Raw genomic sequence first — 42,995 nt, 5'->3', positions numbered from 1 at the left:
TCATCGCCCTGCAACTCTGCGTGCTGTTTGCGCTGTTGTTCTGGCCGAACCTGTCGATGTGGCTTGTTGGATGATTGGCATGGCTGCGCAGGCGAATGACGGTGCGGTTTCGGCCTGCTTTTCGACGTGACAGACGTGATATTGGAATGGATAGCACTCTATGAAGATTACCCGACTCAAGACCTGGCAGGTGCCGCCGCGCTGGTTGTTCCTCAAGATCGAGACCGATGCAGGTGTCTATGGCTGGGGCGAGCCGGTGGTGGAGGGTCGCGCCGCCACCGTCGAGGCGGCGGTGCATGAACTCTCCGACTATCTGGTCGGTGAAGACCCGCATCGTATCGAGCATCTGTGGAACATGCTGTATCGCGCCGGCTTCTATCGCGGCGGGCCGATCCTGATGAGCGCCATTGCCGGTATCGATCAGGCGCTCTGGGACCTCAAGGGGCGTGACCTGGGCGTGCCCGTGCACCAGCTGCTGGGCGGGCGCGTGCGTGACAGGATGCGCATGTACGCCTGGACCGGCGGTGATCGCCCTCAGGACGTGGGCGAGGGCGCCAGGGCGCTGGTCGATCAGGGCTTCACGGCCTTCAAGATGAACGGCACACCGGAAATGGCTATCGTCGACTCGCATCGCAAGGTCGATGAAGCGGTCGCGCGCGTGGTCGAGGCGCGTGATGCCGTGGGGCCGGACGTGGGCATCGGCATCGACTTTCATGGCCGGGTGCATCGTCCGATGGCCAAGGCGCTGCTGCGTGAGCTGGAGCCCTATCATCCGATGTTCGTCGAGGAGCCCGTGGCGCCCGAACACCTGCCATGCCTGGCGAACATCGCCGGCGGGCTGGGCTATCCGCTGGCCACCGGTGAGCGCCTGCACACCCGCTTCGAGTTCCGTGACCTGTTGGCTCAGGGCATGATCGATGTGGTGCAGCCGGACCTCTCGCACTGTGGCGGCATCAGCGAGGGCATGAAGATCGCCAGCCTGGCGTCCTGTCATGACGTGGCCCTGGCGCCGCACTGTCCGCTCGGCCCCCTGACCCTGGCGGCTTCCCTGCATGTGGATGCGGTGAACCACAACGCCTTCATCCAGGAGCAGAGCATGGGCATCCACTACAACAAGGACAACGACGTCCTCGACTATCTGGTCGACAAGTCGGCCCTGACGATCGAGGACGGTTTCTGTGCGATTCCCGAAGGGCCCGGCCTGGGCGTCGAGATCGATGAAGCCTTCGTCGAGGAGCGGGCACAAGTCGGCCATCGCTGGCGCAATCCCGTCTGGACCCATGAAGATGGTTCCATCGCCGAATGGTGACGCAGAGGGCATGACGCCATGAACGAGATACAACGCAAGACCCTGGATGAGGCGCTGGAAACGCTGCCGCTGGTGGCCATCCTGCGCGGCATCACCCCGGAAGAAGTGGAAAGTGTCTGCGACGCCCTGGTCGATGCCGGCTTTCGCCTGATCGAGATTCCGCTCAATTCACCGCGGCCCTGGGAAAGCATCGAGCGTGCCGTGGCGCATTGTCCGGATTCGGTCCTGATCGGCGCCGGCACGGTGCTGGATGTGGCCGATGCCGAGCATCTGGCGCGGCTCGGGGCACCGCTGATGGTCACCCCCAACAGCGACCCCGAGGTGGTCCGCGCCGGGGCCGGGCAGGGGCTGGCGCCGCTGATCGGCTGCATGACGCCCAGCGAAGCCCTGGCCGCTGCACGTGCCGGGGCGCGGGCGCTCAAGCTGTTCCCGGCGGCGCGGTTGGGTACCGGCTACTTCAAGGATATCAGCGCTATCCTGCCGCCGGACCTGCCGGTGCTGGCGGTGGGCGGCGTCGAGCGTGGCAACATGGCCGAGTGGCATGCCGTCGGCGTGCGCGGTTTCGGCTTCGGCAGCAATCTCTACAAGCCGGGGCGCTCCGCCGATGACGTGGCGGCGATTGCCACCGAGCTGGTCGCGGAGTGGCGGCGTCTTGAAGGGCCGGGGCACGAGCGCCGGGAGCCGGCGCCATGAGCGAGCGCTTGATCGCCATCGATTGGGGAACCAGCAACTTTCGGGCCTTTCTGGTCGACCGCAATAGCGGGGCCTGTCTGGATAGCCATCGCTCCGACGCCGGCTTGCGCTCCCTGAGCAGTGCGGAGTTTCCGCATTATTGCCAGGCTCAGGTGGGCGGCTGGCGCGAAGGCGGGCAAGTGCCCGTCTACCTCGCCGGCATGGTCGGTTCGGCGCGAGGCTGGTGTGAGGCGCCTCAATTGCCGGTACCGGCTTCGGCCGCTGAACTGGCTGAGCAGGTCGTACCCGCGCCCGGTCTCGATAATGCGTGGATCGTGCCTGGACTCAAGGTCGTGCGCGAGGATCATGTCGACGTCATGCGGGGCGAGGAAATTCAGGCCTTTGGCGCGTTAGCATTGCAGGGTCGCGATTCTGGGCTCTGCTGCCTGCCGGGCACGCACAGCAAGTGGGTCGAGGTGAACGGGCATCAGCTGGTGGATTTCACCACCCTGATGACCGGTGAGCTGTTTCATGCCGTGCGCTTTCATACGCTGCCCGGTGAGCCTTCCCGAGAGCGTGCCGACTTCGATGACGCGGGCTTTCGACAGGGGCTGAGCACCGCCACGCACCCGGATGGTGTGCTGCATGCGTTATTCGAGGCGCGCAGTCGAACCCTGTACGCGGACCTGACCGCGGATGCCATCAGTGGCTTCCTGTCCGGTGTCCTGGTCGGGAGTGAGGTGCTCTCCCAGCGGCATCGCTGGCAGGCAACGCCGGTCACCCTGGTCGGTTCGACGGCCTTGAACTCCCTCTACCGCATGGCGCTCGAGTGGGCCGGTGCCGAGGTCAGCGAGGTGTCCAGCGATGATGCCACCCTGGCGGGGCTTTGTGCGCTGGCATCGCGCCATGACAAAGTCTGCTGAATCGGCGCCAGTCGGTTTGATGAGTCCGTGAAAATGACGGCATCCGGGTGAGAAAAAAGGCGACTCTCGAGGGTCGCCTTTTTGCGGCATTATGTCCGGGTTTTCAGGCTGGATTCCTGTCGAGATCGGCCAGGAAGGCCGTCACGATATCGCGCGGCGTATCGCGAATATCACCGCGAAAGGCTTCGCTCTCGTCGGGGGCTTCCAGGGTGGCCAGCTGGTTGTCCAGCATGTGAGAACCGTGAAAGAAATGCCCCCCGCGCTTGTCGAGACGCTGCAGCAGCGTGTCACGCTCGCCGTGCAGATAGAGAATATCCAGTCGTGGCGTGGCGGCGCGCAGCTTGTCACGGTAACGGTGCTTGAGTGCTGAGCAACCGATGACAAGCGTTTCGCCCCGCCTGTGGTAGTCGGCATAGAGGCCGGCCAGTGTGGTCAGCCAGGTTTCCCGATCCTCGTCGGTCAGGGGCTGGCCCTGCGACATTTTTTCGATACTGGACAGGCTGTGATAATCATCACCGTCCAGAAAGGTGGCATCGAGTGCCGCGGCTAGCTGGCGGCCTAGATGAGACTTTCCCGAACCGGAAACGCCCATCACGAGAATGCTTTTTGCCGTGTCATTCATGCGTCAATCGCTGTCTTGGCCACAATTAATTGACGCGATTTTAACACTTTTCAAGGCATGAAGGGGAGTGTGGAAGACGAGATGTGCCGCGGCCTTTGCCGTGTGTCATCGATAGCCTGCCATCAGGTCGCGCACCAGGGGAGTGTCGGCATCCCGATGCGTCGGCAGCTCGAAGCGTGCCTTGGCGATGGCGGTTCGCGACAGATGTGCCGCGACCAGGGTTTCCCGATCGTCGGCCGTGGCGAGCAGTTCGCCGCCCGGGCCGAGGATACGCGAGCCGCCCCAGAAGTGGCTGGCGCCTTCCGGGCCATAGCGGTTGGCCATGATTACCGGAGTGCCATAGGTCATGGCATAGAAACGCACGTTCAGGGCCCAGTTCTGCTCATTGGAAAAGTCGTCGCTGACGATGCCCGACGCCGAGTTGATGGGCGCGCAGAGCACGGTGGGGCGCGGTAGCAAGGCGGCATGTACCAGCGCCGGATTCCACAGGTCGGCACAGATCAACTGGGTGGCGGACCAACCCGGGCGGATGTCGGCGTGGGTGAGGTCCGAGCCATGCGTGAACCACTTGCCTTCCTCCAGGCCACCATAGGTGGGCAGGTTGAGCTTGCGGTGCACGGCGACCAGTTCGCCATGCTGCATGATGGCCAGCGCGTTGTAGTACTCCCCCGGGCTGGCCTCCTCGACGAAGCCGGCCACCACCTGCATGTCGCCCACGGCATGGGCCAGTCGCCGCAGCCGCGGATCTTCCAGGGGCATGGCCACGCGCATGACATCGGCGCCGAGCCCGTAACCGGTCAGCGAGAGCTCGGGGAACACCAGCAACTCGACGCCGCTCTGGCGGGCATCGTCGATGACGCTCAGGTGAGTCTCCAGATTGGTATCCACCGCACCGAGCTCGGCGTTGATCTGAGCGGCGGCAACATGAAGGTCGTCCTGATAATGCATGCGAAGCTCCTGGCAGGGGAAGAAGACGAAGGTATCTTCCCAGCCACCCTGTTCGGGCACAAGTCGTGTCAGGAGGCTGGCCCCAGCAGGGACAGCAGGTCCGTGAGAGGGCGTTCTTCCAGGCCGCTGACGACCTCCCGCAGCGGCTCGCTGCGGTCGCCCAGCACAGGCTCGGCGAGTGACCGATACTTGTCCTGGACGTCCTGCTCGGGCAAGGGATTGTGCGGATTGCCCAGAGCCTCGCAAGGCTGGCTGGAGAGAGTACGACCATCGCTCAGATGCAGTCTTGCCTGGGCCCAGCGCTCTGCGGGAAAGCAGGCGTTGAAGTCCTCACACTCGGTGATCTCGATTCGCGAAGCGAGTCTCTTGATGTCGTCGACCGCCAGATGGGTCACGGCGTCCGCATCCACCGTCCCGCGGCAGAGGGCGCATGCCACCGACCATGGCAGACTGTACTGTGCCTGCTCAGTGGTCTCCGGGTGCACGACATGCAATCGCCGGGCTTCGTGGAAGGTGAGGATGTCGACGTGCGCGATATCGGCGGGGTTCGGCAACGGGTCTGGCATGGACAGTACGGCTTCCACTGCGGGTTGGGCCCAGCGACACACCGGGTACGCCTTGAGGTACTGCTCGTGCAGGTATTCCCGTTCACCCAGGTCCTGCCAGATGTCGGCCACCTCAGGCGCTGTCATGGTCAGGGCCGGCGCACCGGTGAAGCCGTCGCGGGCCAGCAATGCCGCGGATATGCCAGTCATGGCGCCCCAGCCGGAACCGTCCTTGAGCATGGTCGGATGGTCGATGCAGCGCATCATCTGACTGCGCGGACCGTAGAATTCCGCGATACCCAGCGCATGATGCAGGCGGGTTCGGTCCAGGCCCATCAGGCGACCCGCGACAGCAGCGACGCCGAGCACGTTCCAGGCGCCCGAGGTATGGTAGTCGGGACTGGTGGCATGCAGGGCGATACCGGCTCGCGTTGCGACCTCGTAGCCGAGTGCCATCAGACCCAGAAATTCCCTGCCGGAGCACTGCTCGATTTCCGGCAAGGCCAGCAGGCCGGGAAGCAGGGCGACGCCGACATGCCCCTTGGTCAGAACCTGGCCGTCGTGGGCATCCAGTGCATCGATCAACCACGCACCGTGCAGGGCCGCGCCGGTGGGTGACGCGCGACCCTCGGAAAACAGCAGGGGGCGGTCGCCGCCGTGCTGAGCAGTCGCAAAACGGCGGGCATGCTCGGCCAATGGCGTGCGAGTGGCGCCGGCGGCAACGCCGAGCAGGTCAAGCAGGTAATGTCGGGCTCTGGCCAGGGAGGCCGGCGGAAGGTCATTCAGGGGGAAGTCGAGGATCCAGTCGAGTGGGTCCGGGGAGCTTGTCATGATGATGCCTGTTGGCGCATGGAAAAACGGGGAGCCGGACCATGGCTCCCCGGGGGGATCAGAGCAGCTCATTCTCCTTGAGGAAGTCGGCGGCGACGTCCTCGATGGTTTCGCGGTCGACATCGACGCTGGCATTGAGACTTGCCATGGTTTCATCATCGAGCAGTGAGGAGAGCTCGTTCATCTGCGCGGCCAGGTCCGGGTGGGCATCCAGGGTCTCTTCGCGCACCACCGGAGTCAGGGCATAGTCGGGGAAGAACTGCTTGTCGTCCTCCAGCACGCGCAGGTCGAGTGCGGGGATTCGCCCATTCGTCGCGGTGGTCATGGCGACATCCACGGCGCCTTGGTCCAGCGATGTGAGTGTCAGGCCCTGATCCATGCGTTTGACATTGCGTCGGCCGAACTCGAAGCCATACATTTCCTGCATTGGGCGCAGGCCATCATCACGCGAGTAGAAGGTGGCGTTGGAGGCCAGCACCAACTCCGTGCCGTTATTGATGACATCCGCCAGATCGGAAATGCTGGTGATACCCAACTTCTCGGCCTGAGGCTTGCGCATGGCCAGGGCATAGGTGTTGTTGGCTTCGGATGGATCGAGCCACACTAAGCCTTTCTGCCCATCCAGCTGCTTGACGCGCTCATAGGCCTGTTCCGGTGATAGGTCTTCGGTGACCTTGTTGTAGCTGATCAGTGATGTGCCAGTGTACTCCCAGTAGAGGTCTATCTGGCCATTTTCCTGCGCCTGACGCAGCACAGAGGTGCCCATACCGTCACGCATTTCGACCTCGTGACCGGCAGCTTCCAGGTACTGGGAAGTCATGCTGGCCAGAATGAGTTGTTCTGTGAAGTTCTTGCCGCCGACCGTGATGGGATCGGCGATGGCCATGGCGGGCGTGGCGGTCAGCATGGCGGTTGATAGCAGCGCAGTGATCAAGCGCATCACGAGATGTCCTCTGGGTATGGGGAATGGAGCCCGCCGCTCTCTGCGGCGGGCGATCGACTCACATCCATTACAAGAGATCGTTTTCGGTCAGGAAGTCGGCGGCGACGTCCTCGATGGTTTCTCGGTCGACATCGACGCTGGCATTGAGACTTGCCATGGTTTCGTCATCGAGCAGCGAAGAGAGCTCGTTCATCTGCGCGGCCAGGTCCGGGTGGGCATCCAGGGTTTCCTGGCGCACCACCGGCGTCAGGGCATAGGCCGGGAAGAAGTTCTGATCGTCTTCCAGCACCTGGAAGTCGAAGGCCGGAATGCGCCCATCGGTGGCGAAGACCAGGCCGACGTCCACCTGGCCGTCGCGCAGTGCCTGGTAGACCAGGCCGGAGTCCATGCGCTTGACGTCACCACGTCCCACGCGGAAGTCATAGGCCCTCTGCAGGGGACGCCAGCCATCCTCGCGGGCATAGAACTCGGCATTCATGGCGAATGACAGCTGTTCGTCGTCGTTGATGGCAGTGGCCAGCGCGGAGAGCGAGTCGATGCCGGTTTCCTCGACACTCTCTTCGCGCATGGCCAGGGCATAGGTGTTGTTGGCCGCCGAGGGTTCCAGCCACACCAGGCCTTTCTCGCCATCCAGCTCCTTGACGCGCTGGTAGGTTTCCTCGGGCGAAAGCGATTCGGTGACGTCGTTGTAGTTGATCAGCGAGGTGCCGGTGTACTCCCAGTAGAGGTCGATCTGACCATTTTCCTGAGCCTGGCGCAGTACGGCGGAGCCCATGCCGGCGCGGGATTCGACCTCATAGTCGAGGCCCTCCAGGTATTGGCTGGTCATGCTGGCGAGAATCTGCTGCTCGGTGAAGTTCTTGCCGCCCACGACGATTTCCTGCGCCTGGACGCTGGCCATGCTGCCTGCCAGGGCCAGGCCGGTGAGCGTTGTCATCAGTTTTTTCATGGGATTCTCCTTGGGTGACGGTCTTGTTCGGCAATGTCCGCGAACCTCGAGGTTTTGCGAACTTGCGGGCGATCAGGCGCGGGATGGATTGACTCCGCGCGGGACGATCAGGAAAGCGGTCAGGGCGATCAGGGCGTCGACCACGATGGCCAGCAGGGCCGTGGGAATGGCACCGGACAGCATCATGACCGGGTCATAAAGATCGATGCCGGTGAAGATGAGCTCGCCCAGTCCGCCGGCGCCGATCAAAAAGGCCAGTGGCACGGTGCCGACGTTGATCGTCAGGGCCGTGCGAATACCGGCGAAGATGACGTAGAGCGCGTTGGGCAGCTCGACCTTGAGCAAGCGCTGGGTCGGCGACATGCCGATGCCGGCCGCGGCTTCCATCAGGGCCGGCGAGACGCCCTTCAGGCCGGCATAGGTATTGCGCGCGATCGGTAGCAGGGTGGCCACGAACAGGCCGAACACCGCCGGTACGGTGCCGATGCCGAGAAAGCTCATCGACAGGGCCAGCACGGCCAGGGTCGGGATGGTGGTGCCGACGTTGAGCACCTGCATCAGGCTCTCGGCGGCCCTGGCCATGCTGGGGCGCGACAGCACCACGCCGAGCGGGATGGCGACCACAATCGCCAGACCACCGGACATGGCGGTCAACCACAGGTGTTGCACAGCGAGATACTGCACGTCCGGCAGGTAGAAGATGAAATCGTCGATGACCCCGCTGGACTGACTCCAGACGCCGGCAAAGAAGATGGCGGCGAGCAGCAGCAGGCGCAGCACCCCTTTCAGATTCTGTATGGGCATCGGCTCACTCCTCGGTCGCGGCGTCGGACTGTCGTTCGTCGCTCGAGCGGGGGCGGAAGCGCGAGCCCAGGTAATGTGTCATGGCGCGCTGGGTGATCTGGCCGCAGACGCGTCCCTGGTCGTCCACGCAGGGCAGCCAGGTGATGTCCTGGGCGAACATCTGTGAGGCCACCTTGCGCAGGTCGTCGTCCAGCGAGACGGTGGCCGGCACCTTCTGCACGTGATCGCGGCAATAGCCCCGGGTGGTGCGCGCCAGGGCACGGGTGATCAGGCCCAGCGGCTGACGCTTGTCGTTGACCACCAGAATGGCGTTCTGATAGCCGAAGTCGTCGATGCGCGCCAGGGCTGTCTCCAGGGTATCGCCCGGCGAGACCGTGCCGATCTCGTCACTCACGACATCACGTACCCGGACCAGGTTGAGGCGCTTGAGCGTGCGGTCTTCGCCGAGGAAGGACTCGACGAAGGCATTGCGCGGCGCCGCCAGCAGGTCATCGGGGGTGGAGTACTGGATGAGCTTGCCTTCGCGGAAGACCGCGACCTTGTCGCCCATCTTGATCGCTTCGTCGATGTCGTGACTGACGAACATGATGGTCTTCTGGAGGGCCTCCTGCATCTTGAGGAACTCGTCCTGGATGACGGCGCGGTTGATCGGGTCAATGGCCCCGAAGGGTTCGTCCATGAGCATCACCGGCGGGTCCGCGGCCAGCGCACGGGCCACACCGATCCGCTGCTGCTGGCCGCCGGAAAGCTCGCTTGGATAGCGCTTGAGGAAGGCATCGGGGTCCAGCGCGATCATGTCCATGAGTTCGCGGGCCCGCTCACGATACTTCGTCTTGTCCCAGCCCAGCAGCCTGGGAACCACCGAGATGTTTTCCTCGATGGTCATGTTGGGGAACAGGCCGATCTGCTGGATGACGTAGCCGATGTTGCGACGCAGGGTCTGGGTGTCCAGGTCCGTGGTGTCCTCGCCGTTGATGAAGACCCGGCCGGAAGACGGGCGGATGATGCGGTTGATCATCTTCAGGGTCGTGGTCTTGCCGCAGCCCGAGGGGCCGAGCAGGATGCAGATCTCGCCGGCGGCGACTTCCATGCTGATATTGTCGGCGGCGGTCACGGCCCCCTTGGGGGTGTCGAAGACCTTGGTCAGGTTATCCAGTTGAATCATGTACGCTTCCTTGAACGGTGAGCCGGTGGACGAGGAGTGCAGTCAGGCTGTTTCGGCGGCACGTTCCATGCCCAGCGGCGTCAGACGCTTCTGCAACGCCAGCAGCGCGTAATCGACGAGAATCGCCAGCAGGCTGACGGCGATGGCGCCGACGATCAGCTGGCGCGGGTCGGACTGCGAAATGCCGCGGCTGATAAAGGTACCCAGACCGCCGGCGCCGATGTAGGCGGCGATGGCCATCACGCCGATGTTGAGCACCACGGCAGTGCGCACCCCGGCCATGATGACCGGCACGGCCAGCGGGATCTCGACCATGCGCAAGCGCTGGTTCTGGCTCATGCCGATGCCGCGTGCGGCTTCGCGCAGCGCCGGGTCGACGTTGTTGATCGCCGTGTAGGTGTTGCGAATGATCGGCAACTGGGAATAGAGCAGCACGGCAATCACGGCCGGCAGGTAGCCGATGCCCTGACCGATGAGAGACAGCACCGGGATCATGATGCCGAACAGCGCGATGGAGGGGATGGTGACGATGATCGAGGCGGCATAGAGCACACTCTTGGCCAGCCGCTCGTTCTTGGTGATGGCAATCCCGATGGGCACTCCGGTCACGGTGGCAATGCCCACGGCCACACCGACCAGGGCGATATGCTCGAGCATTCGCGAGCCCAGCAGGTCGAGGTTATCCAGGGCGTATTGAATCAATTCCAAATGGAGTCTCCTTGCCGCGACGATTCTGAAACAAGCATAGCCGCTTGTCGGCCCGGGGAGCCGCCATGTGTCGTGGTCGCCGGGCGCTTCATGAAGAGCTAGCTTAGCAAAGCGCTGTAGCGGTATGGATGACGATGCGCAATGACACGAATTGCCGGCTGTGATGCCGTGCATGGTGCCGGTCGCGATGCCATTAAAAATGAGAATGATTGGCGTTCTTTCGCAATCGGCCGTGAACATGTCGAGAAACGCCCGATTTTGCGCGTGAAATGGTCGGCAAGACTTCACATCATATCGATACAGGACTAAAATGGTCCGCAATCGATCACCTGAAGGGCGAATCCCGGGGAGCCAGGCGTGTTGAAGCTTTCCAGACTGACCGACTACGCGGCAGTAGTGATGGCCCAGATCGCTCGTCATCCCGAACAGCCGCATGCGGCAGCCGAACTGGCCGAGGCGGTATCGCTGCCGCATCCCACGGTCAGCAAGACATTGAAGATGCTGGTGCGTGCCGGACTGCTGGAGTCCCGGCGCGGTGCTCAGGGAGGCTACTCGCTGGCGCGATCGGCGTCGCACATCTCCGCCAGTGATATCATCTCGGCCATCGAAGGCCCGGTGGCCATGACCGAGTGCAGTCAGGCGGAAGGTGACTGCGACCTGGTATCGGTCTGCGGCGTATCGGACAACTGGCAGCGCGTCTCGCTGGCCGTACGGGCCCTGCTCGACAGCGTGACCCTGGCGCATCTGGCCGATACCACACCGATCAAGTTACCCGTTCAGCTACCCATTCAGAGCGTGAGCCTGGCCGCAGAGGCCTGAGGTCCGCGACTTCATTACCCGAGGCGAGCCGTGCTCGCCGACCCAATCAGCCCGGGGAGGGGACAACATCATGGCAAGTCAGGAAATGGAAGAGCTCGTCCGTCGCGAATACAAGGAAGGGTTCGTGACCGACATCGAGAGCGATACGCTACCGCCGGGCCTGGATGAGGACACCATCGCCTTTATCTCGAAGAAGAAGGGCGAGCCGCAGTGGATGCTGGATTGGCGCCTCCAGGCCTACCAGCAGTGGTTGAAGATGACGACGCCATCCTGGGCGCACCTGGACTATCCGCCCATCGACTACCAGGCCATCTCCTATTACAGCGCGCCCAAGCGCGAAGAGGACAAGCCCCAGAGTCTCGACGAAGTCGATCCCAAGCTGCTCGAGACCTACGAAAAGCTGGGCATTCCGCTCCACGAGCGGGCTGCGCTGGCGGGCGTGGCCGTGGATGCGGTCTTCGACTCGGTGTCGGTGACCACCACCTTCAAGGAGAAGCTGCAAGAGGCAGGCGTGATCTTCTGCTCGATCTCCGAGGCGATCCAGGATTATCCCGAGCTGGTCCAGCAGTATCTGGGAAGTGTGGTGCCGCAGGGTGACAACTATTTCGCGGCGCTCAACTCGGCGGTGTTCACCGACGGCTCCTTCGTCTTCGTGCCGGAAGGCGTGACCTGCCCCATGGAGCTCTCGACCTATTTCCGCATCAACGCGGCCAACACCGGCCAGTTCGAACGGACCCTGATCATCTGCGAGAGCCAGGCCGAGGTGTCGTATCTCGAGGGCTGCACGGCGCCGCAGCGCGACGAGAACCAGCTCCACGCCGCCGTGGTCGAGCTGGTGGCGCTGGATGATGCCAAGATCAAGTACTCCACGGTACAGAACTGGTACCCCGGTGATGAGGACGGCAATGGCGGGATTTACAACTTCGTCACCAAGCGTGGCGACTGCCGTGGCGAGCGTTCCCACATCAGCTGGACCCAGGTCGAGACCGGTTCGGCGATCACCTGGAAGTACCCGTCCTGCATGCTGCGCGGCAAGGACAGCGTCGGCGAGTTCTACTCGGTGGCGGTGACCAATGGTCGTCAGCAGGCCGATACCGGCACCAAGATGATCCACATCGGCGAGGGCACTCGCTCCACCATCGTCTCCAAGGGGATCGCGGCGGGCCGCTCCGACCAGTCGTATCGCGGCCTGGTCAAGGTCGGGCCGCGGGCCAAGGGCGCGCGCAACTTCACCCAGTGCGACTCCCTGCTGATCGGCGATACCTGTGGTGCCCACACCTTCCCGTATCAGGAAATCGGCAACAGCACCGCCAAGGTGGAGCACGAGGCGACCACCTCCAAGATCGGCGAGGACCAGCTGTTCTACTGCCAGAGCCGCGGCATCGGCGAGGAAGACGCGGTCAACATGATCGTCAATGGCTTCTGCAAGGATGTCTTCCAGGAGCTGCCGATGGAGTTCGCCGTGGAGGCGGAGGCGTTGCTGAATGTGACTCTGGAAGGCGCTGTGGGTTAAGGCCTCTGGGTTGACGACGGCGTGATGAGCGCCGGGGACGAGCCGAAGCGAGGGTCATCCGCCATGGATGGCGGATGTAGCGCCCAGGGATGGGTTTACAGCGCCCTCGCGGCGACTCGTCGCCGGAACAGCTCATCATCCCCGCTAGAGAAAGGGGGCCTGCAAGAGGGCCCGAGAGGCGGAAACGAATTCATCTATGCGAGCCGCCGCGGCGGCTGATAGCTCAAAAGGTAGTCAAGATGCTCGAAGTCAAGGATCTGCACGTCACGGTCGAGGGTTCCGAGATCCTCAAGGGCCTGAACCTGACCATCGGTCCGGGAGAAGTCCATGCCCTGATGGGCCCCAACGGGGCCGGCAAGTCCACGCTGTCGGCGGTCATCGCCGGCAAGGACGGCTATGAGGTGACGAGCGGTTCGATCACCTTCGAAGGCCGGGATGTCCTGGAGATGGAAATCGAGGAGCGCGCCCAGGCGGGCCTGCTGCTGGGCTTCCAGTATCCGGTCGAGATTCCGGGCGTGAAGAATATCTATCTGCTCAAGGCGGCACTCAACGCCCAGCGCGCCGCGCGTGGTGAAGAAGAAATCGCGGCGCCGGACTTCATGAAACTGGTCAAGGAAAAGGTCAGCTTCATGAAGATGGATACCAGCTTCCTGCAGCGTGCCGTCAATGAAGGCTTCTCCGGTGGCGAGAAGAAGCGCAACGAGATTCTGCAGATGCTGGTGCTGCAGCCCAAGCTGGCCATGCTCGACGAAATCGACTCGGGACTCGACATCGATGCCATGCGGGTCGTGGCCGACGGCGTCAATTCGCTGCGCGGTGACGACAAGGGCATCCTGCTGGTGACTCACTACCAGCGCCTGCTGGACTACATCGTTCCCGACCGGGTGCATGTGCTGGTCGAGGGTCGCATTGCCAAGAGCGGTGATGCCGATCTGGCACGTGAACTCGAATCCCGTGGTTATGACTGGGTCGTGGAGGACTCTGCGGCATGAGTGACGAACAGCGCTTTCTCGATCGCCTGGCCGAGCGCAACGCCCAGCGCGGCAACGAGCCGACCTGGATCGCGGCGCGCCGTCAGGCCGGTGCAGCACGCTTCGAAGCGCTCGGCTTTCCGCATCGTCGCGTCGAAGACTGGAAGTACACCAATGTGCGCGACATCGCGCGCACGGACTTCACCCTGGCCGGCGACGCCGAGTTCTCGCCGGCCACTGCCGCGGCACTGACGCTGCCGGTGGATGCCCATCGCCTGACCTTCGTGGATGGCGTCTTCGCCCCGGCGCTCTCGGCCCTCGGCGACCTGCCCGAAGGCGTGCAGGTGCTGCCGCTGTCGCAGGCCCTGGAAGACAATCACGAAGCCGTGGGTGGCCCGCTGGGTCGTTTGACCGGCGTTGACTTCTCGGCCTTCGCCGCGCTCAATACGGCCTTCATGGAAGAAGGCGCCGTGGTACGCCTGGCGCCGCGCACCGTGGTCGACAAGCCGATCGTGCTGCAATTCCTGTCCCGCTCCGGCGAGCACCAGGTCATGAGTCATCCGCGCATTCTGGTCGAGGCCGCAAGCAGCAGCCAGGCCACGCTGATCGAACATCATGTCGGCGAAGCCGAGGCGGCGAATTTCACCAACCTGGTGGAAGAGATCATCCTCGACCGCGGTGCCATCCTGACTCACTACAAGCTGCAGGAAGCGCCGATCAAGGACAGTCATATCGCCAGCATTCACATCGAGCAGGCGCGTGACAGCCGCTATGTGTCGTTCAACCTCAATCTGGGGGGCGGCCTGGTGCGCAATGATCTGGTCACCGAGCTCAACGGCGAGGGTGCCGAGGCGGTCTTCAATGGCCTCTTCTATGGTCAGGGCCGTCAGCATGTCGATAACCATACCTGGGCCAACCACAATGCCCCGCGGACCTTCTCCCACGAGAACTACAAGGGCATTCTCGATGACCGCGCCCATGGCGTGTTCAACGGCAAGGTAGTGGTCAAGCGCGACAGCCAGCAGATCGAAGCGGACCAGAGCAATGCCAACCTGCTGCTGTCCGATCGTGCCGAAATCGATACCAAGCCCGAGCTCGAGATCTATGCCGATGACGTCAAGTGTGCGCACGGGGCGACCACCGGCCAGCTCGATGAAGAAGCGGTCTTTGCGCTGCGCACCCGCGGCATCGACGAGCAGACGGCGCGTGGCTTGTTGACCCTGGCCTTCGCCGGCGAGGTGATGGATCTGGTCGATCTGGATGCGGTATCCGAGCGAGTCGAGCTCGCCGTGGCCGGCAAGCTGCCGGAGCGCTTCAATCTGGCCGGCCTGGTGGAAACTGCCTCGGCACTCAACGAGGAATAGTCATGGCTGACTTCAACGACCTCATGCTGGATGTCGCAAGGGTCCGTCGTGACTTCCCGATACTCGGGCGCGAGGTGCATGGCAGGCCGCTGGTCTATCTCGACAATGCCGCGACCTGCCAGACACCACGTCAGGTCATCGATGTCTTCGATGACTACTATGGGCGTTACAACGCCAATATCCATCGCGGCCTGCATACCCTCGCCGACGAAGCGACCGAAGCGTTCGAGGGTACGCGCGAGAAGGTGCGTGCGCACCTGGGAGCCGCCGAGACGCGTGAAATCGTCTTCACGCGCGGCACCACCGAGGCGATCAATCTGGTGGCCGGCAGCTGGGGGCGCGTCAACCTCCAGCAGGGTGACGAGGTGCTGATCTCGCGCCTCGAGCATCACTCCAATATCGTGCCCTGGCAACTGCTGTCACGCGAGCTGGGGTTCACCATCCGAGTGATTCCGGTGGACGAGCGTGGAGTGCTGGATCAGTCGGCCTACCGTGATCTGCTGAGCGAGCGGACCCGGCTGGTCGCGGTCAACCACGTGTCCAATGCCCTGGGCACCGTCAATCCGGTGGCCGAGATGGCCACCCTGGCCCACCAGCATGGTGCCCTCATCCTGGTCGATGGCGCCCAGGCGGTGCCCCATCAGCGCGTCGATGTGCAGGCGCTGGGCGTGGACTTCTACGCCTTCTCCGGTCACAAGGTCTATGGTCCGACCGGTGTCGGCGCGCTCTATGGCCGCGCCGAGCTGCTCGAGGCCATGCCTCCCTGGCAGGGGGGCGGCGAGATGATCGAGACGGTGTCCTTCGAGTCACCGACCACCTTCGCCGACATCCCGCACAGGTTCGAGGCGGGGACCCCGGCCATCGCCGAGGTCATTGCCCTGGGCCGGGCGCTGCAGTGGGTCGAAGGGATCGGACTGGACCTGATCCAGGCCTGGGAAGCACGCCTGCTGCAGCATGCCACGGAGAGTGTCGCGTCGATCGAGGGGCTGCGCGTGCTGGGCACGTCGCCCGACAAGGCAGCGGTGCTGTCCTTCGTGGTGGATGGCGCCCATGCCCAGGATATCGGGCTGCTGGTCGACCAGATGGGCGTGGCGATACGCACCGGGCATCATTGTGCCCAGCCGTTGCTGGCGTCCCTGGGGGTCGAGGCCACCTGCCGCGCTTCCTTCGCCGCCTACAACACACCCGAGGAAGTCGACGTCTTCGTCGAGGCGCTGCAGCGCGTGGTCGGGATGCTGCGCTGAGCGAAAGCCGAGGAGACTCATGAGTGATATTGATGCACTGGCCGGTGTCACCAAGGGGCAGGTGCTGCCCCTGCAGCGTGATGTCGAGGCCATCGCCATTCCGTTCGGCAAGACCGAGACATTGCCCGAGGACAGCGAAGTCACGGTGATGCAGGCCAAGGGTGGCACGGTCAGTGTGGGCCTGGAAGGGCGCATGTATCTGATCGAGGGCAGTCAGCTCGATGCCCTGGGACTGGACGCCGTGCCTGCCCCGACGCTGCCGGAAGATGCCTCGGAAGAGGACATCGAGGCCTTCGTCTGGGAGCAGTTGCGGACCTGTTTCGATCCGGAAATCCCGGTCAACATCGTCGAACTGGGACTGGTCTACGGGTGCCGCATCGAGCGTCTGATCAGTGGCGAACGGATGGTCACCATTCGCATGACGCTGACGGCGCCGGGCTGCGGCATGGGCGATGTCATCGCCGCCGATGCGCGCAACAAGATCCTGGGCGCGCCCCAGGTCAGCAAGGTACACACCGAAATTGTCTTCGACCCGCCCTGGAGTCGCGAGATGATGAGTGAGGAAGCCAAGCTCGAGCTGGGGATGTTCTGAGCGCCAACCGTCCAACTCGCGAGCCTGCCTCCATGACACTGGTGCAGGGAAACTGCGCATGAGCTGCCTTCGGGATTGGGAAAATCGATGCTCTCGCTACCATGGAAAACCTTCCGAATCCTGCTGATGCTGCTCGGCGGAGGCACCCTGCTGGCCCTGCTGCTGTTTCTGGCCGGCAATGTCTGGGTGCTGACCAGCACCAGCGGACGCATCGAAACCGAGTTGGCGAAGTGTCAGCCGCGGCAGGTGGGGATCATCTTCGGCACCTCGCACTGGACGCGCAGCGGGGCGCGCAACCCGCATTTCGAAGGCCGCATGCGGGCCGCGGCCGGCCTGATTCAAGAGCGCAAGGTCGACCATCTGCTGTTGTCGGGCGACAACAGCACCCGCTACTACAACGAGCCGATCACCATGTGGAAGGATCTGCTCGACCGTGGTGTGCCGGAATCGGCCATGACACTGGATTATGCCGGTTTCAGTACCTTCGACACGCTCATCCGGGCGCGCGATGTCTTCACCGTGCAGCGCGCCCTGCTGGTCACTCAGGACTGGCACCTGCCACGGGCGCTGTTCATTGCTGATGCACTGGGCATCGAGGTACAAGGCTGTGTGGCCCCGACGCAGCCTTCCGATGGCACCTGGCGTCTCAGGGCCAGGGAGTGGCTGGCACGCGTGGCGACGCTGGGGGATCTGTATGTCTGGGGGCGCGAGCCGCACTTCCTGGGGCCCCAGGAGCCCCTGCAGATCACGCCGCGACCCGATCTCAGCGTCGCTGCCCCTGCTTCTGAAGGCGATACAGCTCGCGAATCAGAGCACGACAGTTCCGCCAGCACTCCTCAATGACCGGTTCGATGGCCTCGGGCAGGGGATGCGTGAGCAGTGTCGAGAGTGACTGCATGAGGACGCGCTCCTGCTCGAGGAGCTCGTTGATCAGCACCTGACTGTCATTGCCGACGAAGCTCTTCAAGCGGCTCCATAGCCACATGTAGTCGTCGCGCTCGACGTCGGCGTCACGGGGGAGAAGGTCGAGGTGACGGCGCGCCAGCGTCTGCAGCTTGCGCATCAGCTTGCTGCGTTCCTCGAACTGGGGCTTCAAGGCGTCACGCAGGCTGGGGCGCAGGCGCTCGAGGTTGTCCTGGAAATAATCGATGCTGTCGGCCAGTGCTTCCAGAGCACTGTCCATCGCCACCTGGCGATTATCAAGAAACATGCGCGTTCACCTCCTCCGGTGACGCAGATTGTGGGGGTGTCGAGTGACTTTTGCCACCCCCGTGGACGATTAAATTGCCGCCCTGGCCTTAGCCTTTAGGCTTGGGCGGCGTCTTGCGCCTGGGTGTGGCGCTCTTCTCCATGTGTTCGATGATCAGGTTGGCGATATCCCGGCCGGTGGCGGTCTCGATGCCCTGCAGCCCCGGGGAGGAGTTGACCTCCATGATGACGGGCCCATGGTTGGAGCGTAGCAGGTCGACCCCGGCCACCTGCAGGCCCATGGCCTTGGCGGCCCGGGTGGCGGTGGAGCGTTCCTCCGGGGTGATGCGAATCACGCTGGCGCTGCCGCCCCGATGCAGGTTGGAGCGAAACTCGCCATCGGCCGCCTGGCGCTTCATGGCGGCCACGACCTTGTCGCCGATGACCAGGCAGCGGATGTCGGCGCCCTTGGCTTCCTTGATGTATTCCTGAACCATGATGTTGGCCTTCATGCCCATGAAGGCCTGAATGACCGACTCGGCGGCCTGGTTGGTCTCGGCGAGGACCACGCCGATGCCCTGGGTGCCCTCCAGCAGTTTGATGACCAGCGGGGCGCCACGCACCATGGTGATCAAGTCCGGAATATCGTCAGGCGAGTGCGCAAAGCCCGTCACCGGCAGGCCGATGCCCTTGCGCGACAGCAGCTGCAGCGAACGCAGCTTGTCGCGGGAGCGGGTGATCGAGACGCTGTCGTTGAGCACCTGGGTGCCCATCATCTCGAACTGGCGCAGCACGGCGCAGCCATAGAAGGTGACCGAGGAACCGATGCGCGGGATGACGGCATCGAAGGGTTCCAGCTCGGCGCCCTTGTAATGGATGGAAGGGTGATGCGAGGCGATGCTCATGTAGCAGCGCAGGGTATCGACGACCCGAGTACTGTGCCCCCGTGCCTCGGCTGCCTCCAGCAGTCGGCGCGAAGAGTAGAGGTTGCGATTGCGTGACAGCAGCGCGATATGCATGGCGATTCTCCGTTGTGGGGAAGGGCCGAGAGAACCTTGGCCTCAGGGCTCACCGTGAAGGAAACCGGCGCCGGGGGCTACCAGTACGCGTCTTAACGCTCGGCGGCCGAGCAGCATGGGATGGCGCATGTCGCGACGGTCGGTCAGGGTGAGCTCGACCGGAAACTCGAGCTCACCCAGTTGCATAGACGTACGCACCACGAAGCGCCATTCGGTCTGGCCGTTGGAGCTGGTGACGCGTCGTCGGTCGTGCAGTGGCAGGCACTGCTCGTGAGCGGGGCTGGCCGGTCCGCCACCACGCGAAGTGAAGCGCACCCAGGGGTGCCCGTCATGCTCGAAGGTTTCGATGTCCTCGGCATGCAGAGAGGACGTGCGCGCCCCCGTGTCGACCTTGGCGCAAAGCGTCAGGTTCAGGGCGGGCAGGGTGACCATCTCGCGGCGACCGACGATGGCCTTGGCCTGGTAGGGCAACTCCTTCATGACGCTATCTCCTCTGGCTCCTGGAACGGCGCTGGCTTACCGGGGCAGACTGGCCAGGCGTCTGCCGATGGGCGACGTCGGCTCGGCCTCGCGCAGTGTCATCAACACGGGCAAGCGTAGCCGGGGTATCAGGGCCAGGTCGCGTGCCACGGCGGAAAAGTCGGCGCGCGGTTCGTTGGCCAGTCGGGTCAGAAAACGCGGGAGTCGCTCGGCATGCTCCAGGTGATGCCAACCCCGGCCCGCCATGGCCGCCAGCAGATCCGGGCCGCATGCCTGCTCGTCGGCGAGCAGGGTGTCGTACCAGTCACCGGTCTTTTCCTCGTCGGCACCACTGACGGCTCTGACACAGGCACAGAATGTCTCGATATCGCCATCGCTGGCGGCCTGCTCGCCGCGCTGGCGCAAGCGGTCGGCCAGCTCATCGAGGATGGCGACATGTTCCAGACAGTAGCACAGTGATACCAGCACCTCACTCGGCAGTGTAGCAATCGAGCGGGCCAGCTGGTGCTGGGCATCGGCGTCCATGCGCACCGCAAAGTCGGCAAGGCCTTGCAGGCCCAGTGCCTGCCAGTCGAGTGTCTGCTGGCCCGACAGATAAGCCTCCACCGGCTCCAGATGCTGGCTCGCCGGGCGCTCGAAATCATGGCTGGCGCGGGCGTGCAGCATGGCCTGAAAGGTGGTCGAGGGCGTGAAGGCCAGGGGATTGTCCTTCATCAGGTTGTCGATCTCGCTGCTGTCCTCGCGCCCGAGCCCCTGGACGTTGCGCCCCAGTGTCTCCAGCAAGCGCTGCAGGAAGGCGTCACGGGCTGCCGGGTCCAGCTGGCCCTGTTCATCGAGCGGCAGCGCCAAAAACCAGATGAGTGGATCCTGAAGGTCTCCCAGCCGAAACACCATGGCCAGCCGTGCCTGGCTCTGCCAGGGGGCCGGCCAGGCCGCGCCGTCGTGCTCCAGGGCACGCAGGCTCTCCAGCTCGCAGGGTACGACGCGGCGGCCCAGGTGGTACAGCCGCACCTCGGCACCGGTGCGGACGAAAAAGTCGTGAAGGCTATCAATCGATTGCATGCGGTCTCCCAGCTCAGGACTCGTACCTTACAATGGGGGCGCCATCCTGTCAGCCGATGCCGGCGTGCGTCAGTGGAGGCTGATCATTGATTGACCAACGGCGTGGAGTGCCCGTCAGGTCTGGCCCGGGAGCATGTGTTCAAGGTTTATCCACAGCTGCATGCAGGACTTCTGTGTATTAACCGCCTGTGTCCCGCCTATGATGTTCATAAGCAGAAGCCATTGGCCATGGCACGGGACTTTGTCCAGCATCTGTGTAAAAATGGAATATAGAGAAAGGTTTTTTATTCCTTATCGTGTTTTCAAGCCTCACAGGAGGATCGTCATGTTGCGCTCTCTCGCTCTCTTCAGAAAAGTGGCCCTGCCGGTACTCTCGGCGGGACTGCTGACCGCAGCCGGCATGGCCCAGGCTCAGCAGGATGACACCCTGCGGGTCGGCATGTCCGGTGGTTATTTCCCCTTCACCTTCGTCGAGCAGGACACCCTCAAGGGGTTCGAGGTCGATGTCATGGAGGCGGTGGCCGATGAGATGGGCACCGAGGTGGTATTCGAGACGGCCAATTTTTCCGGTCTGTTCGGCATGCTCGAGTCAGGACGCATCGATACCATCGCCAACCAGATCACCATCACGGAAGAACGTCAGGCCAAGTACGTCTTTACCGAGCCCTATGTCTATGACGGCGCTCAGGTCGTGGTAAAGGAAGGCAACACATCGATCTCGGGTGTCGAAGACCTGCCAGGCAAGAGCGTTGCGGTGAACCTGGGCTCGAATTTCGAGGCATTGCTGCGTGAGCTGCCCTACGCCGACGAGATCGATATCCGCACCTATGAAAGCAACATCGAACAGGATACGGCGCTGGGTCGTGTCGATGCCTTCGTCATGGATCGCGTTAGTGCCAGCCAGGTCATCAAGGACAAGCCGCTGCCTCTGCAACTGGCAGGCGAAACCTTCTCCGAGATTCATAACGCGCTGCCGTTTCGCGATACCGAGCAGGGCCGTCAGCTGCGTGACGAAGTGGGCCAGGCCCTCCAGGCCCTGCGTGACAACGGCACTCTGGCCGAGATCTCCGAACGCTGGTTCGGCAACGACATCACGCAGCCTTGATCGAGTGATGCTGGCGACATGAGTGTGCTCGATTTCGACTACATGCTGGGGCTGGTGCCCATTCTGCTCAGCTACCTGCCGCTGACGCTGGAAATGGCGGCCGCCGGCATGGTGCTGGCATTGGCCCTGGCGTGCGGCCTGGCGGTGATTCGCGTGCTGAAGATTCCGGGGCTGAATGCGGCGACCATGCTGTTCATCTCCTTCTTCCGCGGCACGCCGCTGCTGGTCCAGCTCTTCCTGTTCTATTACGGGCTGCCCCAGCTGCTGGATTTCCTGACCCAGATCAATGGTATCACCGCGACCATCATGGGGCTGACGCTGCATTTCTCGGCGTATATGGCGGAGTCGATCCGTGCCGCCATCGTCGGTGTCGACCGCAGTCAGACCGAAGCGGCGTTGTCGATCGGCATGACCAATGGTCAGCTGATGCGGCGCATCGTCCTGCCTCAGGCCACCCGGGTGGCGGTACCGACCCTGATGAATTACTTCATCGACATGATCAAGGCCACCTCCTTGGCCTTCACCCTGGGCGTGACCGAGCTGATGGGGGCCACCCAGAAAGAGGCCGCCGGTAGCTTCCTGTACTTCGAGGCCTTCGTCACCGTGGCGGTCATCTACTGGATCGTCGTGGAGCTGCTGGCCTGGGGGCAGCGCCGCCTGGAGGCCCGACTCAACAAGGCGTATAGCCGATGATTCAAATCGCCAACCTGACCAAGCGTTTCGGCGGCACGGCGGTGCTCGACGGCATTGATCTGGAGATCGAGCAGGGGGAAATCATCGTCGTGATCGGCCCGTCCGGCACGGGCAAGTCCACCCTGCTGCGCTGCCTGAATTTCCTCGAGCGCCCCGACGCCGGCCAGCTGACACTGGGTGACCTGCAGGTCGATGTGACCCGGGCCAGCCGCCGGGACATCCTGGCGGCGCGCCGACGCACGGCCTTCGTGTTCCAGAACTATGCGTTGTTCGCCAACAAGACGGCGCTGGAAAACATTGCCGAAGGGCTGGTCATCGTCAACCGCTGGCCCAAGGACAAGGCCCATGCCCGTGCTCGCGAGATCCTCGAGCGTATCGGTCTGGCCGACAAGGCCGATGCCTATCCGGCCTCGCTGTCCGGTGGCCAGCAGCAACGCGTGGGCATCGGCCGTGCCATGGCGGCTCAGGCCGAGGTGATTCTGTTCGATGAGCCGACGTCCTCGCTCGATCCCGAATGGGTGGAAGAGGTCCTCGGATTGATGAAGCAACTGGCCGCGGAGCGCCAGACCATGCTCGTGGTGACCCATGAAATGGGCTTCGCCCAGGACGTGGCCGATCGTGTCGTCTTCATGGAAGGCGGACGTATCGTCGAGCAGGGGCCGCCGGCGCAGCTCTTTCAGTCCCCGCAGGATCCGCGCACGCGCGACTTCCTGCGCAAGGTGCTGGCCGCTCAGCCAGCCCCGCAGGCGTTGTAAATCCGATTTGGTCCGTCCGGCCAGACGCGCGAAAATGGTCACACAGATCGACCGGAGCCAGATGCCATGACCGTACATGAAGAACTTGCGCAAGCCTTGCGCGAACTCGAATCCGCCATGCGAGCGGCCGATATGTGGCGCATGGAGGCGCCCGAGCCGGCGGCCTACAACAGCGTCGAGCCATTCTGCATCGATACCATGAGCCTGCCGCAGTGGCTGCGCTTCGTCTTCATCGCGCGACTCGAGACGCTGGTGGAGCAGCAGGGGGCCATGCCGTCGAAGAGTGACGTCGCCCCGGCGGTGGAAGCCTACCTGACCCAGGAGGGCGCGCGGACCAGTGATCGCATCCTGGTCGGCAAGGCGATTGAACGCGTGGATAGCCTGGTAACCGAGAATTGAGCGCCCCGGCCTATTATTTCGCCTATGGCAGCAACATGAACCCGGCGCGCGTCGCGGCGCGTATCGGCGAGACACGCGCCGCCCTCGCAGGTGTCCTGAGGGATTACCGGTTGTGTTTCGACAAGGCGTCCAGAGTGCCGGGTATCAGCCATGCCAATGTGGTGGCAAGCCAGGGAGCCTGGGTCGAAGGCGTGCTGATCGGCCTGACGCATCCCGAGCAGATCCAGGCCATGGACCCCTTCGAGGGCTATCCGCAGGAGTATCAGCGCCATCGTCTGCCGATTCACAGTGACGAGGGTGTCATCGACGCCTGGGTCTATATCGCCAGGCCCGGTACCACCGGGGCAGGGCTGCAACCGGCACGCGAATACCTGGCTCATCTACTGCATGGGCGGGCCTTTCTGTCCAGCGAATACCATGCCTGGCTGGCGGATTTCCCGTCAGTGACGGGGCTCGACGAGGCAACGCTGATTCAGCTGGGAGTGTCGCGCCACGATTCGGGCTGAGGTCGTTGTGTCCGGCCTTCGCCGTAACGCAAAAAAACGCCGCCGGAGCGAATCCGGCGGCGTTTTGCTGAGCGGGCCGCGAGCGGCCCGCTCATGGCTCACGGGTTTCTGGCTTAGAAACGCAGGGTCAGGTTGCCGCCGACGGTCAGCGGGTCGAGCTCCAGGCTGCCGGCGCCCTGGCCATTGACGCTGACATCACTTTCCACATCGGCATACTGGGCGTAAGAGCCGATCATGAGGTTGTCGGTGAGTGCAAAGTCGACACCCAGCTGGCCGGTGAAGCTGGTCGAGTGATCCAGGTCCACGTTGGCCACGGATTCATTGGAAAAGTAGGTGTGGTTCACGCCAATGCCGGCATAGGGCTGTACGCGCGAGTCGGTGCCACCCAGCGGGAAATAGTTGGCCATCAGGTTGATCGGTGTACGTTCGAAGCTGCCCCCGGTCATGTCGTGCTCGACCGCCTCGGAGCCAGTGAGTTCGACGCCCAGATGATCGGTGAACAGGTAGCCCGCACCATAGGTGATGCCTTGCTCGTCCTGGACATTGATGTCCTGACCGGCGATCTGGCCATTATCATCGCTGACGTCGGACTTGGCATAACCACCGCGCACATAGATATCGCCTGACTGATAGGCAACTGCCGACTGGGCGGCAACAAGGCTGGCGGCAACGATCGCGGTTGCGGAAATCACTCGAGTCGCGTTCATGCGGAATTCTCCCTTGGTTGAGATTGAAATACAGCATGTCGTTGCTGTGTTTCGATGTAGCCCATTATAAAACAGTGTTCTCTAACGTCTTGTAGAAAATGCCTATAGGCTTGATGGTTGTGGTTGACTGAGCTTAATGGCAGCCGCGAAATTGACGCCAGGGAGCGACACTTTTGCATCATCTTGCCCGATCGTGCACTCAGGGGTCGCTCATTTGCCGGAAATGGTCTTCACTGAACAGCAAGACTCGGGAGGCAAACAGATGGCAGTCTGGGTACGCTATTCACATGGAGGTGGGGCGCTCTTGTCACTCCTGTCAGCGGCATTGCTGGCTGTATGGTGGCTATGGCGCCCGGAGGTGATGGAGATTCTGCCCCTTAGCCTGCGTCTGCCCGTCGTGGCGCTGGGAGTGTGGGCGCTGGGGGCGGCGTTCATTCGTCCCGTGGCGCAGGATATGGAGCTGTATCGCCTGCTGGTATTGATCAATACGGCCTGGACGCATGCCGCTCTGTGGGGCTTCGCGAGTATCACGCTGGGACTTGCCGTGTATCGCGGGATCGGGTGAACACCCACTGAGCCGCCATGCAAAAGGGCTCCCGCAGGAGCCCTCTGGTGATACCGGATGGTGAAGAATATCCTCAGCGATCGATGGCCTTGTACTCGCCGGCGTCGCTGGTCACGCTGCTGACCAGGATGATGGCGACGAAGGCGGCGATGAAGCCGGGGATGATCTCGTAGACGCCGGGGCCACCCAGGAAGGATGCATTCCAGCCCAGCGTGATCCAGATCATGACGGTAGCGGCACCCACGATCATGCCGGCAATGGCACCCGCGCCATTGGTGCGCGGCCACATCAGCGACAGGATGATCAGCGGGCCGAAGGCGGCACCGAAGCCGGCCCAGGCGTTGCTGACCAGTGCCAGGACCTGAGAATCGGGGTCGGAAGCGATGATGGTGGCCACCAGGCCTACCAGGACGACGCTCACCCGGCCGACCATGACGCATTCCTTCTCCGAGGCTTCCTTGCGCAGGAAGAGGCGATAGAAGTCCTCGGTGAGCGAGGAGGAGGACACCAGCAGCTGACTGGAGATCGTGCTCATCACCGCCGCCAGCAGTGCGGCAAAGAGGAAGCCGGTGACCAGCGGATGGAACAGCAGGTCGGCCAGAATGATGAAGATGGTTTCCGGGTCTTCCACATTCATGCCGTTGCGGACGGCGTAGGCGCGACCGAAGATGCCCAGCGAGACGGCGCCGATCAGCGAGATGAGCATCCAGCCCATGCCGATGTTGCGTGCCGTGGGTACATCCTTGAGGTTACGGATGGCCATGAAACGCACGATGATGTGCGGCTGACCGAAGTAGCCCAGCCCCCAGGTCACCGCCGACAGCCAGCCGATGAAGGTCAGCCCGTCCGTCCAGGTCAGCAGGGTGGGGTCGACGTCATTGAGCGTCTGCGAGGCCTGCGAGAAGCCGCCACCGCCTTCGCCGAACAGCACCACGGCCGGCATGATGATCAATGCCAGCATCATGATGCAGCCCTGCACGAAGTCGGTCATGCTGACCGCGAGGAAGCCACCCACCACGGTGTAGACCAGCACCACCCCCAGGGTGATGATGATGCCCGCGGCGTAGTCGCTCAGGCCGCCGAAGTTGAAGATGCCGGCGAAGGCACTCTCGAACAGCTTGCCGCCCGCGACCAGGCCGGAGGCCGTGTAGACGGCGAAGAAGATGACGATGACCACGGCCGACACGGTGCGCAGCGAGGTCGCGCGGGTCGGGAAGCGGTTGGCCAGGAAGGACGGGATGGTGATGGCGTTGCCATAATGCACCGTCTGCTCGCGCAGGCGCGGGGCAACCAGCGTCCAGTTGAAGAAGGCGCCCACCAGCAGGCCGATACCGATCCAGGCGGAGCCCAGGCCGGAGGCGAAGAGTGCCCCCGGCAGGCCCAACAGCAGCCAGCCACTCATGTCCGACGCCCCGGCCGACAGGGCCGCGACCTTGGGACTGAGCGAGCGGCCGCCCAGCATGTAATCCTCGGATGAGGAGGTGGATGTGCGCATGGCATAAATGCCGATGGCAACCATGAGCACAAAGTAACCGATTAGACTAATCCAGACACCAATAGCCATGATGAAGCGTCTCCAGTTTATTGACCCCGAGCCAGCTCGGGCAGGTTATTGTTACGCACGCAGGCCTCGTGACCACTGGCGAGCATCGCGATAGGGGGAAGGTGGAGCCTGTGTCCGGCAGGGCTTGTGTTGACGACCATGTGGATTCCTTGCGTCTTGAACTTGTCATTAGAGAAGGCAAAGGTGACTGTCGCAGCTACCATTGCCTTCTTTAATGGCACGAAAAGAGTGTCTGTAGAAGCACAGCAGTCCAGTAGAGCATATTTCCACTGGACTGTTGAAAGCAAAACTCCCTCTATTTACGCATAGCTGCCTTCGGTGGTACCGCCGCTTTCCGGGTCTATGCGATGTTCACCATCCGCATCCCACTTGGCTTTTTCGGCATCGGTCGCCTTGGGTGAGAACCATCCCACGTTGGCATAAAAGATACCGATGAAAGGCGCCGTCCAGCAGGCAAAAGCCAGCGGAATATACAGCAGGTTTTCGAAATTGCCGTCGCCGATGTTCAAGGACAGAGCCGTGATGACGAAGGCACCCCCTGCATTCCAGGGCACCAGCGGAGAAACCAGGGTCCCGCCTTCTTCAATACCCCGCGACAGGTTAAGGGTCGAATAGCCCATGCCACGATAGACCGGCGCATACATGCGTCCCGGCAGGGCGACTGACAGGTAGGGGTCACCGGCCACGGTATTGGTGGCGACCGAGGTCAGCACGGCAGACGTCTGGATGCTGGCGAACGTCTTGAAGCGCGAGATGATCTTGCTGATGACCGCTTCCAGGCAGCCGGTGCGTTCGAGTGCGCCGCCAAAGCCCAGCGCCAGCAGGACCAGCGAGATGGTCCACATCATCGACTGGATACCACCGCTGTTGAGCAGTGAATCAATTTCACTGACGCCAGTGTCGATGGAGTAGCCCGAGTTGCCATAGGTGAAGACGTCATGCAAGCCGACGCCCTGAAAGAGCATGGCCATGACGCCCCCGGCAACCGCCCCCGCGAACAAGGACGGAATGGGTGGTTGCTTTGTGACTGCCAGACCGATGACCAGCACGGCAGGTAAAAGCAGCCAGGGAGAAATCCAGAACGTCTCGTTGAGCGCCGTGGTAATGGCGTTGATGCTCTCGAAGGAGGTCTGGGTAGAGTCGATGACCGTGAAGCCTGCCACCAGGTAGATGACCAGGGCGATCAGCATGGCGGGAATGGTGGTCGGCATCATGTTCTTGATGTGGTCGAACACATTGGTGCCGGTTACCGCCGGTGCCAGGTTGGTGGTATCGGAGAGCGGCGAAATCTTGTCACCGAAGAAGGCCCCGGAGACCACCGCACCGGCCGTCCAGTAGGGCGGGATGCCGAAGCCCGCGCCAATGCCCATCAAGGCCAGGCCGATGGTGCCGACGGTGCCCCAGGATGTGCCCAGTGACACGGAGACAACCGAGCACAGGATCATGGCGGCGGCCAGAAAGATTTCCGGCGAGAGTATGATCAATCCATAATAGATCAGTGTGGGGACCGTGCCGCTGGCGATCCAGACGCCCACGATGATACCGACGATGATCAGTACGGATACTGAAGGGAGCGACACATTGATGACGTGGAAAATACCCTTCTCGATATTCGGCCAGCCATGGCCAAGATAGATCCCCAGGATGCTGGTCAGGGCAATACCGATGGATAGCGGAATATGGGGGGTGAAGTCTCCGAAGTAGAAGAGCTGGACCGCGAGCACGGCCAGGGTTCCGAGAATGGGGATGAGTGCCAGGCCGAAGCCTGGCGCGCGGATCGAGTCGCTTTGCGTAGTGTCTTCCATGAAGGCCTCCAGTTGTGCTGATTATTACAAGACCGTTGTGACGATGTACCCCCGGTTCCCCCGGAGACGAGAGCCCGGGAAACGCCGTGGCGCTTCCCCGGGTTGAGCGGGCTCGGCAAGCTGCTTGTTGTTGGGGTGAGCATGCCGAGCCCGGTAGCGGGCATTCAGGCGCTGACGTCAGTCGTCGCCCATGGCCAGCAGTGAGGCATTGCCGCCGAGTGCGGCGGTATTGATGGTCACCGACTTCTCGGTGGCGAAGCGCAACAGATAGTGCGGGCCGCCCGCCTTGGGGCCGGTACCCGAGTAACCCTGGCCGCCGAAGGGTTGCACGCCGACCACGGCGCCGATGATGTCGCGATTGACATAGACATTGCCGACGCGGATGCGACGCGCGATGTCCTCGGCGAAGGATTCGTTGCGGCTGTGCACACCGAAGGTAAGGCCATAGCCACGCGCGTTGATCGAATCGATGACCTGGTCGATCTCCTGCGACCGGTAGCGAACGATGTGCAGGATCGGCCCGAACTGCTCGCGTTCCAGGGCATCGATGCCATCGATCTGAAACGCCGTCGGTGCGATGAAGGTGCCCTCGGCGGTGCGGCTGTCCTCCAGCGTGGTCTGGGCGATCAGGCGGCCTTCGCCCTTGAGCTTGTCGATGTGCGCCTGCAGTGCCTCGCGGGCATCATCATCGATGACGGGTCCGACATCGGTGCCCAGGTCCCGCGGATCCCCCACACGCAGTTCGTCCATCGCGCCCTTGAGAATCTCGATGACGCGATCGGCCACGTCGTCCTGCAGATAGAGCACGCGCAGTGCCGAGCAGCGCTGCCCGGCGCTCTGAAAGGCCGAGTGAATGACATCATTGACGACCTGCTCGGGCAGGGCGGTGGAGTCGACGATCATGGCGTTCATGCCGCCGGTCTCTGCCACCAGGGTGGGTAGGGGGGCGTTGTCGCGCGCGGCCAGCGAGCGGTTGATCAGCTGGGCGGTATCGGTGCCGCCGGTAAAGACCACGCCGGTGATGCGCGCGTCGCCGGTCAGCACGCTGCCCACGGTGGGGCCATCGCCGGGCAGCAGCTGGACGACGTCGCGCGGCATGCCGGCCTTGTGCAGCAGTTCGACCACGCGGTGGGCAATGATCGAGGTCTGCTCCGCCGGCTTGGCCAGGACGGTGTTGCCGGCCACGGCGGTGGCGACCATCTGGCCACAGAAAATGGCCACCGGGAAGTTCCACGGACTGATGGCCGCGAACACGCCCTTGCCACCCATGACCATCTGGTTGGATTCGCCGGTCGGGCCCGGAAGCGGGATGGGCCCGCCGAACAACTCCTCGGCCTTGGTGGCGTAGTAGCGGCAGAAATCCACCGCCTCGCGGATCTCGTCGACACCATCGGTGAGCAGCTTGCCGCCTTCCCGGCAGCACAGCGTCATCAGCTCGGCCATGTGTTCTTCGAGCAGGTCGGCAAAGCGACGCAGGATATCGGCCCGCTCGTTGACCGGGGTGGCCTCCCAGCGCGGGAAGGCCTGCCAGGCCGCATCGACGGCGCGCTCGGCCTGTTCCTGGCTGGTCCACAGCACGCGCCCCAGCGTCTGACGCCGGTCATGGGGGCAACTGACCTCGTGTACCAGGTCGTTGTCGGTGGCGACATCGAAGGCCAGCAGCGGACGCGCATCGTAGGTCCGCTCCATGAACGCCTGCATGCTTTGCAGCAGCGGGTCATGGTGGCTGCGGATATTGAGATTGACGCCGCGCGAGTTGAGGCGGTTTTCGCCGTAGATGTCCCGCGGCAGCGGAATCTGCGGATTGACCAGGCTGTCGAACTGGCGCAGCGTCTCCACCGGATGCACGCACAGCGACTCCACCGGCACCTGCGGGTCGACCAGCTGGTGCACGAAGGAGGAGTTGGCGCCATTCTCCAGCAGGCGGCGGACCAGGTAGGGCAGCAGGTCCTTGTGGGCGCCGACCGGGGCGTAGATGCGGCAGTAGGTACCCTTGGGCGCACGCTTGAGCGCCGAGCTGTAGAGGGCTTCGCCCATGCCGTGCAGGCGCTGGAACTCGAAGTTCCGATCCGCCGCGTTGGCCACCTCCAGGATGGTGCTGATGGTGTGGGCGTTATGGGTCGCGAACTGCGGGAAGATCCGGTCGCGCGTCGACTCGGCCAGCAGGAAGCGTGCGCACACCAGGTAGGCCACGTCGGTGGCGGCCTTGCGGGTATAGACGGGATAGCCCTCGACACCCAGCTGCTGGGATTCCTTGATTTCGGTATCCCAGTAAGCGCCCTTGACCAGGCGCACCGGAATCACGTCGCCCTGGTTTTCGGCCAGGCGGTTGATGTAGTGCAGCACCGGCAGGGCACGCTTGGCGTAGGCCTGGATCACCAGCCCGAAGTGCCCCCAGCCGCGGCAGACATCGTGTTCGTAGATGGCGCGGAAGACCTCCAGCGACAGCTCGAGACGATCGACTTCCTCGGCATCGATGGTCACCGCGACATTGCGCTCGCGGGCCATGGTCACCAACTCGAGCGTGCTGGCGACCAGCTCCTCGAGCACCTGTTCGCGGCGCCCGAATTCATAGCGGGGATGCAGGGCCGAGAGCTTGATGGATACCGAGGGCGCCGGGGTCGAGGCACCCAGCTGGGCGCTGGTCTTGCCGACCTGCTCGATGGCGCGCGCATAATCCTTGAAGTAGCGCTGGGCATCATCGCGGGTTCGGGCCGCTTCGCCGAGCATGTCGTAGGAGTAGGTATCGCCGTTGTCGAACTGGGGCCGGGAGCGCTTGAGGGCCTCGTCGATGTCGCGCCCGAGCACGAACTGCTTGCCCATGATCTTCATCGCTTCGACCATGGCACGCCGGATCACCGGCTCGCCCATGCGGTTGACCATCTTGTTGATGAAGCCGGAGGGTCGACCATCCTGCGGCTTGTCCATGGTCACCACGCGGCCGGTCATCAGCAGCCCCCAGGTGGAAGCATTGACCATCCAGGATTCACTGCGTCCCAGATACGATTTCCAGTCGGCCGGGCCCAGCTTGTCCTCGATCAGGGCATCGGCGGTGGCCTTGTCGGGAATGCGCAGCATGGCTTCCGCCAGGCACATCAGCATCAGGCCTTCATGGGTGTCCAGGCTGTATTGCTGCAGAAGCTCGTCGATGGTGTCCACCGCCGTATCGGTCTCGCGGATCTCGCGAACCAGCTCCGCCGTCTTGTCGGCAATGCGTGCAAAGTCGCGCTCGTCGGTTTCGAGCGCCGTGATCAGCTCTTCGACAAAGCTCGCCTCATCGACCACGTAATGGTCGCTGACAGTGGCAAACAGTGTGTCGAGTTCCTGGCGCCAGGTGGCGTCATCCAGCATCTTGTTGGCATTCAGCATGAATCTTCCCCGGTCAAAGCCCGTCTTCACAGCGTGTTGTCTGTCCAGCCAGCATCAGGACGCCAGCGGACCAAGGGCATCCTGATGAGGGTAGGGGGCATTGGAATGGTCTGCTTGTCGAATTCACGGATGGATTTAACGATTCCGACGTAGTTGGTCACTCACTCATGGAAGCTTAGACCTTCGTCTAGCCTGTTGGGCATGCGGGTTGGGAGCCCGCCGAACCTCCTCAGGACGTGGCGCGAGTGGTCAGTGCCTGATCCGGTCGGCTGCGCACCCTGCTCGGCGGATGCCCGAAGGTGCGCCGGAAGGCACGCGAAAAGGCGCTCTGGGTGGCAAAACCGGTCAAGGCGGCAATTTCCGAGAGGGGCAGTCGGCTCTCGTGCAGCAGCCGCTCCGATGTATCGAGCCGGCGGCGCAGCACGTACTGCCAGGGCGAAAGCCCGGTCTGCTCGCGAAAGCGTGCGTTGAAGTGGGCCTCGCTCAGGCAGGCCTCCGCGGCCAGGTCGGCAACGCGCAGGTTGGTGCCCAGGTGACGATCGATGAAGCGGTCCAGGGCGGCGAGGTCGAGATGGCGGCCGCGGGCCGCGGGTTCCTGGGTCAGGCGGGCATGCAGTGAACCGAGCAGAGTGGTGGCCAGACGCTCCTGTTGCAGGGCGCTCAAGCGGCCCTGCTGCGAAAGCTGGCCCAGTTCGCTCACCACGAATTCCAGGTAGCGTTCCAGCGGCGCATCGAGATCGAAGAAGCGTGGCGCATCGAACAGTCGCACCAGTTCGTGCTGGTGGCCGGTCAGCGAGAGGGCGTTGTCGGGCAGGTCGAGGATCAGCTGATGGTTGTCCCCGGTGCCGGCGTAGTAGTGCACATGGTTGGCTGGCACGATGCAGCCGGACAGGGCCGAGATGGAGCCGCCCAGGCCTTCGATCTCGAATTCTGCCTGACCCCGCAGGCCAATGACGATCTGGTGAAAGTCATGGGCATGATGGTGAACGGCAGTATCGAGAGGGATCTGACGGATCGCGCTGGTCATGGCGAACCTCCGGCGAGACGATTCCGAGGCATGCTTCGGGCATGGTAACGGATTCAGCCGGGATTAACATGTTCAGCCTTCGCCACGCTTGAGCCGCGTTCGGGCGGCCAGGTGCTGGCGCAGGGCATGCAACTCGGCATGGCCTTCCTCGTCGAGGAGCGGCTTGCCGCGTGCCACCCGGCCATGCCAGCCATGTTCATCCATCAGCAGGCGAGCCCGGCGACGCACGTTCTCCATGTACTCGTCGTGGCGGATGGGGTAATCGATGAGGGCGTTCCACTCGGTCTCGCCGACCCGGTTGTCCAGCGCCTTGTCGAAGAGATCCAGCAGGTGCTCCGGCTCGGTGCGGTAACGCGGAGTACGCGTCGTCAGCAGGACCAGGGCGACACCGCCGAAGATCAGCATGCAGACGGCGAAGACGGTAAGAAACAATGCCATGGGGCGCTCGAGGGCCGGCAGGCGGCGCGACGAAATGAGAGATGGAGCGGGTGAAGGGAATCGAACCCTCGTCGTAAGCTTGGGAAGCTTCTGCTCTACCATTGAGCTACACCCGCGAGGCCGATTCGATAGTAATTCCGCGACGTTATCTCTTGCAAGGTGTCTCACGATTTTCGCGATTTTTCCCAGATAACTTGTTGTTTTGCCGTTTTTGCATGGGGTGCTGTGAGACAACTTCCACGGCCTATTTGACGGGGCGAATCGCTCGCTTCTTCCGCCGGTAGTGCTGGCGCGTGATGCTGGGATCGGAGTGGTCGAGAAGCTCCTGGGCACGGCGCTCGTCTTCGGCATCGCTGCCGACTTTGGCGCGCAGGTCGTGCCGGGTGAACGCTTCCTCGAGGTCGGTTTCCTTGATCGCCGTCCGCATGGTCTGCCGCCACTTATCGTCGAATGGCTGGCTCTTCCCGCTGGCGCTGATCTGGCAGCGGCCGAATCGGTTGGGCAGCAGGTAGAGGGATGGCGCCGGCTTGCATTCCTGTGCTTGCTCGATGGCCGCTCGAAGTGCCTTGGTCATCTCGAACACGACTGGCCGGCTGTTCTTGCTGACATGCACCGTGAGCGTCTCATCGGTGATGTGGGCTTCCATGATGCTCAGGCAGTCGCCCTTGCGGATCCCGGTGAGCATCACGATGGCAGCGAATGCCCGCTGTTGAGGTGTGGCCACGCTCTGCCAGGCGGCCAGCTCCCAGTCCTCGACGTAGCGATTGCGCTCTTTCTGGAGCCCGTCACGCTTGCCGAAGTACTTCACTGTCCCTTTCAGCGGGTTTCGCTCGATGACGCCCCAGCGCACGGCGGAGTTGAGCACCTGGTTGAGCACCTTCAGGTCGGTATTGGCGACCGACATGCCCTTGGCCTTGGCCAGCGCGTCGAGGTACTGATACGCGAATTTGGGCGTGATGGACGCTACCGGGTTGTGCCCCATGCCGGAACGCAGGCGGCGCAGCGCTACGTTGTACCCGTTCTGCGTGCTGGTGCCGCGCTTGGGCAGAATCTCCGTTTGGTAGCGATCGATGATGCTGCTCATCTTGTCGCTCAGCTGGATGTCCTGGATGTTGGCATAGGCGCGTAGGGCCTCGCCGTAGCTCTTGCCCAAGCGGTACCAGGCCTTTCCCTCGAACTGGTCGCGCTCTTCCGGCCGTGGCCGGTAGTAGTAGGCGCCGTGCTTGTACGCCCAGCGCTTCGGCATGTCTTTCATGAGTCCAGAAACCTCATGTCGAGTGTCGCATCGTCGTTATCCCGGCCGTCATTGGCCGCATCGCCGCCGAGCGATTTCACGGCAGCATCGCGCAAAACGACCGGCCAGCCCTGGGCGTTGACCCGATAGGGGATTCCCAAGGCATTCAGGTGCTGTCGCTGCAAGGCACGCTGAGCGCTACCCGTCAGCTCGCGCACTTCCTCTCGTGTCAGTATCAGTGCCCCCATCTCTCAATCCCCCGTGTGTCGCTTGCCACCGTGGCCACGGCCGTCGCCTGCTCGCCAATCCTGCTCTCGCTGCACCCAGTCCTCCGGGCCTGCCTGCTGGCGCCGCTTGTTTCTTTCATGCAACGCTTCCCGTACCTCCGGATAGGCCAGCACCTGGTCCCGCTGATCTATTCCCTTCTGCTGGCGCTGGATGATGCCCTGGGCGACTTGGGCCAGCTGCCACATGTCCTGAGGCGTCTCGCCGTCCTTCCGAACCTTTCCGAGCCCGTAACAACCTCCGCATGGCTGGCGCTTGTTGCCCTTAATGCTGTCCCGACCGGTGCCCAGGCACACCGTGCAGTCGTCGGCGGCGATTGGGCGCCAGTGCTGGCGCCAGTCGTCCAGCGTGGTGGCGCTCGTCACGTCCTTGTCGAGGTCTCGGTAGGCCACGAGCTTCTGACCTTCCAGGGCGCCACCGCCGTCGAACTGGTTGAGCTCGGCATAACGACCACCGTGTTGGGTGTGGGTGTGTGTTGCCCTGGTCACTCGACTGTCTCCTCGGCAGGGTGGCGATTATCGTCAGGCCAGTTGGCGTTATCGCATCCCGTGGCCTCAACGTATTCGTGCTCTGTGATACCCAGGGCTACGAGAACGTGTTGCAAAGAAGGCCAGGAGTCGCTTTCTTCGTCGTACCAATCCTCGACGACATAATCCCAATCTGGATCATCGCGGTCCGTGGCTCTTTCGATAATTCGAATAGCGTCTATCCGGGATAGTTGTGCGTCTTTGTTCCAGTCAGTCATGGTTCGCCTCCCCGGCTGTGTCGGTCTGCTGGCTGTAGCTGGACTGCAATCTCGCCATCTCGTCTCTGCAGTGCTGGGCGCCAAACGCCTTGTTGCTGTAGGGAATGCCGTTCCCTCCGACATACTCCTCGCCATCAGGCGCGACCTCTTTGTGCATCCAAGCCAGGTCGTTCTGCCCCTTCTCGATATGGATACACGCGGCACCAGCTTCGGCGAATGCCTCCGCCTTCATCCGAGCATCGCGGCGGGCGAGGGAGGTGGTGGGCGATTGATTTAGGACGTAGCCAATCGCAAGCAGCCTACCGCCATCAGTGCCATCAGCGCCCGGCATGAATGCCTCTCGTATTTGTTCCACATGCGCCGCCAGGGCGTCGCGCTCCTCGCGCATATCACTGAGCTGGCGCGACAGATTCTCGATAGCCTCCCGGGCTCGTCGGTCTTTCGCTGATTCAGCCATCACATATCCCTCCACATGAATGCCGGGGCCTCAGGTAGCAGCCAGAGGTGCCGCATGTTCGCGACGTTCACGATGTTGTCGTCGTCCGGATAGATCTCGACGGCGGGCCGGTCGGCGTAGCCGCACTGCCGCTTGATCTCCATCAGTTCATCCCAAGTCATACCGTCGGCCCAGCCGTCTTCTTCGAGCATCACGTCGTTGATGGATAGGCGGATAATGCCGTCGTGCTCGTCGAACACCTGGACCAGGTATTCACAGCTGATCCAGACGTTGAGCCGATGTTCCTGCCAGGCATCGCTTGGCCACATGTACCTGGGCGCTTCGGTCAGAAGCGTCGGCTTTTTTCTGGCCTGCTTCTTGGCCAGCCGACGATGGGTGCGGTTGGTCATGCTGCCTCGCTCCCTGCTGGCGCCGGCATGAACCGACGTTCGTGGGTGAAATTGGCCTCGACGATCGCGCGGGCCAGCGGCGGGCAGACGCTGTTGCCGATCAGCTGCACCTGGCGGTACTTGGGCACGGCGCGGCCGCCAGCCTTGGCGAACTTGTAGCTGTCAGGGAAACCCTGGGCGGCGGCGAGCTCATGGGGCTGGAGCATGCGCATGCCGATGTCGACGATGGCGTATTGCTCGCCCTCGATGGTGACCGTGACCAGCTGGAAGCGGTCCTTGGTGGTGACCGTGGGAGCCGGGTCACGCATGTCGCGGCCGGTCTCTCCCGAGCCACTCCCGTAGTAGGGCGCCAGAAAGGCGGCCACTGCCGCGGCGTGGGTGCCGCCGGCGCATACGGTAGGCACCGGCTCGCGGACATCCCGCCCGCCGCGCTCACTGCCTTTCAGGTTCACCAGGTTGGCGGCGACCAGGGCGTTATGATCGGTGGCGGTGACCGTTGGTACAGGCCGACGCAGGTCGTCGCCGACCACGCCGGTGAAGTGCTTGGCCAGGAAGGCCGAGACCAAGGCATGCTTCTGGCCGCCCGCGACCACGGTGCCGAGCGGGCGATGCATGTCGAGGGCGCGCGGCGCCTGCCCTGCGCGCTCTCCGTAGCCGGTCTGGATCAGCGTCGGCGAGACGACGGTGAATCCCGGCGAGACCGTCACGGTCTGCAGCGGATCATGCAGCGATTGCCCTCGGAAGGCGTCATACCAGCTGGCGGTATGGTTCACCTTCACAATGAACGGGTCACCAGACTCGACCACATAGCGCATCACCCCCTTGGCGATCCGGCGCAGTGTGGCGTCGGCCAGTGGGCGCTCCCGGTCGAAGATGCTCGGGCAGGGGATGGACCAGTCAATGCACTCGGCAGCGGTCGCCCAGGGCTTCATCTTCCCCCGGCGCACGGATGGCGCCGCCGGGTCGGCATGCGTCGGCTTGGGCCACACAATCGGCAGGCCGTCACGGCGAGCCACCAGGAACAGCCGGCGGCGGATGGTCGGGGCGCCGTAGTCACAAGCACGCAGGACCTTCCAATCGACCTGGTAGCCGTGGCGCTGCAGCGCGCGCACGAAACCTCGGAACGTCTGCCCCTTGCGCGCAGGGTCCGGCACGATGCGGCCCTTGTCGTCCTTCATCAGCGGGCCCCAGTCCAAGAACTCCTCCACGTTCTCCAGGGCAATCACCCTCGGCTTCACCTTGGCAGCCCAGCGCGCGGCCACCCAGGCCAGACCGCGCACGCTCTTGCTGACCGGGCGCCCGCCCTTGGCCTTGCTGTGGTGGCGGCAGTCGGGCGAGAACCAGGCCAGCCCTACCGGCCGACCGGCGGCGGCCTGCTCGGGGTCGATGTCCCATACGTCGGCCACGCTGTGGTCAGCGTCCGGGTGGTTGGCAGTGTGCACGGCGATGGCCGTGGGGTCGTGGTTGATGGCGAGGTCCACCGGTCGGCCCAGGGCCTGCTCGATGCCCTCGCTGGCGCCGCCACCGCCGGCGAAATTGTCGACGACCAGCTCGTGGCCAAATAGGTTCAGGTTGGTCACGCCGCCGCCCTCCATGCTTGCGATTGCTGGCGCAGGCCCCGGGCGAACTCGCCGAGGCGGTGGGTGGACAGGATGCCGACGCGCGAGCGCAGGAAGATGCACCGGGCTGCTGCTCGCTCGGCATCGATGTCGATGGGTGTGCCCTTGGGGGCGATCAGAGTCATGGAACGCACGCCCAGGGACTCATAGCGGTGCCAGATGACGTGGGCGGCCACGCTGGTCTGGCGAGCCAGGTCATAGACGGTGATCATTTTCCCGGTGCGTGGATCGAGGATCGGATCGGCAGTCATGACGGCACCTCCTGCCCCTGCTGCGCCTCGCCACCCAGCCACTCAACCAGCCGGTCGATGCTGGCGCCCAGGGCCTGGGCCATCAGCAGGAAATCGGTCTCGAGGCGCACGGTGGCGTCGTCGCCATCGTCTGCCTGGCCGGCCTCATCAATCACGGCGTCATCAAACCGGATGCCCTTGATGGCCAGGTCGTCGTGGAGCACGAACTGGATCATGCCCTCGATACCCAGGGCGAGCTTGCTGGCCTGCCGGTCACCCTCGAGCAGCCGTTGCATCTCATCACTGTCCAGGTCGACTTGGCGGCCACGGACTACGCCGTCATCGCCCTTGGCCTTGAGATCGACCGTGTCGCCGATCTGCATGTCGGCGGGGCGAGTGTCCGTGTCGCTGAGCCAGGCTGTCATCGCCCGCATGGGTAGGGTGTTGGTGGTCAGCGGCGTCACCTTGAGCGACCCCAACGTCTCGCGCAGCAGGTCGAGCACTTCCTCGGCACGCTTCCGGCTGCTTGTGGCCACGCCAATCAGGTTGCGCGTCGTATCCCACCAAAGGTCGATGCGCTGGGTACGCACGAAGGCCCGGGGCAGCAGCTCCTCGTAGACCTGTTCCTTGAGGGCCAGCTTTTCCTGGCGGCGCAGCTTGCGGCCTTCGGCCGACTCCTGCGCGCTGGCGCGTTCCTCGACCTCCTCATTCACCACTGCTGGCGGCAAGATCCGCTCCTGGCGGATGGCGGTCAGCAGGCGGTGGCCCTGGAGTTCGTGCATATAGCGGGTGTCAGCACGGCCGGCGGGAGTTGCCCAGCCCATCCGCCGGGCCTCACTGCCCCCGAGAGGGCGATAGGCCTGCTCCTCCAGCGTCGCAACCGTTGTTGCCAGGTCTATCTCGTTGGCGTTGTGCAAGCGGTACAGGTGTAGGTTCTTGATCCACATATCAGGCACCCTCCTGCGCAACCGGCGCCATCATGCTGGCGGCCATCTGAGAGTTGGGTTTAACCGCGAGCATCACGATCTCGCCGTCCTCGTTATCGAAGCGATCAAGCTCGGTAAAACCCACCGGCACCTCAAACGCAATCGCTGCCATGAAAGCGTTGGGGTCGGCTCCGAAGCGCTCAGCATCTTCGGGCTCTTCGTCCTGGTCTGGTATATCCAGTGTCTCGATGTGGACATGGAACCCGAGCGGCTCCAGGATTCTCTTCACAGGTCGCTCTTCAAGTAGCGGATGATCCAAAAGTTGGTCGATCAGTCGCATGGCGCTATCTCCTCAAACGATCCGGCCGAGGGCCGCGTAGATGAGTCGGTCGACGAGCTCCAGGGCCCGGGCGTCGTTGCCATTCCGGCGTTCCTCGTAAACCGTTTCGAGCAGCTGCTCGGAGTTGCGGCCGGTCATGGCATCAAAGTTGTCCGGGAGCGGGAGTGGTGTCGTATCACCCTCGCGTGAGCGGGACTCGAGTTCTTCCCGCAGTTCCTTCGTGCTGATGTCGCCGATGACATCGCCTGTATCCACTTCCACTGAAACGAATGGCATCTCGACCTCCTCAATAGCTGGCGAGCTGGCGCGAACTGTTAAGAGTTCCTGAAGAGTTGGGGCACTGCTCGGCGGCGATGCCGTCATAGTCCGGGTGCCCGGTGCGGTGCTCGGGAGCGATGCCTTGCCGGGCCTCGGCATGCCAGGTGGCCACGCTGGCGCAGTACTGCCTGTGGGCTTCTGCAGCGACCTCGCGCTCTGTCTGCTGCACCGCGCCCAACACGAATAGCGCCAGGAAGGCGGCGGGCAGGGCGAAGGGCCAAGCGGCCAGGCCTCTGAGTTCGCGTTCTCGGCTCATTGCGGGACCTCCGTATTCAGCTCGCGCAGTTGCTGGCGCACGTATTCGGTTTCGGACAGGCAGTTATCCAGCTGAGTAACGCTCCACTCGGGAATAGGCAGTTCCACCTCTAGGGTTTTGCGCCCCCGTCCTGGGCTGCTGACGGCCACGCGCAGGCTGTGGTGGAACCCCTCGACGCTGCCAATGCTGTCGGGCATGTACCTCACTGCGACGACGTGCTCGCCCTGCAGGTTGATGTCCTGGGCCATGTCGGTGATTTCGTGGACCCTGTTGCGGATCAGCTGGCGCTGGGTCTTCTCGTGCAGACTCATGAGGCCTCCCGGTGCAACTGGATGTTGCCGTTGTTGTGCAGCTGCTCGAGCATCCAGCCGAGCCAGTCGATGGCATCAGCGGATGTGCGGTGCGGCTGGCATGCATATATCTCGACGACCAGGTCTTTGCTCGGCACCCGGAAGGCCGGCCGATACCCGGCACGGGGAGTGCCAGCAACGGCTTCTCGCGCCAGCAACTCGACAGCCGGGTCGGAGAGACCATCAGGCTGGGCGTGGACCCGCCAGGCACGAGCCATGTGGCGGACGGGGATCTCGATGGTCTTCATGCCAGCACGCTCCCCAGGTCCCGACGACCTACTCGGCTGCTGCATGTGATGGGTTGGCGCGTGCGTGTCGGCGGTCGATGCCGCATGCTGATGCCGTGCAGGTCGGCCAGCATCAGCGCCAGCGCGAGCGGGGCGATCCAGCCGCGGCGCATGGCCTTGGCGACGGCATCGGCAGCTCGTTGCGCCTTCAGCCATGCATAGATGGTTTCGGAAGCGCTTTTGACCGTGGCTGGCGAAACGCCTCGCAGCTTGGCGATCTCTTTCTGGGTCAAGCCGGCTGCAATGCCTGCCATGACATGCGCTTGCTTGATGGTCGGCAGGTCGTCGGCGCGTCGGCCTACGCGGCAGCGGTAGCCGAAGGCCTCGATGGTCTGGGTGTATGGGCGATCTTGGTTCATGGAACATGATCCATCGGTTGTGATTTGACGGGATCAATATGAACCAAAGGTTGTTTTTAAGTCAATAACCATTGGTTGGTTTTTTTGAGGCACCCACAAAAAACCCGCCTCTGGGGCGGGTTTAAAGACCTAGGGTGGGGCCGGTCAGCAGTGCTGAGCTCAGCATCGTCGTAGCGAACTTCTTGTTGCGGTTGGGTCCGCTCGCTATATACAGAAGATCTATGTTTGGCTCAGGCCGCCCAGCCGGCGACTTCGCGGCCGAGCGACTCTACTGAGCACTCCACGCCGACATGAACGCCGGCATCACGCAGTTGCCATACGTTCTCGTCGATCATTTCGTCGAAGTGACGAAGCACCTTGCGGCCGAGTCCGCTGTCCTCTCCTGGACGGAGAACAAATAGGCCGATTTTCTCTTTTTCAAGGTGCCGTTTGGTAGTGTTTATGGTCATGGCAGACTGCAGTAGTCGGAGTTGGGCGGTTTGTTCTGTACTGCAGTAGGCGGAGATGATGCTGCCAGCCAACTTACCGGGCTGATGAAGCGGGAGGTCGACCGTGTGCTCTTGCGTGGCGCCACCGTCGACGGCGCGAATTTTGAAAGCGGGGTCTCTCGGGAAGATTCGGCTTGCGAGCTCTTGGTGATTCTTCGTCATCCATTGCTGCAGAGACTGACGAGCGGCCCGGTTGGTGTAGCCGCGAAAATAGGTGCGTTTGGCGTCCTTCTCCTGAAGAGGCGGTACTAGCGAGACAGTCTGCTCGTAGAAGGTTTCGAGAATCTCTTCAACGCAGGTTCCAGCAGCGTAGCTGGGTGTGCTGAAGCTTAGCTGAGGGCTGACGGCACCCGGCATATCGGGTTCATATAGCTCGCGGTCGAACAGGTCGCCGGCGAGCCCCACCAGCATCTGTATGCCTTCCAGGTCCACTCGGTCGTCATAAAGACAACGAAGCCTTGATAGGTTGTTGCTGACGCGAGTATGCAGACGGCCGGTCTGGTCGACAAAGCCGACGCCGACATTGAGCTTTTCGCCAGCGAATAGGTTAGGTTGCAACTGAATATTGAACCAGCGACCGCGAGTGATCTGCGGTGAGGCGACGGGCTCGTCTTGCTGCAGCTGGTCAATTAATCGATTGGCAATGCTCATATCACAAGCCCTATCCGATGCGCGTAGCGGCCAGGATAGCCGCGCTGGCGGATGAAGTCCTCCACCGCCTCGGCTTCCTTCTGCTCAATGGCCTTGAGCATCCATGGCCTGAGGGTATCAAGGGCGCCATCCAGACACTCTATCATCGCGTCATGCTCCTTCAATGTAGCATGGTTGATCTGCCATGAACTGGAGACTTTGCGTGCGATTCTGGACAGGGTGTTGGGGTAGTCCGCGGCGGGGTCGAGATTCTCCACACGCCAGCCATCGCCGGTCAAGCACTTGCCATGGTCGATCAATACATAGCGCCCCTTGGCTTTGCGCAGCAAGTTGCCGATGTTTCGGTCGACGTTGGCGAGCAGGCTATCCAGGGCGATAGCTTGATGAATTTCTGGGCTGCTGGCCAATTCCTCAAAGGCTTTTTTGAGTGCAGCCTGGTGATTTGCGGAGGGTTTGT

General features: G+C 63.0%; 51 protein-coding genes and 1 tRNA gene. 16 read left to right on the top strand and 36 right to left on the bottom strand.

Features of this window, described 5'->3' with window-relative positions:
• Positions 1 to 160: 160 nt before the first annotated feature.
• From dgoD to QWY79_RS10610, 3 genes are read left to right on the top strand one after another with little or no spacing between them, the layout of a single operon-like run.
• Entirely contained in the window at positions 161 to 1,309 is a 1,149-nt protein-coding gene (dgoD, locus tag QWY79_RS10620) for a galactonate dehydratase (protein WP_290272537.1), read from the top strand.
• An 18-nt stretch (positions 1,310 to 1,327) separates the two neighbouring features.
• The gene (locus QWY79_RS10615; RefSeq protein WP_290272535.1) at positions 1,328 to 2,002 is read left to right on the top strand and encodes a 2-dehydro-3-deoxy-6-phosphogalactonate aldolase; all 675 of its coding nucleotides are present in this window, start codon (positions 1,328 to 1,330) and stop codon (positions 2,000 to 2,002) included.
• On the top strand, positions 1,999 to 2,904 hold the full coding sequence (locus QWY79_RS10610; protein WP_290272533.1) for a 2-dehydro-3-deoxygalactonokinase: 906 nt from the start codon (positions 1,999 to 2,001) through the stop codon (positions 2,902 to 2,904). The genes QWY79_RS10615 and QWY79_RS10610 overlap by 4 nt, the downstream gene beginning before the upstream one ends.
• A 103-nt stretch (positions 2,905 to 3,007) precedes the next feature.
• Here QWY79_RS10610 and QWY79_RS10605 read toward each other — a convergent pair whose 3' ends face one another.
• The 8 genes from QWY79_RS10605 to QWY79_RS10570 all read right to left on the bottom strand — a co-directional run bounded on the left by QWY79_RS10605 (position 3,008) and on the right by QWY79_RS10570 (position 10,419).
• Positions 3,008 to 3,526, bottom strand: coding sequence for a gluconokinase (locus tag QWY79_RS10605; RefSeq protein ID WP_290272531.1), 519 nt, complete (start codon positions 3,524 to 3,526; stop codon positions 3,008 to 3,010).
• A 105-nt stretch (positions 3,527 to 3,631) separates the two neighbouring features.
• Positions 3,632 to 4,474 (bottom strand): nitrilase-related carbon-nitrogen hydrolase, encoded by an 843-nt coding sequence (locus QWY79_RS10600; protein WP_290272529.1) that lies wholly within the window; start codon positions 4,472 to 4,474, stop codon positions 3,632 to 3,634.
• A 68-nt stretch (positions 4,475 to 4,542) separates the two neighbouring features.
• Positions 4,543 to 5,850 carry an MmgE/PrpD family protein gene (locus tag QWY79_RS10595; RefSeq protein ID WP_290272526.1) on the bottom strand — a complete coding sequence of 436 codons (1,308 nt, stop codon included), beginning with the start codon at positions 5,848 to 5,850 and terminating at the stop codon, positions 4,543 to 4,545.
• Between the two features lie 58 nt (positions 5,851 to 5,908).
• Complete coding sequence (locus tag QWY79_RS10590; RefSeq protein ID WP_290272524.1) at positions 5,909 to 6,790, bottom strand: glycine betaine ABC transporter substrate-binding protein; 882 nt, start codon at positions 6,788 to 6,790, stop codon at positions 5,909 to 5,911.
• Between the two features lie 70 nt (positions 6,791 to 6,860).
• Positions 6,861 to 7,742, bottom strand: a complete 882-nt coding sequence (locus tag QWY79_RS10585) for a glycine betaine ABC transporter substrate-binding protein (protein WP_290272522.1) — start codon at positions 7,740 to 7,742, stop codon at positions 6,861 to 6,863.
• Between the two features lie 72 nt (positions 7,743 to 7,814).
• The gene (locus tag QWY79_RS10580) at positions 7,815 to 8,546 is read right to left on the bottom strand and encodes an ABC transporter permease (protein WP_290272520.1); all 732 of its coding nucleotides are present in this window, start codon (positions 8,544 to 8,546) and stop codon (positions 7,815 to 7,817) included.
• A 4-nt stretch (positions 8,547 to 8,550) separates the two neighbouring features.
• Positions 8,551 to 9,711 (bottom strand): ABC transporter ATP-binding protein, encoded by a 1,161-nt coding sequence (locus QWY79_RS10575; protein ID WP_290272518.1) that lies wholly within the window; start codon positions 9,709 to 9,711, stop codon positions 8,551 to 8,553.
• Positions 9,712 to 9,753: 42 nt separating this feature from the next.
• The gene (locus QWY79_RS10570) at positions 9,754 to 10,419 is read right to left on the bottom strand and encodes an ABC transporter permease (protein WP_141318414.1); all 666 of its coding nucleotides are present in this window, start codon (positions 10,417 to 10,419) and stop codon (positions 9,754 to 9,756) included.
• 357 nt (positions 10,420 to 10,776) lie between these two features.
• On the opposite strand from QWY79_RS10570, the gene QWY79_RS10565 reads away from it, so the two are divergent.
• From QWY79_RS10565 to QWY79_RS10535, 7 genes are all read left to right on the top strand, one after another.
• On the top strand, positions 10,777 to 11,238 hold the full coding sequence (locus tag QWY79_RS10565) for an SUF system Fe-S cluster assembly regulator (protein WP_141318416.1): 462 nt from the start codon (positions 10,777 to 10,779) through the stop codon (positions 11,236 to 11,238).
• A 70-nt stretch (positions 11,239 to 11,308) separates the two neighbouring features.
• The gene (gene sufB / locus QWY79_RS10560) at positions 11,309 to 12,751 is read left to right on the top strand and encodes a Fe-S cluster assembly protein SufB (protein ID WP_141318418.1); all 1,443 of its coding nucleotides are present in this window, start codon (positions 11,309 to 11,311) and stop codon (positions 12,749 to 12,751) included.
• 239 nt (positions 12,752 to 12,990) lie between these two features.
• Positions 12,991 to 13,743, top strand: a complete 753-nt coding sequence (sufC, locus tag QWY79_RS10555; protein ID WP_141318420.1) for a Fe-S cluster assembly ATPase SufC — start codon at positions 12,991 to 12,993, stop codon at positions 13,741 to 13,743.
• A complete protein-coding gene (sufD, locus tag QWY79_RS10550; protein ID WP_290272513.1) occupies positions 13,740 to 15,086 on the top strand; it encodes a Fe-S cluster assembly protein SufD in 1,347 nt (448 codons plus the stop codon). Before sufC ends, sufD begins: the two co-directional genes overlap by 4 nt.
• Positions 15,087 to 15,088: 2 nt before the next feature.
• Entirely contained in the window at positions 15,089 to 16,330 is a 1,242-nt protein-coding gene (locus QWY79_RS10545; protein ID WP_290272511.1) for an aminotransferase class V-fold PLP-dependent enzyme, read from the top strand.
• Positions 16,331 to 16,349: 19 nt separating this feature from the next.
• The gene (sufT, locus tag QWY79_RS10540) at positions 16,350 to 16,922 is read left to right on the top strand and encodes a putative Fe-S cluster assembly protein SufT (protein WP_290272509.1); all 573 of its coding nucleotides are present in this window, start codon (positions 16,350 to 16,352) and stop codon (positions 16,920 to 16,922) included.
• 87 nt (positions 16,923 to 17,009) lie between these two features.
• Positions 17,010 to 17,765, top strand: a complete 756-nt coding sequence (locus QWY79_RS10535) for a SanA/YdcF family protein (RefSeq protein WP_290272507.1) — start codon at positions 17,010 to 17,012, stop codon at positions 17,763 to 17,765.
• Here the strand turns inward: QWY79_RS10535 and QWY79_RS10530 are convergent.
• From QWY79_RS10530 to QWY79_RS10515, 4 genes are all read right to left on the bottom strand, one after another.
• Positions 17,686 to 18,132, bottom strand: coding sequence for a hypothetical protein (locus QWY79_RS10530; RefSeq protein ID WP_290272505.1), 447 nt, complete (start codon positions 18,130 to 18,132; stop codon positions 17,686 to 17,688). The two genes, QWY79_RS10535 and QWY79_RS10530, sit on opposite strands and share 80 nt — an antisense overlap.
• 88 nt (positions 18,133 to 18,220) lie before the next feature.
• Entirely contained in the window at positions 18,221 to 19,129 is a 909-nt protein-coding gene (gene rimK / locus QWY79_RS10525) for a 30S ribosomal protein S6--L-glutamate ligase (protein ID WP_290272503.1), read from the bottom strand.
• A 42-nt stretch (positions 19,130 to 19,171) separates the two neighbouring features.
• Positions 19,172 to 19,609, bottom strand: coding sequence for an ATP-dependent zinc protease family protein (locus QWY79_RS10520; RefSeq protein WP_290272501.1), 438 nt, complete (start codon positions 19,607 to 19,609; stop codon positions 19,172 to 19,174).
• A 36-nt stretch (positions 19,610 to 19,645) separates the two neighbouring features.
• On the bottom strand, positions 19,646 to 20,671 hold the full coding sequence (locus QWY79_RS10515; RefSeq protein WP_290272499.1) for a DUF3549 family protein: 1,026 nt from the start codon (positions 20,669 to 20,671) through the stop codon (positions 19,646 to 19,648).
• A 325-nt stretch (positions 20,672 to 20,996) separates the two neighbouring features.
• Between QWY79_RS10515 and QWY79_RS10510 the strand changes: the two genes are divergently transcribed.
• The 5 genes from QWY79_RS10510 to QWY79_RS10490 all read left to right on the top strand — a co-directional run bounded on the left by QWY79_RS10510 (position 20,997) and on the right by QWY79_RS10490 (position 24,129).
• Positions 20,997 to 21,776, top strand: a complete 780-nt coding sequence (locus tag QWY79_RS10510) for an amino acid ABC transporter substrate-binding protein (protein ID WP_290272497.1) — start codon at positions 20,997 to 20,999, stop codon at positions 21,774 to 21,776.
• An 18-nt stretch (positions 21,777 to 21,794) separates the two neighbouring features.
• Positions 21,795 to 22,469 (top strand): amino acid ABC transporter permease, encoded by a 675-nt coding sequence (locus tag QWY79_RS10505; protein ID WP_290272495.1) that lies wholly within the window; start codon positions 21,795 to 21,797, stop codon positions 22,467 to 22,469.
• Positions 22,466 to 23,224, top strand: a complete 759-nt coding sequence (locus QWY79_RS10500) for an amino acid ABC transporter ATP-binding protein (protein WP_290272493.1) — start codon at positions 22,466 to 22,468, stop codon at positions 23,222 to 23,224. The genes QWY79_RS10505 and QWY79_RS10500 overlap by 4 nt, the downstream gene beginning before the upstream one ends.
• Before the next feature lie 66 nt (positions 23,225 to 23,290).
• The gene (locus QWY79_RS10495; RefSeq protein ID WP_290272491.1) at positions 23,291 to 23,623 is read left to right on the top strand and encodes a YqcC family protein; all 333 of its coding nucleotides are present in this window, start codon (positions 23,291 to 23,293) and stop codon (positions 23,621 to 23,623) included.
• Positions 23,620 to 24,129 carry a gamma-glutamylcyclotransferase family protein gene (locus tag QWY79_RS10490; protein ID WP_290272489.1) on the top strand — a complete coding sequence of 170 codons (510 nt, stop codon included), beginning with the start codon at positions 23,620 to 23,622 and terminating at the stop codon, positions 24,127 to 24,129. The genes QWY79_RS10495 and QWY79_RS10490 overlap by 4 nt, the downstream gene beginning before the upstream one ends.
• A gap of 113 nt (positions 24,130 to 24,242) precedes the next feature.
• Here the strand turns inward: QWY79_RS10490 and QWY79_RS10485 are convergent, their stop codons facing one another.
• Complete coding sequence (locus QWY79_RS10485) at positions 24,243 to 24,836, bottom strand: OmpW/AlkL family protein (RefSeq protein ID WP_290272487.1); 594 nt, start codon at positions 24,834 to 24,836, stop codon at positions 24,243 to 24,245.
• 304 nt (positions 24,837 to 25,140) lie between these two features.
• Between QWY79_RS10485 and QWY79_RS10480 the strand changes: the two genes are divergently transcribed.
• On the top strand, positions 25,141 to 25,401 hold the full coding sequence (locus tag QWY79_RS10480) for a hypothetical protein (RefSeq protein WP_290272485.1): 261 nt from the start codon (positions 25,141 to 25,143) through the stop codon (positions 25,399 to 25,401).
• A gap of 73 nt (positions 25,402 to 25,474) precedes the next feature.
• On the opposite strand, the gene putP is transcribed toward QWY79_RS10480, so the two are convergent.
• From putP to QWY79_RS10365, 23 genes are all read right to left on the bottom strand, one after another.
• The gene (putP, locus tag QWY79_RS10475) at positions 25,475 to 26,965 is read right to left on the bottom strand and encodes a sodium/proline symporter PutP (RefSeq protein ID WP_290272483.1); all 1,491 of its coding nucleotides are present in this window, start codon (positions 26,963 to 26,965) and stop codon (positions 25,475 to 25,477) included.
• Between the two features lie 299 nt (positions 26,966 to 27,264).
• Entirely contained in the window at positions 27,265 to 28,770 is a 1,506-nt protein-coding gene (nhaC, locus tag QWY79_RS10470; RefSeq protein ID WP_290272481.1) for a Na+/H+ antiporter NhaC, read from the bottom strand.
• A gap of 177 nt (positions 28,771 to 28,947) precedes the next feature.
• Positions 28,948 to 32,139 (bottom strand): bifunctional proline dehydrogenase/L-glutamate gamma-semialdehyde dehydrogenase PutA, encoded by a 3,192-nt coding sequence (putA, locus tag QWY79_RS10465; protein WP_290272479.1) that lies wholly within the window; start codon positions 32,137 to 32,139, stop codon positions 28,948 to 28,950.
• A gap of 229 nt (positions 32,140 to 32,368) precedes the next feature.
• A complete protein-coding gene (locus QWY79_RS10460) occupies positions 32,369 to 33,166 on the bottom strand; it encodes an AraC family transcriptional regulator (RefSeq protein ID WP_290272478.1) in 798 nt (265 codons plus the stop codon).
• 72 nt (positions 33,167 to 33,238) lie between these two features.
• A complete protein-coding gene (locus QWY79_RS10455) occupies positions 33,239 to 33,604 on the bottom strand; it encodes a hypothetical protein (RefSeq protein ID WP_141318456.1) in 366 nt (121 codons plus the stop codon).
• Between the two features lie 42 nt (positions 33,605 to 33,646).
• A tRNA-Gly gene (locus QWY79_RS10450) sits at positions 33,647 to 33,720 on the bottom strand.
• A 128-nt stretch (positions 33,721 to 33,848) separates the two neighbouring features.
• The gene (locus QWY79_RS10445) at positions 33,849 to 34,859 is read right to left on the bottom strand and encodes a tyrosine-type recombinase/integrase (protein WP_290272474.1); all 1,011 of its coding nucleotides are present in this window, start codon (positions 34,857 to 34,859) and stop codon (positions 33,849 to 33,851) included.
• On the bottom strand, positions 34,856 to 35,086 hold the full coding sequence (locus QWY79_RS10440; RefSeq protein ID WP_290272472.1) for a DUF4224 domain-containing protein: 231 nt from the start codon (positions 35,084 to 35,086) through the stop codon (positions 34,856 to 34,858). The genes QWY79_RS10445 and QWY79_RS10440 overlap by 4 nt, the downstream gene beginning before the upstream one ends.
• Before the next feature lie 3 nt (positions 35,087 to 35,089).
• A complete protein-coding gene (locus QWY79_RS10435; RefSeq protein ID WP_290272470.1) occupies positions 35,090 to 35,611 on the bottom strand; it encodes a hypothetical protein in 522 nt (173 codons plus the stop codon).
• Entirely contained in the window at positions 35,608 to 35,868 is a 261-nt protein-coding gene (locus tag QWY79_RS10430; RefSeq protein ID WP_290272469.1) for a hypothetical protein, read from the bottom strand. Before QWY79_RS10430 ends, QWY79_RS10435 begins: the two co-directional genes overlap by 4 nt.
• Positions 35,861 to 36,325 carry a hypothetical protein gene (locus tag QWY79_RS10425; protein ID WP_290272467.1) on the bottom strand — a complete coding sequence of 155 codons (465 nt, stop codon included), beginning with the start codon at positions 36,323 to 36,325 and terminating at the stop codon, positions 35,861 to 35,863. Before QWY79_RS10425 ends, QWY79_RS10430 begins: the two co-directional genes overlap by 8 nt.
• Entirely contained in the window at positions 36,325 to 36,714 is a 390-nt protein-coding gene (locus QWY79_RS10420) for a DUF7694 domain-containing protein (RefSeq protein ID WP_290272465.1), read from the bottom strand. Before QWY79_RS10420 ends, QWY79_RS10425 begins: the two co-directional genes overlap by 1 nt.
• Positions 36,711 to 38,294, bottom strand: coding sequence for a DNA cytosine methyltransferase (locus QWY79_RS10415; RefSeq protein ID WP_290272464.1), 1,584 nt, complete (start codon positions 38,292 to 38,294; stop codon positions 36,711 to 36,713). Before QWY79_RS10415 ends, QWY79_RS10420 begins: the two co-directional genes overlap by 4 nt.
• The gene (locus QWY79_RS10410; RefSeq protein ID WP_290272462.1) at positions 38,291 to 38,584 is read right to left on the bottom strand and encodes a hypothetical protein; all 294 of its coding nucleotides are present in this window, start codon (positions 38,582 to 38,584) and stop codon (positions 38,291 to 38,293) included. Before QWY79_RS10410 ends, QWY79_RS10415 begins: the two co-directional genes overlap by 4 nt.
• A complete protein-coding gene (locus QWY79_RS10405; protein WP_290272461.1) occupies positions 38,581 to 39,510 on the bottom strand; it encodes a recombination-associated protein RdgC in 930 nt (309 codons plus the stop codon). Before QWY79_RS10405 ends, QWY79_RS10410 begins: the two co-directional genes overlap by 4 nt.
• A gap of 1 nt (position 39,511) precedes the next feature.
• Entirely contained in the window at positions 39,512 to 39,829 is a 318-nt protein-coding gene (locus QWY79_RS10400) for a hypothetical protein (protein WP_290272459.1), read from the bottom strand.
• Between the two features lie 12 nt (positions 39,830 to 39,841).
• Entirely contained in the window at positions 39,842 to 40,105 is a 264-nt protein-coding gene (locus tag QWY79_RS10395; RefSeq protein ID WP_290272457.1) for a hypothetical protein, read from the bottom strand.
• Positions 40,106 to 40,115: 10 nt separating this feature from the next.
• Positions 40,116 to 40,403 carry a hypothetical protein gene (locus QWY79_RS10390; protein WP_290272455.1) on the bottom strand — a complete coding sequence of 96 codons (288 nt, stop codon included), beginning with the start codon at positions 40,401 to 40,403 and terminating at the stop codon, positions 40,116 to 40,118.
• Positions 40,400 to 40,714 carry a hypothetical protein gene (locus QWY79_RS10385; RefSeq protein WP_290272453.1) on the bottom strand — a complete coding sequence of 105 codons (315 nt, stop codon included), beginning with the start codon at positions 40,712 to 40,714 and terminating at the stop codon, positions 40,400 to 40,402. The genes QWY79_RS10390 and QWY79_RS10385 overlap by 4 nt, the downstream gene beginning before the upstream one ends.
• Positions 40,711 to 41,001, bottom strand: a complete 291-nt coding sequence (locus tag QWY79_RS10380; RefSeq protein ID WP_290272451.1) for a hypothetical protein — start codon at positions 40,999 to 41,001, stop codon at positions 40,711 to 40,713. Before QWY79_RS10380 ends, QWY79_RS10385 begins: the two co-directional genes overlap by 4 nt.
• Complete coding sequence (locus QWY79_RS10375; RefSeq protein WP_290272449.1) at positions 40,998 to 41,399, bottom strand: LuxR C-terminal-related transcriptional regulator; 402 nt, start codon at positions 41,397 to 41,399, stop codon at positions 40,998 to 41,000. The genes QWY79_RS10380 and QWY79_RS10375 overlap by 4 nt, the downstream gene beginning before the upstream one ends.
• A 230-nt stretch (positions 41,400 to 41,629) precedes the next feature.
• Positions 41,630 to 42,538, bottom strand: a complete 909-nt coding sequence (locus tag QWY79_RS10370; protein ID WP_290272447.1) for a hypothetical protein — start codon at positions 42,536 to 42,538, stop codon at positions 41,630 to 41,632.
• Positions 42,535 to 42,995: M24 family metallopeptidase (locus QWY79_RS10365; protein ID WP_290272445.1), on the bottom strand; the 461-nt coding region annotated here is incomplete at its 5' end. The genes QWY79_RS10370 and QWY79_RS10365, both read right to left, overlap by 4 nt.

This window comes from Halomonas sabkhae, from assembly GCF_030409265.1.
Taxonomy (GTDB): Bacteria; Pseudomonadota; Gammaproteobacteria; order Pseudomonadales; family Halomonadaceae; genus Halomonas; species Halomonas halmophila.
Note: the sequence above shows the minus strand (reverse complement) of the source record. Positions and strands in the feature narration are given on the sequence as shown.

Excerpts from the sequence above, each read along its gene's own strand:
- dgoD (WP_290272537.1), top strand. The coding sequence starts at position 161 with ATGAAGATTACCCGACTCAAGACCTGGCAGGTGCCGCCGCGCTGGTTG.
- QWY79_RS10615 (WP_290272535.1), top strand. The coding sequence starts at position 1,328 with ATGAACGAGATACAACGCAAGACCCTGGATGAGGCGCTGGAAACGCTG.
- QWY79_RS10610 (WP_290272533.1), top strand. The coding sequence starts at position 1,999 with ATGAGCGAGCGCTTGATCGCCATCGATTGGGGAACCAGCAACTTTCGG.
- QWY79_RS10605 (WP_290272531.1), bottom strand. The coding sequence starts at position 3,526 with ATGAATGACACGGCAAAAAGCATTCTCGTGATGGGCGTTTCCGGTTCG.
- QWY79_RS10600 (WP_290272529.1), bottom strand. The coding sequence starts at position 4,474 with ATGCATTATCAGGACGACCTTCATGTTGCCGCCGCTCAGATCAACGCC.
- QWY79_RS10595 (WP_290272526.1), bottom strand. The coding sequence starts at position 5,850 with ATGACAAGCTCCCCGGACCCACTCGACTGGATCCTCGACTTCCCCCTG.
- QWY79_RS10590 (WP_290272524.1), bottom strand. The coding sequence starts at position 6,790 with ATGCGCTTGATCACTGCGCTGCTATCAACCGCCATGCTGACCGCCACG.
- QWY79_RS10585 (WP_290272522.1), bottom strand. The coding sequence starts at position 7,742 with ATGAAAAAACTGATGACAACGCTCACCGGCCTGGCCCTGGCAGGCAGC.
- QWY79_RS10580 (WP_290272520.1), bottom strand. The coding sequence starts at position 8,546 with ATGCCCATACAGAATCTGAAAGGGGTGCTGCGCCTGCTGCTGCTCGCC.
- QWY79_RS10575 (WP_290272518.1), bottom strand. The coding sequence starts at position 9,711 with ATGATTCAACTGGATAACCTGACCAAGGTCTTCGACACCCCCAAGGGG.
- sufB (WP_141318418.1), top strand. The coding sequence starts at position 11,309 with ATGGCAAGTCAGGAAATGGAAGAGCTCGTCCGTCGCGAATACAAGGAA.
- sufC (WP_141318420.1), top strand. The coding sequence starts at position 12,991 with ATGCTCGAAGTCAAGGATCTGCACGTCACGGTCGAGGGTTCCGAGATC.
- sufD (WP_290272513.1), top strand. The coding sequence starts at position 13,740 with ATGAGTGACGAACAGCGCTTTCTCGATCGCCTGGCCGAGCGCAACGCC.
- QWY79_RS10545 (WP_290272511.1), top strand. The coding sequence starts at position 15,089 with ATGGCTGACTTCAACGACCTCATGCTGGATGTCGCAAGGGTCCGTCGT.
- sufT (WP_290272509.1), top strand. The coding sequence starts at position 16,350 with ATGAGTGATATTGATGCACTGGCCGGTGTCACCAAGGGGCAGGTGCTG.
- QWY79_RS10535 (WP_290272507.1), top strand. The coding sequence starts at position 17,010 with ATGCTCTCGCTACCATGGAAAACCTTCCGAATCCTGCTGATGCTGCTC.
- QWY79_RS10530 (WP_290272505.1), bottom strand. The coding sequence starts at position 18,132 with ATGTTTCTTGATAATCGCCAGGTGGCGATGGACAGTGCTCTGGAAGCA.
- rimK (WP_290272503.1), bottom strand. The coding sequence starts at position 19,129 with ATGCATATCGCGCTGCTGTCACGCAATCGCAACCTCTACTCTTCGCGC.
- QWY79_RS10520 (WP_290272501.1), bottom strand. The coding sequence starts at position 19,609 with ATGAAGGAGTTGCCCTACCAGGCCAAGGCCATCGTCGGTCGCCGCGAG.
- QWY79_RS10515 (WP_290272499.1), bottom strand. The coding sequence starts at position 20,671 with ATGCAATCGATTGATAGCCTTCACGACTTTTTCGTCCGCACCGGTGCC.
- QWY79_RS10510 (WP_290272497.1), top strand. The coding sequence starts at position 20,997 with ATGTTGCGCTCTCTCGCTCTCTTCAGAAAAGTGGCCCTGCCGGTACTC.
- QWY79_RS10505 (WP_290272495.1), top strand. The coding sequence starts at position 21,795 with ATGAGTGTGCTCGATTTCGACTACATGCTGGGGCTGGTGCCCATTCTG.
- QWY79_RS10500 (WP_290272493.1), top strand. The coding sequence starts at position 22,466 with ATGATTCAAATCGCCAACCTGACCAAGCGTTTCGGCGGCACGGCGGTG.
- QWY79_RS10495 (WP_290272491.1), top strand. The coding sequence starts at position 23,291 with ATGACCGTACATGAAGAACTTGCGCAAGCCTTGCGCGAACTCGAATCC.
- QWY79_RS10485 (WP_290272487.1), bottom strand. The coding sequence starts at position 24,836 with ATGAACGCGACTCGAGTGATTTCCGCAACCGCGATCGTTGCCGCCAGC.
- putP (WP_290272483.1), bottom strand. The coding sequence starts at position 26,965 with ATGGCTATTGGTGTCTGGATTAGTCTAATCGGTTACTTTGTGCTCATG.
- nhaC (WP_290272481.1), bottom strand. The coding sequence starts at position 28,770 with ATGGAAGACACTACGCAAAGCGACTCGATCCGCGCGCCAGGCTTCGGC.
- putA (WP_290272479.1), bottom strand. The coding sequence starts at position 32,139 with ATGCTGAATGCCAACAAGATGCTGGATGACGCCACCTGGCGCCAGGAA.
- QWY79_RS10460 (WP_290272478.1), bottom strand. The coding sequence starts at position 33,166 with ATGACCAGCGCGATCCGTCAGATCCCTCTCGATACTGCCGTTCACCAT.
- QWY79_RS10455 (WP_141318456.1), bottom strand. The coding sequence starts at position 33,604 with ATGGCATTGTTTCTTACCGTCTTCGCCGTCTGCATGCTGATCTTCGGC.
- QWY79_RS10445 (WP_290272474.1), bottom strand. The coding sequence starts at position 34,859 with ATGAAAGACATGCCGAAGCGCTGGGCGTACAAGCACGGCGCCTACTAC.
- QWY79_RS10440 (WP_290272472.1), bottom strand. The coding sequence starts at position 35,086 with ATGGGGGCACTGATACTGACACGAGAGGAAGTGCGCGAGCTGACGGGT.
- QWY79_RS10430 (WP_290272469.1), bottom strand. The coding sequence starts at position 35,868 with ATGACTGACTGGAACAAAGACGCACAACTATCCCGGATAGACGCTATT.
- QWY79_RS10425 (WP_290272467.1), bottom strand. The coding sequence starts at position 36,325 with ATGGCTGAATCAGCGAAAGACCGACGAGCCCGGGAGGCTATCGAGAAT.
- QWY79_RS10420 (WP_290272465.1), bottom strand. The coding sequence starts at position 36,714 with ATGACCAACCGCACCCATCGTCGGCTGGCCAAGAAGCAGGCCAGAAAA.
- QWY79_RS10410 (WP_290272462.1), bottom strand. The coding sequence starts at position 38,584 with ATGACTGCCGATCCGATCCTCGATCCACGCACCGGGAAAATGATCACC.
- QWY79_RS10405 (WP_290272461.1), bottom strand. The coding sequence starts at position 39,510 with ATGTGGATCAAGAACCTACACCTGTACCGCTTGCACAACGCCAACGAG.
- QWY79_RS10400 (WP_290272459.1), bottom strand. The coding sequence starts at position 39,829 with ATGCGACTGATCGACCAACTTTTGGATCATCCGCTACTTGAAGAGCGA.
- QWY79_RS10395 (WP_290272457.1), bottom strand. The coding sequence starts at position 40,105 with ATGCCATTCGTTTCAGTGGAAGTGGATACAGGCGATGTCATCGGCGAC.
- QWY79_RS10390 (WP_290272455.1), bottom strand. The coding sequence starts at position 40,403 with ATGAGCCGAGAACGCGAACTCAGAGGCCTGGCCGCTTGGCCCTTCGCC.
- QWY79_RS10385 (WP_290272453.1), bottom strand. The coding sequence starts at position 40,714 with ATGAGTCTGCACGAGAAGACCCAGCGCCAGCTGATCCGCAACAGGGTC.
- QWY79_RS10380 (WP_290272451.1), bottom strand. The coding sequence starts at position 41,001 with ATGAAGACCATCGAGATCCCCGTCCGCCACATGGCTCGTGCCTGGCGG.
- QWY79_RS10375 (WP_290272449.1), bottom strand. The coding sequence starts at position 41,399 with ATGAACCAAGATCGCCCATACACCCAGACCATCGAGGCCTTCGGCTAC.
- QWY79_RS10370 (WP_290272447.1), bottom strand. The coding sequence starts at position 42,538 with ATGAGCATTGCCAATCGATTAATTGACCAGCTGCAGCAAGACGAGCCC.